We start from the raw sequence: 55730 nt of genomic DNA, 5'->3' as shown, positions 1-55730 counted from the left end.
CCCGCACGGCGACTCGGCCATCTACGACACGCTCGTCCGGATGGCACAGGACTTCTCGATGCGGTATCCGTTGATAGATGGCCAGGGGAACTTCGGCTCGATGGACGGCGACCCGGCGGCCGCCATGCGGTACACGGAGGCGCGGATGGCCCCCATCGCCGAGGAACTGCTCGAAGACATCGAGAAAGACACCGTCCATTTCTCCAGCAACTACGACGACCGCCTGCAGGAACCCGACGTGCTGCCGTCGAAAGTCCCGAACCTCCTGTTGAACGGGTCGTCCGGGATTGCCGTCGGCATGTCGACCAATATCCCGCCGCACAACCTCGGCGAACTGGTCGACGCGACGGTCCACCTGCTGGAAAACCCCGACGCCACCGTTGAGAACCTGATGGAGCACGTCAAGGGGCCGGACTTCCCGACCGGCGGCAACATCGTCGGCCGCGATGCCATCTACTCGGCGTACGCGACCGGCCGCGGCCGCTTGCGGGTTCGCGCAGAGTATGAAGTCGACCCCGAGGAGGGTCGCATCGTCATCAGCGAACTCCCCTATCAGGAGAATAAGGCCCGCGTCGTCGAGCGCATCGCCGACGACGTGAACGAGGGGAAAATCGAGGGGATTTCCGACCTCCGTGACGAGTCCGACCGCAACGGCGTCCGCATCGTCGTCGAACTCAAGCGTGGGGCGAACGTCGACGTGGTCGAGAACCGCCTGCTCGACCACCATCTCGAATCCACCTTCGGCGTCATCAACCTCGCGCTGGTCGACGGCCAGCCAAAGGTCCTCTCGCTGAAAGAGACCCTGCAGCACTACATCGACCACCGCCGCGAGGTCGTCCGCCGGCGCTCCGAGTACGACCTCGCCGAAGCCGAGGACCGCGCCCACATCCTCGAAGGCCGGCTGAAGGCGCTCGAAAACGTCGAGGACGTCGTCGAACTCATCCGTAACAGCGAGGACCGCGACGCCGCTCGCACTGGTCTGCAGGAGTCCTTCGAGTTCTCCGAGGAGCAGGCCGCCCACATCGTCCGGATGCAACTCGGCTCGCTCACCTCGATGGAAGCGACGGAAATCGAGGAGGAGTACGAGGACGTACAGAACACTATCGACTACCTCGAATCCGTCCTCAACAGCCGCGAGAAGCTCGACGGCGTCATCGCAGACGAACTCCAGGAAGTCAAAGACGAGTACGACGACGACCGCCGGACGAGCATCATCGAGGACGAGGGCCAGGTCACCCACGAGGACCTCATCCCCGAGGAGGACTGCGTCGTCGTCATCACCGAAGACGACTACATCAAGCGGATGCCGGTCGAGAACTTCGACCCCCAGAACCGCGGCGGCAAAGGGATCATCGGGGCCGACCCCAAGGAGAACGACCGCGTCTCGAAGGTGTTCCGGGCCAACAGCCACGACTACCTGCTCTGTTTCACCAATCAGGGACAGGTCTACCGGCTCAAGACCTACGAGATCCCGGAAATGTCCCGAACCGCACGGGGCAAGTCCGCTATCAACCTCATCGACCTGGACGACGGCGAGGAACTGACCGCCGTCGTCTCGACCGACGAGTTCGGCGACGACGAGTGCATCACGATGGTGACCCGGAACGGCTACGTCAAGCGGACCTGCTGTTCTGAGTTCGAGAACATCCTCTCGACGGGTATCATCGCGGCCAAACTCGAAGACGGCGACGAACTCATCGACGTGGACGTCACAGACGGCACCGGCGACCTCGTCATCGCCACGGAGGCGGGGATGACCATCCGCTTCAGCGAGAGCGAGGTCAGCGAGATGGGTCGTTCCGCCCGCGGTGTCAACGGCATCAAACTGCAGGGTGACGACAAAGTCGCGGCCATGGTCGCCACCGACGACGACGACCCCCGGTCGCTGTTGACCGTCACGGAACACGGCTTCGGGAAGCGGACCAAACTCGACGAGTATCGCACCCAGTCACGCTACGGCAAGGGCCTCATCGACATCAAGACCGACGACCGCAACGGTCGCGTGTCGACGGCCAAGGCTGTCACCGACGAGGACCATCTGGTCATCATGTCCGAACAGGGCCAGATCATGCGCATCCGCGCCGGCGACGTGTCCCAGGTCGGTCGGAACACAAAGGGTGTGACGATTATGGGACTCGAAGAGGATGACCGCGTGGCGAGTGTGACAGTTGTGCCGGCAGAAACTGAATAGCGGCCGCGAGCGAAGCGAGCGGCCTTTTTCGCCCACGTTTTTGCCGCGAGTGGTGGCCCCCGGCCACCCGAGCGGGAAAAAGGTGGAAGCGGGGTGACGATTATGGGACTCGAAGACGACGATCGCGTGGCGAGCGTGACAGTCGTGCCAGCCGTCACCGACGAATACGGCCCGATTCCCGGTCGCGCGGTTTGGATTGCCTTCTTGCCGTCTAAACAGTTACAGTACGCGCTTGCCGAAGGCACTGGCGACGAGTTCACAGGCCAGTTCGGCAGTGCGGTTGTGCTCGTCGAGAATCGGGTTCACTTCGACCAGTTCCATCGAGCGCAGTTGGTCGTGCTGTTCGGCGACGTACTCCATTGCGATGTGGGCCTCACGGTAGGAGACGCCGCCACGAACCGGTGTCCCGACGCCGGGGGCCTCCGTCGGGTCGAGCCAGTCGAGGTCGAGCGAGACGTGTATCCCGTCCGTCCCCTCTGTTGCGATATCCAGCGCCTCATCGACGACTGCCGGCGCGCTCCGGGCGTCGATATCTGACATCGTGTATGCCGTGATATCGCTTTCTTCGATCAGCCGGCGTTCCCCGTCGTCCACGTCTCGCAGCCCAACGATGACGACGTTTTCTTCGCTTACCGCTGGTGTGTGCGCCCACGCATGGTCGGAGAACGCACCGAGACCGAGGACAGCCGCCAGCGACATCCCGTGGATGTTCCCGCTGGGTGTCGTCGCCGGCGTGTTGAAATCGCCGTGCGCGTCGAACCAGATGACGCCCAGCTCTTCGTCCTCGCGGGCTGCACCGGCGACGGTTCCAATGCCGATAGAGTGGTCGCCACCCAGAACGAGCGGGAACCGTCCCTCCCGGAGGGTCGCGTCGACCGCCGTCGTCACGTCCTCACAGACCTCTTTTGTCTCTCTGAAGAACTTCGCGCGCCCACTGTCCAGACCACCGGCATCGGGGTCGCGCTCCTCCGGTCGCGGCACAGCGATGTCGCCGCCGTCGATGCAGTCGATACCAATATCCGACAACTGGTCGGCGAGGCCGCCGTACCGTATTGCTGACGGTCCCATGTCGACGCCGCGCCGGTCAGCGCCGAGGTCCATCGGCACGCCGAGAACACGAACCTGTTCTTGCATACTGTCGCCTCCACGGGCGGCGAATAAAGACCCAGCGTTGAGCCGACGGCAGTCAGTTATCGCCTACGTATACGGCGCACAGACCAGCTCGATGCCCTCTTCGAAGCTGGTCTCCGGTTCCCAGCCCGTCGCCTCGTGCATCTTCGAGAAGTCGGCACAGGTGTCGTGGACGTACACGTCCTCGGGGATCGGGTTCTCGATGTACTCCGGCTCGATGTCCGTTCCGAGCTCGTCGTTCAGCATCTCCACGACGGTGTTGAAGTCGTAGGCCTCGCCGGTACCGAGGTTGTACACGTCGTTCAGTTCGTGTTCGGCGGCCAGGACGAGCCCGCGGACGATGTCGTCGACGTGGGTGAAATCGCGGGTCTGCTCGCCGTCACCGTACAGCTTCGGTGCGTCGCCGCTGGCAAGGTCGTCGGCGAACTGGGCGATAACGTTGGCGTACTCGCCTTTGTGTTCCTCCGCGCCGCCGTAGCCCTGATACACCGAAAAGAAGCGCATCCCGGCCAGCGTAAGGTCGTAGTGGTTCTGGAAGTACTCCGCGTACGTCTCCCGGGCCATCTTCGAGGCCTCGTAGCCGGTGTTGACCGTCACGTCCATGTCTTCCGGCGAGGGCTCGGTCCGACTGCCGTAGATTGAGGACGTCGAGGCGTAGACGATGGTGTCACAGCCGTCGTCCCGGGCCTGCTCGACCGTGTTGACGAACCCCTCGACGTTCACGCGAGCGCCGTGGGTCGGATTGTCCTCGTGCATCGCGTAGGAGGAGAGTGCCGCGAGGTGAAACACCACGTCCACGTCAGTCGGCAGGTCGTCGTCGAGGACACTCTGTTCGACGTACTCTACGTCTTCTGATACGTTCTCAGGCGTGCCAAGATAGCCGTCATCCAGGGCGACGACATCGTTGTTCTCGGCCAGTTTGTTTGCGAGGTTTGCCCCGATAAACCCCCCACCGCCAGTCACCAGAACGCGCTGATTTTCCATATCTGTGTCAGGTCAGCGCTGGAATAAAGTACTAACGTTTTCCGCGATTCTAAGACGGTTCCAGACGGTTTACCGTCGCATTTAAGGACGGCTGTACCGAACAAGAGATTATGTCATCTATCGAACTGACACCCAGTCAAAAGAACATTCTGCAGGAACTGGTAAATCTCTATCGGGAAAGTGAAAGCGCTGTCAAAGGCGAGGACATTGCCGAGAAAGTCGACCGGAACCCCGGCACGATTCGAAACCAGATGCAGAGCCTCAAAGCCCTGCAGCTGGTCGAGGGCGTCCCTGGCCCCAAAGGTGGGTACAAGCCCACCGCCAACGCCTACGACGCGCTCCAGATTCAGGACATGGACCAGGCCGCCGAAGTCCCGCTACGCCACAACGGCGAGCTTGTCGAACACTCAAACGTCGAGGAGATCGACCTGACTAGCGTCCACCACCCCGAGGAGTGCCGCGCCGAGATTCAGCTTCAGGGCACGATGTCCGAATTCCACGAGGGCGACTCGGTGACAGTCGGACCGACACCGCTGTCGAAGCTCCAGATTATCGGGACCCTCGAAGGCAAGGACGACACCAACAACAAACTCATTCTCGCTATCGATGATATGCGGGCACCGGCGGGCGAGCCGGAACACTAGTACGTCTGATTGGCCTTTTGAATTGTTTTTTGCGGTCACCGGGGCTGCATCGTACCGCTCTGACGATGAGCAGCGCTGGGGAATTGTTCCCCCGCTGAGAGGGATTTCAAAGGGTTTGTATCAGTCGGTTGCAGAGTCTGCGATATGACAGAGAACGTAGTGGTGCTCGGTTCGGGGTATGCTGGTGCGGGGGCAATAAAGAGTTTCGAGGACGAGTTAGATGGCCAGACGGACGTTGATGTCACCTGGATTTCTGAGACGGACTATCATCTGGTCTTGCACGAGTCCCACCGCTGCATCCGGGACCCGAGCGTGCAGGAGAACATCGCCATCCCTGTCCACGGAATCAAGCAGCCGTCGACGTCATTTATTCAGGACGAGGTCGTCGGCATCGACACCGATGCTCAGGAAGTAGACCTCGCCGACTCCGACACCGTCGAGTACGACTACTTGCTCGTTGGGCTGGGCTCCCAGACGGCCTTCTTCGGCATCGAGGGCCTCAAAGAGCACGCTCTGACGCTCAAGAGCCTCGACGACGCGCTTGCAATCCACGACAAGGTTCAGCAAGCGGCCCGCGAAGCCTCCACAAACGACCCAGCACAGGTCGTCATCGGCGGCGCTGGCCTCTCCGGCATTCAGACCGCCGGCGAGGTCGCCGAGTTCCGCGACGAACACAACGCGCCAATCGACATCCATCTCGTGGAAGGCCTCGACCAGGTCCTGCCCAACAGCGACCCGGAACTGCAGGGTGCCCTGCGCAAGCGTCTGGAAGCCGCCGACGTGAACATCAAGTGCGGGGAGTTCATCGGCGAAGTCGACGAGGAGACGGTGTACATCGGCGACGAGGACGAACTGGATTACGACGTACTGGTCTGGACGGGCGGCATCACCGGCCGCGATTGTATGCAAGACGTCGATCTGGACAAGGACGAGCGCAACCACCGCGTCCACGCCGAAGGGAACTTCCAGACCGAGGATGAACACGTCTTCGCAATCGGCGACTCGGCTTTGATTGACCAGCCGGGCGACCAGCCCGCCCCGCCGACCGCGCAGGCCGCCTGGCAGGCCGCCGAAGTCGCCGGTGAGAACCTCGCTCGTGCGGTTCGCGGCCAGCCGCTGAAGACGTGGACCCACAAGGACAAGGGCACGGTCGTTTCGGTCGGCGAGAAAGCCGTCGCCCACGACGTGGTGAATATGCCTATCGAGACGTTCGGCGGGATGCCGGCGAAACTGCTGAAGAAAGCGATTGCCGCCCGCTGGATCAACGACATGACTGGTGTCGGTCGGGCCGCCAAGGCCTGGCCTGACATGTAGCGAGTACCTTTTTACTGCAGGGGGGTTTCCTCGCGCCTGCGGTGCTGCGGGAACCCCCTTTGCAAAAATCTACGCTAAAAACGCCCTCCGAGTCGCGCTCTGCGAGCGCGCTCGGAGTGAAACCGTGCTCGCTCCGCTCGCGCGGTATGCTATCTTTACCGCGCCACGACTGCCACTGAATCCACAGTCATAACTGCTCCCTCCCACTGTACTGCACCGCCGACTGTAACAGCGGCCGCTCGCGGCTACAGCCGTAGAGAAATCTAGCGGTCGATAGACAGGCCGGCGTGCCACCCATCGGCGTCAGCTTCCTCGACAGTCGCGTCCATCTCCGCCAGATACGACACGGCGAGGCTGGCACACTTGGCCGCTTTGCGCTCCCCTTCAGTGCGGAACTCGCCGGTAACGCGGTTGGCGTACACCGTACAGACAGCGCCGGCCCGCAGGCCGTACAGGTTCGCGAGCGTGAGAATCGTCGCGGCCTCCATCTCGAAGTTGAGGACGCCAGCCTCCTGGAGTGCTTCGATGCGTTCGTCGCTGCCGCTGGCCTCGAAGTCCTCGAACCCCGGGCGTGACTGCCCGGCGTAGAAACTATCCGTCGAGCAGGTGACGCCGAGGTGGTAGTCGTAGCCGAGTTCCTCGGCGGCGGCGACGAGCGCCGAAACGATCCGATGGTCGGCGCTGGCGGGATAGTCCTCGCGGACGTACTCCTTGCTGGTCCCCTCCTGTCGTACTGCGCCGGTCGTGATGACGAGGTCGCCGATGCTGGCTTCCTCCTGGATTGCGCCACAGGAGCCGACCCGAATAAAGGAGTCAGCGCCGACGCGGGCCAGTTCTTCGAGCGCGATAGCGGCCGACGGACCGCCGATACCGGTCGAGGTCACGGAGATTGGCGTGCCGTCGTGAGTGCCCGTTGCTGTGCGGTACTCGCGGTGTTCGGCCACGATGTCGTGGTCGTCCCAGTAGTCGACGACCTTTTCGACACGCTCCGGGTTCCCCGGCAGCAGAACGCTGTCGGCCACGTCGTCCTCGCCTACTTCCAGATGGTACTGTACGTCGTCGTTCGGGTCTTCACTATCGCTTGTCATTTGTCGAGATGGTCGCTGGTGATTGTCGTCGGCAGAAGCTCCCCGAGCTCGTACACCGTCGGCTCGTCGCCGTCAGTGATGATTTCGAACGACTCGTCACAGAACTCGCTAAACGTCTGGCGGCACATCCCACAGGGAGTGACGCCGTCTCGCTTGCCAGAGGTGACAGCGACGCGTTCGAACGACCGGTGCCCGTCGCTGACAGCCGCACCGATGGCCACTTCCTCGGCGTGCAAGCTGTTGCTGTAGTTGGCGTTTTCGATGTTACAACCGGTGTAGACGCTTCCATCACTCGTTTCGAGCGCCGCGCCGACCGTGTACTCCGAGTACGGCGCGTACGCCTCGTCAATGGCGTCTCTCGCTGCGTCGAGGAGGTCCTCCATGCACTGGGCGTCGAAGGGCCGTGTAGAAATTCTATCGGTCTCGGTAGCAGTCGGTGCTCGGGCGTCAGGCGTCCGCGGCACTGACGGCCGCGACGGCGTCGCGGACCGCCTGTGTGGTGTCCGCGACCAGCGCGTCGATGTCGTCGCTCTCTGCGTACACCCGGACGTACGGCTCGGTGCCACTCGGCCGGACGAGCGTCCACGACCCGTCGTCAAAGGAGAGTCGGACGCCGTACTCGGTCGAGACGTCGGCCTCGGGGAACGCGTCCGGCAGGTCGGATTCCAGTCGCTCCATCGTTTCGGCTTTGGCGTCGTCGGGGCACTCCACACTTACTTTCTCATAGGGCCGCTCGGAGATGACGGCCCGCCTGTCGGCGACGCTCTCCTCGGCGAACAGGCGCGTCAGCACGGCCGCGCTGGCGACGCCGTCGATCCAGCCGCCGAAGGCGGTGTGAATGTGCTTCCAGGGTTCGGCGGCGAAGACGACTTCGGTTTCGTCGGTCGCGTCCGCGCGAACGTCGGCGATGCCGACGTGGAGCGAACCGAGGTGGATGCGCTCGACGCGGCCGCCGGCGGCCTCGACACGCTCGTCGATACGCCCGGAGGCGTTGGGCGTCGTCACGACCACCGGGTCCGAAACGTCAGCGGCACGCGTATAGTGCTCGGCGAGCATCGCGAGTATCGTGTCCTCGTGGATGACATCGCCGTCGGCGTCGACGACGACGATTCGGTCGGCGTCGCCGTCGTGGCCGAACCCGAAGTCAGCGTCGGATTCGGCGACGAACTCGCGGAAGTCGGCCAGCGTCTCCGGCGTCGGCTTGCTCTCGCGGCCAGGGAAGGTACCGTCGACGTTCGCCTCCGTCGCCAGCACGTCGGCACCCAGTTCCCGGAGGACCTGCGGCGTCGCCACGCTGGCCATGCCGTTCCCGCAGTCGACGGCGACTGTCAGCCCCGACGGGTCGCCGCCGAGCGACTCGGCGTAGTCGGCGACAGCACCTCGGTACTCGTCGAGGTAGTCGACCGACTCCGTGTCGCCCCAGTCGCGCCAGGCTGTCGGTGTCGAGCCGTCCTCGATTCGCCCTTCGATGCGCGTCTCGTCGTCGTCGCCGTACTCGGTGCCGTCTGCAAACAGCTTGATGCCGTTGTCGGTCGGTGGGTTGTGGCTTGCGGTAATCATCACGCCGTGGCGGCCCTGTGAGGCATACGCCAGCGTCGGCGTCGGTACGCGGCCGATTCTGACGACGCGCGCGCCGGCGCTTTGCAGTCCCGCGGCCATCGCATCAGCAAGTGCTGGCGAGGTTACGCGCCCGTCGTACCCCAGCACGAACGTCTCGCCGTCTCGGCCAGTCGCCTGTCCAACTCGCAGTGCAAGGTCCGGCGTCACCTTCGATACGACATCACCGCGGATTCCCGCGGTCCCGAACAGTTCCATACCGGCGATGCGGAGGCCGACCGTATAATTCTCTCGTTCGGCCCTCACTTCTTCCCGATGAGGAATGTGTCGCCCTTGCCGTCACGGATGACCCGTTCGGCCACAGCAAAACCATGGCCCTCCAGTTGACTCCGGATGCCAGCGACGGAGTGGCCATTGGCTTCGAGTCGGTCTCCGTGGACTTCACAGTAGACGAGTCGGCACGAGGGCTGGTCAAGCGTCGTTGAGAGACCATTGAGAACAGCGCCCTCCGTTCCTTCGACATCGATTTTAATTGCGGTTGGTGTCGGCAGTTGGTTGTCGGCGATGAACTCGTCGCCGTGTCGCTTGCTAATTGTGATTGTCTCGTGCGTGTTGGCTGTCGTCACCAGTGAATGCCCGGCTGAACCGACTTTTTCGAGCGTAATGGAGAGTTCTGCCTCACCGTTTTCATCGACCAGTGCGTGTTCGAATAGCGAGATATCGGCCCGGTTGTGTTGCATATTCTGTCGCAACCGCTCGGCGTTGTCAGGGTGTGGTTCGAATGCGATCACCGGGCTGTCGGTCACCTGTGATGCCAGACAGGCATACAGGCCGATATTAGCTCCAATATCGTAGAACACGTCGTCGGGCCGAAGTTCCCCCAGTAGATCGGCGAGTACCGGCCGTTCATCTATCTTCCAGAGGTCGGTAAATTCGTTGTAGGTCGGTATCAGAAACTCTGTGCTGACATCGCCGACCGTAACTGCGTACGTCTCACCAGCAATCCGATAGGAGAAGTCGCGATACCGGCTGTAGAGGGTACCGAGAAGCGGTTTGACTCCAGCCTGAGATGCAAGGTGAACAGCTACATCGGAAAGTGTCATTTGGAAATATTATTAAGACCACCTACCTATACTTGTCGATTAATGGTTATTTCACGCGCTTCCATAGTTCCACTCAGGTCACACGACGGTGCGTCCGCCTGCCGTTCAGACTCTCTGGTCGAACTGCTAAAATATCGCAGACTTCGGCAGTGAAAACAGGGTCGGAGACGAGACTTGACTGCAACAATTATGTCGCGTGCCGCTACAGCAGTTCGTCGAAGTCGTAGCCGTTGATATCGACGCCGTCGGCAGTGACATCGGCGAGGTAGATGCCGTTACCGGAGCCGGTGTCACGCTCGGCGGCGGCCTTGATGGAGGCAGCAGCGACCTCTTTTGCCTCCTCGTTGGTCATGTCTTCCTCGTAGCGGTCTTCGAGGGTCCCGTACGCGACGGTGAGCCCGGAGCCGGTGACAGTGTAGTCGTCTTTCATGACCCCGCCAGCCGGGTCGATGGAGTAGACGTGGTGGCCGTCGTCGTCGACGCCGCCGAGGATGGGGTTGATCGCAAAGAAGGGACCGCCGCGAGCGAAGTTGCCGGCCAGCGTCGAGAGGGCTTTCATACTGATGTCCTCGCCGCGCCGAGCTTCATAGAGGTTGACCTCCGCACGAAGCGTCCGGATGAATGACTGTGCGCCGCCGACGCTTCCGACGAGGGTTAGCGCCGCCGTGGGGTGAATCTCCTCGACCTTTTGAACGTTCTTATTCGAGACGAAGCGACCGCCAAGTGAGGCACGCATGTCCGTCGCGATGACGACGCCGTCGGACGTACTAATGCCGATGGTGGTTGTCCCGGTCTTGTTGACCTTCTCTGAATCCTGTGCGGACTGTTCAGGGAGCTCGCCGACTTCGGGCGCGTACGGGTCACTCTGGAACTCGTCGGCAGCCTGGGGTCCAGAAAGGTCCGGCCCCGGAGTCATATCTCGCATTACTGTTGGATACTAGTCGGGTGCTGATAAAACCTCTTTTCCTGATAGACCTGACGGCATCCACTGCGGGCAGGTCTTCAGTCGGCTGCTTCGTCTTACGCGCTCGCCTGGTCGTAGGCCTCGTTGAGTCCCGACACGGCCCGGTCCATCGGCAGCCGGAGTCCGAACTGCTCTGTGAGCATTGCCACCGGCAGCAGCATGATGCCCAGCAGCAGGGTGAGTTGGTACAGTGCGAACAGCGTTGCGGAGTACAGTCGAGCTACCATCTTCCTCGGTCGTTCCAGAGTGAGTCTAGTATATAAGCTTTGTTGCCGAATTTCAGTTGCGCAGTATTGATTATGATGAACTAATGGGCCGCTGTCTTGCGGTTTGCTGAGATGCATGAAAGACCGGACTGTTACCCGACCGATCTCCCGATTAGACATAATGGGGGTATGAGTCAGATAGCTGGTTCGCATAAGTTATAGAGATAGTAATGGTGACGTGCGCAACAGCGGCGAATCAAAACTATCGAATAGTCGGACCACGAGAGTTCGTGTATGAACTACCTCGTGGCGATGGAAGCAGCCTGGCTGGTTCGTGACGTAGACGACATCGACGACGCTATCGGTGTAGCAGTGAGCGAAGCGGGAAAGCGACTCAACGAAGCCGAGATGGACTACGTTGAGGTCGAAGTCGGTGCGACCGGCTGTCCGGCCTGTGGCGAACCGTTCGACTCGGCGTTCATCGCGGCCGACACGGCGCTCGTCGGACTGGTACTTGAGATGGATGTGTTCAACGCCGAATCCCCCGAACACGCACAGCGGATCGCCAAAAGCGAAATCGGCGGCGCACTTCGGGACGTCCCGCTGAAAGTCGTTGAGGTGTTCGAGACCGAAGCCGACGAGGACGAAGCCGAAGCCGAAGCATAGTCGCGCTCCACTTGATTCGCCCGCCGCAGTAGCCGTGGGCTTTTTATATTACCTCTGGTAATTAGCGGATATGGACTTACCGACGCCACAGGATCTGCGGGAGCGCCGCAACGAACTCGGGCTAACTCAGAGCGAACTGGCGGAACGGGCTGACGTCTCTCAGCCCCTTATCGCTCGTATCGAAGGTGGCGACGTGGACCCGCGGCTGTCGACACTCCGTCGGATCGTGACCGCCCTCGAAGAGGCCGAAGGCGGTATCATCAAGGCCCGCGACCTGATGAACTCTCCCGTTGTTGGCGTCGCACCCGACGATTCCGTCCACCAGACGAAGGACCTGATGGACGAGAAAGGGTACTCGCAAGTCCCCGTCATCCGTGACGGGGCACCGCAGGGACTCATCGGTAACTCCGACATCCGACAGCGCCCCGAGGAAAACGTCGGCGACCTCCCCGTGGCTGAAGTAATGAACGAATCTATCGCAACCGTTGAGCCCGACGCTCCTATCGACGAAGTCGACGCTTACTTGAACCACAATGCCGCTGTGATGGTTGTCGAAGGTGGGGAAACTATCGGTGTCATAACCGAAGCGGACCTCGCGCGTACGGTCAGCTAACTCCAATTCTCACAAACGCAAATAGGGATAGTGGGTCCGTAATCCCCGTAGGAGGGACTTAATACCGAAAACAGTGTCAGGGGTATATGTCTATTCTCACTAACGAGAGACGTACGCATATGGCCAATCCCAGCGACCCACTGTATACCGAACTCGAAAAGGCCCTCGAAACCGCTGAAAGTGAAGCGGCCAGATACCACATCCGACAGGCACTCCAGATTCGGATTGCGGAGGAAACCGCCGGCAAAGACATCCTGTCCGCCTGATCGGCTTCTGTCAGCGCCCCAAATCGGTTACTCGGTGAGTTCGAGGTTGCGAATCGCAACCGCCTCGTCTCCGTCAGCCACTTCCCCGATCACGCGAGCGTCCTCGCTGTCGGCGACAATCTCCGCAGCGTCGGCCTCGGGGACCGCAGCGACGAACCCGGTCCCCATATTGAACGTCCGGTGCATCTCCTCGTCAGAGACCTCGCCTTCCGCCTGGATGAACTCGAAGACGGGCTGGGCCTCGAAGGGGTCGGTAATCTCGTACCGATAGCTCCCCATCCGCGTGAGATTTGTCCAGCCGCCGCCGGTGACGTGCGCGGCTGCGTGGGTCTCGCTGGCCCGAAGCGGCGCAAGCACCTCGCTGTAGATCCGCGTTGGCGTCAACAGTGCCTCGGCGATGGTCGTGTCAGGGTTCGGCGGGAACGGGTCGGTGTACTCGTGGTCCTGCGTGACCGCCTCACGAGCGAGCGTGAGTCCGTTGGAGTGGATGCCTGAGGACGGCCAGCCGACGATAGCGTCACCGGCCTCGGCCTCACCGGGGAAGACGGCGTCTTTCGGTGCCAGTCCGGCGCAGGTCCCGGCGATGTCCAGCCCCTTGATGACATCCGGCATCACGGCGGTTTCGCCACCCACGAGTGCCACGTCGGCTCGCTCGGCCCCTGTCCGGAGCCCTGCGCCGATGTCCTCGCTCGTCTCCTCGTCGGGCGTTTCGACTGCGAGGTAATCGACGAAGGCGACCGGCTCGACACCAGTCGCGATGAGGTCGTTGGCGTTCATCGCGATGCAGTCGATGCCGATAGTCGAGTAGTCGTCGACGGCCTCGGCGACGAGGAGCTTCGTTCCAACGCCGTCCGTCGCGAGCGCGAGGTACTGGTCGCCGATGTCTACCAGTCCCGCGTAGTCGCCCTCGAACTCGCCGGCCGCGCCGATGAGCGCCTTCGTGGCCGCCTCGCTGGCGTCGATGTCCACACCGGTTTCTGCGTAGGTCAGTCCCTCCTCGCTGTCGGCGTCGTCGGCCTCGGACTCACTGTCGGTCATACCCGAGAGCGTGCGTGGCGGGGGCAAAAGAGCGTCGTTCCGGCGGAGCGCTCCGGCTGCTCAGAGGACGAACAGCGCGCCGACTCCGAGCAGAATCGACGGCACCGCGACGGCAAGAAATACCGGCGTGCTCCACTCTCGAACCGTCCGACCGTCGAGCGGGCCAAAGGGAAGCATGTTGAAGCCGGCGAGCAAGAGATTGATCTGCAGCCCCATCTGTGCAACCTCCCAGAGGAAGCCACCGGTGCCCGACAGGAGTGCCGCGATGAACGGGACGAGGAACACAACAGCCAGCGCGAGGTTTGTCACCGGTCCGGCGACGGCAATGAGGCCGTGTTGCTTGGCCGTGAGGCGGCCACGGTGGACGACCGCCCCCGGCGCGGCAAACAGGAAGCCGACGAGGCCGCCCAGAACTGCAAATCCGAGCATCCGGTAATCGGCCTTGAATGCGGCAATCTGACCGAAGCGGACGGCGACGACCTTGTGAGCCAGTTCGTGTAGCAGGAAGCCGACACCGACCGTCAGCAGGCTGACCGCGAACGTGCTGGCGATTTCGGCACCCGAGAGGCCGCCGAACTGGCCGAAGACGATGCGGCGGAACTGTCGTTCAAGGAAGAAGGTAAACGCCAGTCCGAGCGCGAGCCAGGCGACGAGAAGGTCCCGGAGTTCGCGCTGGCTGAAGCTGAGGCCACCGATAGTTCGGTCCGTGGTGGGTCGCCGTCGTCGACCCGCCATCAGAGCACCCCCACGAGTATCTGGGTCCCTTCGCGGACACCCTGCCAGAGCAAGCGCGAGACACCTTGCATCCCGCCGATGTCCGAGGAGATGTACGGAATCAGCACCGGGAACACGACGTAGGAGGCGATTGCGCTGCCGACGTTCGTCAGCGCGACGACGAGGATCAGGCGGAACAACGGCACCGCACGCATCCGGCTGACGAGGTCCATCACCGGTGATTCCTGGTCGTTGAGTATCTCATTGAGCGTCGCGATATCGCTGATATTGACGGAGATATACCGTAGTTCGACGTAGCCCGCGAACCAGCCGGCCGCGAGCAACGGAAACAGGCTCGTCAGCCAGCCGAACGCGCCGGCGGCGGCCGCACTCGACCAGTGTGCACCGGCCACCTTCGCTAGCCCGCCGGCTAGCACGGCGTTAACGGCGACTAAGGCGACGAACAGCTGCAGTAGGACGGCCTGACTCGCGCCACCGAGGATGAGCAGGCCGAAGAAGACGAGAAAGACGACGCCAAAGCCGTAGCCGACGAGTTTGTACAGCGAAACGCGACGCCCGCCCTCGGTTCCGGTGAGCGACTCCATCGGTGGGAGCGTCTCCGGGTTGTCGAGATAGCCCTGAATCCCCTCGCGGTGGCCCGCGCCGACGACGGCAAGGACGTGATAGCCGGCCTCACGGAGGGCGATAAGTCGGTGAGCAATGAACGCGTCACGTTCGTCAATGAGTGCCTCCGCGCCGCCGGGGGAGAACTGACGGAACTCCTCCATCATCGCACTGACCACGTCGGTGTCGGTCAGTTTCTCCATGTCGAACTCCTCCACGTCGGCCTCGCCGCGGAACCGGACCAGCAGTGCGGCGATGGGGATTCCGATACCGGCCGCGGCTACACAGATGAGCAACAGCGTATCGAGCAGGCCCTCAACCGTTCCGCCGAGACCCCCCGGCAAAACTGAAAGAGCTCCACTCGGGACAATAAACGGACCACCGAAGGCTCCGGCGACCACTGCAAACAGCCCGCCGAAGACAGCACCGATGGTCAGTCCGACGGTCAACGGCGGCCCCATCTCGGCTGCGAGGCTGCCGACGAGCTTGAGTTTCTCGACGGCCGTCAACCGTGCCCAGAACCGCTGGACGGTTGTCTGAATGTCCCGGTCGACGAGTGCAACGCCCAGACCGAGGCGTTCGGCAGTGTCGATGCCCGCCTTCATATCCGCACCCGGCTCGATGTCGAACCGGTCGCCCAGCCGGGTCTGGATGTACGACAGCATCCAGTACGCGAGGAACTGAAAGACGGTGTTCCCGCGCAGGAGGTCGCTCGCATCGAGGTCATCAGGTGTTTCGCCCTTGATCTGGCGATACCGGCCCTCGTCGAGTTCGACGGCGACGATATCGGGTTCGGATTCTTCAATCGCTGATTCCACTTCCGTGACGCTGTGCTCGGAAACGTGAGCGGTTCCGACGACATCGACGCGTCCCGCCCCTGACGGTTCCGGGAACTCGTCTGCCGCCGACTCCGCGTGTTCGGTCATCACCCGCGTTACACATTCGTTTCCTTTACCCTTGTCGGGTCCGGGTGACCGCCGAGAAACGGCGACCAAAATCATGTCCGCGGCGTTGTATGTTCTCGATACGTGCCGAAGCTATTACCCACTCTTGTGTTAATCCAGCCACAGATGCCGTGGTAACTACTGGACGGGGGCGGGATTTGTAAATACACAATAGATTTACTGATTCAAAAGACTGATATGTACGGGGTCAAACTGTATCGGATATACGATGTATGACCTGACTGGATTCCAGCGGGACCTGCTGTACGTCATTGCAGGCCTTGACGAGCCCCACGGGTTAGCAATCAAGGAAGAGCTCGAAAACTACTACGAGAGCGAGGTCAACCACGGTCGACTGTATCCGAACCTTGACACGCTCGTTGAGAAGGCACTCATCGAGAAGGGCGAACGCGACCGCCGAACGAACTTTTACACGCTGACCAAGCGTGGCCAGCGCGAACTCGACGCCCGAAAGGAGTGGGAAGCGCAGTACGTTTCGGCATAGTCACCTTTTCGAACTCCGTTCGACAGACTCAACCCCGGTGCTGGCCAACCTCGCGCCATGCCAACGGTACTGGAAACCTATATCGAGAACCGCTGGATGGTCCAGCCCAACCATTCGAACCACCTGGGCTCGACCCACGGTGGAAACGTGCTGAAGTGGATGGACGAACTCGGGGCGATGTCGGCGATGCGCTTTGCCGGCGAAACCTGCGTTACCGCGCGGATGGACCAGGTGAATTTCAAGCGGCCGATACCTGTCGGTGATACGGCCCTCATTGAGGCGTTTGTCTACGACACTGGCGAAACGAGTGTCAAAGTCCGGCTCCAAGTTGCCCGAGAGAACCTCAGAACTGGTGAGACTGAGTCGACGGCAGAGTCGTACTCGGTGTACGTCGCAGTCGACGAGGACAGGAACCCCGTTCCCGTTCCCGACGTGACGACCGAGACTGAGCGCGGTGAACGACTGCGACAGCGCGCCCTTGACGGGGAAGCGAACCGCTGATACTGCTGGCTGTAGTCCCGTGAAATATTTGTCACCGCGGAGTGGCGCGTATTGTCACGGAGGCACAGCCAACAGTATGAGCTTTATTCGGCTCCGCCACGTACCACGATTATGACACTCGATGTTGAGACGCCGGAGCGGCCGGAGCTGTCCACCGGCGTCGCTGCCGACGAGTACGATGACGCGGAGGTACAGGGCGACGAATACCGGCGCGAGGAGCTCGCCGAGGCCCTGGACGACGGCGCGTGGGCGGACGCCTTCGAGGAATGGGCCACGGACGCGTCGCTCGATGCCGACCAGTGGAAGATTGTCACGGATCTGGGGCTCATCGAAGAGTTCGATTTCTTCTGGGACTCCTTTGCGGGCCGCGTCGGCTACCACGCTCCGGGCTTACCCGAGGACTGGCGCGAGCGGGAGATCCATCCGGACATCGACTCCTGGGGCACCGTGTCGGGCATCAACGCCGGACTGACCGAGTTCGGACAGGTCGTCTGCGAGGTGCTGGCCGATGAGTACCTCGACTGGGAAGCCGAAGAGGTTGACGCGGACGACCTCCCGGACTTTTGAGCACGCCAGCGGTTGCACTACCGGCGTCAGCGTCGGTACAGCACTCTCACGTCGTCGGCTGTGAATCGTTCCGGTCGGACCGGTCAGGGACCGGCAGCCTGATAATCACCCACGCGCTTGCACCAGATATGGCTGAAATCGTCACCCCACGCAAACGCGAGTGTGAGCGGTGTGGGCGGGTCGATGAGTGGGACCCGGACCAACACAGTTGGCGTATCGTCACCGACAGTGGAACCAAACAATCCGGCGACCCACACTGTCTCCACGAGTGGGACATCAACGGCACGTTCAATCCGCTGGCCGAGTGACCGTTCCGCTGCTATCGCCTTCTTGACTGACAGGGCTATCACCGTTAGAACGTACTTCGCTGACGGAACCCTGCAAAAATCTCAGGTAGATCAAACAGGCGGTCGGCCAGCGACCGACCGCTGGGACTCCGCTATGCGCCCGCTTCAGCTGCGTCTTCAGTCATTGGCGTGCGAGATTCACCGCTGGTGCCATTGCCCTGCTGAATCGTTACCGGTTCCAGTTCGACGGTTGCGGCGTCGTCGTCCTCGCCGATGACCTGTCCTTCAGTGACCTCGGTCGCGCCGGTAAAGCCGGTTCGGTTGCCGTTGTTGGCCCCGATTGCGGTGAACTGGTACTGAGTCTCGGCACGGACGCTCACGTTCGTGTAGCCTTCGTCAGTACCCCAGTCGTCGTACCCAGTAGTCGAGTAGGGAACGGTCATCTCGAAGTTCCCGTTCTGATCTGTCTGGGTCCGCTGGCGGTAGACGAACGTCTTGTTCGTGGCCGGGTTGCGCATCTGGACGGCGGCCCGGACTGTCGCGTTCGCCGGTCCGGTCCCTTCAATCGTTGCCCCTGGGACGCGCTCGAATATCTTTGCCCAGGCGGAGGACTGATACCGCGGGTTGTTCGGGAACGCCTCAGTCTCACTGGAACCGACTAGGCGGTAGTGCTCCATTGCTGAAACCCGTTCAGATGGGTTGTCGCCGAACCCACCGATCTGTGCGGTCGCGTCTTCTTCGACGTACTGACGGGCCTGTTCCATGCTCTCGAACTGGCGGACGATCTGTCCCTGTCGCTGGCCCTCTGGTTCCTGCTCGTTGGTCGGCGCACCGCGATACTGGGCACCCTGGCGTGTCTGCTTGTTCTCCCAGTCAACGACAATTGGTTGTGGCTCTGCGGCGCTGCCGTGGAACCGGTACAGCCGAGCGGTCATCGTCTCGTAGTAGGCCTGTTGCTGGAACGTTATCTGTCTGGCACCGTCCTGCGACTGGATGTACATTCGGCTGTAGTAGTCACCCGGCTCCACGCCATCAGCGAAGGTCGCTGGCGCGAAGAACTTGCCATTGAGGTTGCCGTTGGTTTCAGCCATCTTCCAGTCGACGGCGATGTACCGCGTCTTCGCGTCATCCTCATCTGTACTGTCAAGGATGTTGTTCGCCTGCGTTTCATTCTGTGCGACGAGGAACGGGGCAACTGTCTCAGTTCCCTGCTGGAACGGGTTCGCGTTTGGCACGCGCTCTGCTCTGGTGGTAATCCAGTGCCCGTAGTCCCACCACGACAGAACACCATACTGTCCCTCCTGGTAGTCGAAGTCTTCTTGTCGCTCATAGGTGCCGTAGTGCTCGAGTGTCGCGTCACCGCCGGAGCCGTAGGCTCCCTCTGCAGGTGTGTTGCCTTCCATCCACTGCAGGCTCTCGTCCCAGCCCTGAATACTCGGCCCGGGACCGGTCGAACCGGCTTCAACCGGCGTCGTGCCGAACGCAAACAGCGGGACGACGATGACGAGAAGTACCGTGAGAATTGTCATGACCTGATAGTACTCGATACCATCGTCGGCACTGAAATCGAACCAGCGGATGAATCGGCCGACAACCATTCCCGATAACACTGCAATCGGTGCGACGAGATAGTAGGCGAACCGTCGCTGGGTGAACGTGGCCAGCAGAATGAATACCGCCCAGACTACGACGAGCATCTCTTCCGCAGGCGCGTCGTCGGAGAGGAACTGTTTTCCGAGCAGGAGGAGGCCGCCGATTCCCGCCACGATGACAGCGAACCCGTGCCGGTCAAACAAGACGCCAGCGTTCCGCAGTGGCGAGGCTTCGCCGACGGTGTTGGCCGTTTCGCTGGTTGTGAGTCCGATTATCCGCATCACGTTGTTTGTGAAGAAGCTCCACAGGTCAGGGGTCAATACTGCCATCAGAACGGCCCCGAACGCGAGGATTCCGAACACGGTCGCCGGATACACGTACTGGCCGTACTCTCGCTGCTCCATGAATCGAGCTAGCCACGCCATGAACACACAACCGAAGCCAACGGCCAACGCCAGCCCCGGCTGTAGCAGCGACTGAGCGGTTGCTGTAATTTCCAGAACGTTGATCCTCGATGCACTCACCACAGCGGCAGTCACCATCGTGATTGCGCCCGCGATGGCCGTGTGTTCCGGGCTACTGTCGTGAACGTACTCAAGACACAGTCGGAGCAGGAAGAAGACACCGAGTATCCCGAGAAGGAGCACACCCGGCGGCCAGACCCAGAGATACATCGCAATTGCCACACCGGCCAGCATGGACCAACTGATGGTATCTCGGAGTGCGTCTATATCTCGTTCGATAAACTGCTCATAGATCGGCTTGTCCCGCGCGGCAACGCTGACAGCCACCATGACACCGAGGACACCGAGAATCTGGAAGAGCGCTTCAGCGACGTGGTGGTCAGAGAACCCGACGCGGCTCCGCTGTAGGAGCCCCCCCGTCGAGAATGCCATCACAGTAACCGCAGTTACGCCGCCGAGGCGGCCGCCGAGTCGCCGTCCGACAAGGTATGTCGGAACCGCAACGAGCGTCCCGAGCACGGCTGGAGCAAACAGGAGTGTCATCGCAACAGTCTGCTCACTGGGCGAACCCAGACCGATAATCAGGGCAACTGTCGCGACGATCTGATCGAGCAGCGTTCCGAACTGCCCCGTGCTGGTTCCGTATGGGAAATACGTCCAGGGATCAAACGGCATCGTCGCGGGCCAGTTGTTAACGACGTACTGGGTCGACCGGTAGTGATACCAGGCGTCGTTTCCGCTGAAGAGTACCTCGCCGTCAACAATGAAGTTCTCCCAACTCCGTACGCGATTCCACAGCATGAACCCGAGCAGTACCAGGAGGACCGGAACGTGGTACCAGCGCTCGGCCCACTCCAGGGCGGACTCGAGTTCGGGGTTGTCGTCAAGATAGCCCCGTGATTGACTCATTGCACGGAAAAACTGCCAAGGCGCGCATAAGCCTTTTGACCTCTATGCGAGCGCAGGATGGAAACGCCTAACAACACCGGTGGCACACCACCGACCATGCGAGTCTCGGTCGTGCTCTGTACGCACACGATGGAGCGATATGACGACTGTCGAGCGGCGGCCGAGAGCGTCTTAGCCCAGACCTACGACGACGTGGAACTCGTACTGGTCTCAGATGGGAACCGGGACGTGTACAAGCAGTACCAATCTGACTTCGGCAACCGAGACGATATCCTGACGCACTGTAACGATGCAAACGTCGGACTGCTAGAGAGCCGGAACAACGGGGCCGAGGTCGCTACCGGAGACGTTGTCGCGTTCATCGACGACGACGCGATCGCTGACGAGGAGTGGGTCGCGGCGCTAGTCGATGCCTACGAACAGCAGGACGCGCTCGCGGTCGGCGGCCGAATGACGCCGGCGTGGGTCGCCGGCAAACCCAGCTTTCTCCCCGCGGAGTTCTACTGGCTCATCGGTGTCACCCACCGCGGGTTCGGACCGAACGGCGACCCCGACGAACCCGGCGTCGTTCGCAACACCTTCGGCTCGAACATCTCCTTCGACCGGGACGTGTTCCTCGAACTGGGCGGCTTCGACGATGACATCGGCGGTCGACAGGGTGAAAAGAACCTGCAGGGCGGCGAGACGGAACTCTGTGCGCGCCTACGAACTGAATACGACGAAGGGGTGTACTACACCCCGGAGGCCCTTGTCGCGCACAAGATATTCGACTACCGGACTGATCCCGGCTGGCTGTTAGACCGGGCGTTCTGGCAGGGGTACTCGAAGCGCGGTATGGAGGTGTTTGTCCCGGAATCGACCGGCGAGGAGTCCGATTTCCTCAGCGACCTCCTGTTCCGGTTTGCCCCCGAAAGGATCTGGGGCCTCGTCCGCGCTCCCTCTGTGGCCGGCGTGTTACAGTTCGTGTTCCTGTTTGCCCTCACCGCCTTCGTTGGCTTTGGCTACTTGTACGGCATGACTGTCTGGGGGTAACAGATGACGGAACCAACACGTCATCAAGAGCGTGAAACGGAAACACAGGAAGCGGACCTGCCGAGCGTCTGTGTCGTCACGCATCCGCTTGCCGCGGCCGGCGAGAACGCCACGCGGAGCCTGCTGGATATCCTCTCTGCGATCACATCGGTTGCGCTCGTGACAGCTGATCTGCCAGCTGATTCCGAGATCCGCGACCGGCACGAACTCGTCGAACTCACGCAGAAAGGTGCGGGTGACTCCGTTGTCATCGCCGCGTTCCGGTTTCTGCTGAACCAGCTCCGGATGTGTCGCGTCATCGCTGGCCGGGACGAGGACGTGGTCCTGTTTTTCGGCGCAACGTCGTACTTACTACCCATTGTCGTGACTCGGTTGCTGGGGAAGACCGTCCTCATCGAACCCCGCGGCGACGTGCCGCTGACGCTCCGGTTGAACTGGGAACAGCAGTTGCCTGATCAAGTGGCGGCTGTCCTTGCTGGGGCCGTCCGTGCACTCGAACGAGCCGGCTTCGCCGTGGCACACGGCGTCATCACCTACACGCCCGAGATGGCTCGCCAACTGGACCTGCATCCGGAATCTCCGAGCGTATATCCGACAGGGGCGCGCTACGTCCGGACGAACGAATTCTGCGTCCAGCGACCCTACGCTGACCGCGACCGCGTCGTCGGGTTCCTCGGACGGCTCGACGAAGAAAAAGGTGTCCGGGAACTGGCTGCAGTTGCCACACAACTCCCCGACGACATCACCTTCCGGTTCGTTGGGGACGGCGACCTCCGAGAGTGGCTGGAAGAAGACCTCGCCGCAGATATCGAGGCCGGTCACGTGGAACTGACCGGCTGGGTAGACCACGATAAGGTCCCACACGCCCTGAATGACCTCGAACTCCTGATACTGCCCTCCCAGCCGACCGAAGGGCTCCCGACGACTATTCTGGAGGCGCTGGCTTGCGGAACGCCGGTATATGCCAGTCCGGTCTCAGGTGTCCCGGACGTGGTCAGGGACGAGGAGACCGGTTTCACCATCGATTCGCGCGAATCCACGGCACTGGCGGCGGGTATCGAGCAGATTCTCGACAGGAACGATCTGGAAGCAATCAGCGAGAACGGACGCACCCTGATCGAACGCGAGTACAGTTTCGACGCGGCCTGTGAGCGATACCGCGGCATTCTTCGTTCCGTCGCCGGCTACTCGTCGTAACCCAGCCGTCGGAGCCGCTCCTTGACATCCTCATCCATATCCGGGCGCTCGACATCGTCAGCCTCCGTTGCTCGAACGAGTTGCCGGTGGTCATCGAGCTGTTTGCGCAGCCGCCGTTCCCGAGATGGATGATCCTCGATGACGTTCACCTGCTCTTCAGGATCCGCTGTCAGGTCGTATAGCTCGTCATCCTCGTCGTCCTCGTGGGCAATAAGCTTCCACTCGGGCTCTCGTATGCGGAGGTGTTCGTAACCATCGCTATCGCGGTAGCCGCCCAGAATCTCGTTGCGGTCCCACTCCCCGTCGAAGGCGAGTCGCCGGAGGCTCTGTCCAAACCAGTTGTTCGGAATATCGAGCCCAGCGGTGTCGACGAGCGTGCAGGGCAGGTCGGTCAGCCCGACTAGCTCGTCGTAGCTTCCCGTATCGTCCCAGCCGTTAATCAAGAGCGGGACGTGGTTTTTCACATCAAGGAGGCGGGCGCCGCCGAAGTAACCGTGTTCGAGGAAGTGGTCGCCGTGGTCCGCGGTCAGCGCCATCACGTAGTCGTCTCCCCACGTTGACTTGACGGCGTCCATGAGACGACCGACCTCCGCGTCGTTGAACCGTATCTCCGCATCGTAGAGGTCGATGAACGTCTGGTGCTCTTCCGGAGTCACTGCCTCGGGCTCCTCGATATACTTGCGACGAAGTTGGATCGATTCGTCGTCGGACACTGGCTCATCCCGGAACTTCCGCTGGTATTCCTCGGGTGGGAGGAACGGATGGTGGACGTCCATGTAGTGTGCCCAGACGAACGTCGGCGTCTCATCGTCGCTCTCCTCGATGAACTGGATCGCCCGGTCTGTGATTTCGTCGGCCGGGACGTGATAGGACCCGACATTGATACCCTGTGAAGACTCAAGGAAGTCGTAGCCCCGCCGCAGGAGGGAGAGCAGTGTGCCGTCGAGGTTCGTCTTGGCCCACTTGCGGAGCTTCGAGGTCGCCGACTCATCGGGCGCCGAGTCGTAGAACTCGTCCCACCCCCGGTCGTAGCCGAACTTCCCAGAGACGTAGAGATTCGAGTGAAACCCGCCGGTGCGGTAGCCGGCGTCGTTGAATACCTCCGAGATGAGTGTCTGTTCCTCGGAAATCCGTTCGTGACCGCCGTACATCATCGGCGTCACGCCCGAGAGGATGCCGGGAAATGAAAAGCGGGTGCCACCGACATGAGAGAAGGCGTTCAGAAACGTACTGCTTTCTTCCGCGTAAGTGTCAATCTGTGGTGTAGTATTTCGCTCGTATCCGTGGTACCCCACGTGGTCCGCTCGTAGCGAATCGATAGTAACGAGGAGGACGTTGTTCATGCTACTGCGTCCGCCAGTGGCACAATTAAGGATTGCTATAGTGTCGTTTCCGGCATAACCAATCGGGCCTTCGCACGGACCCGCGCCGAAATGATTACCAGGACGACAGCGTAGACGACCCCGCCGAAGCCAGCGAGCAGCAGCGTCCCCAACCGACCCGGAGGCATCAGCATGGCGACAGGGGAGACTGCAGCGGCCATCACCGTGGCAGCGGCGACCTGGGTGCCGAGTGTCCGGTACGGAATGTGGATGGATCCGACGATGTTCCCGAGCACCCAGTACCCGATCAGCGCCCGAAGTAGTGACGACAGCGCGGTGGCGATGGCCGCACCTGTCCAGCTGAGTTGCCAGATGAGAACTGCATTCAAGATCGCGTTAGAGACAATAAAAACCATGTTGACACGGAATGCTGCGTCAGGCCTGTCGACCCCGTTGATGACGTTTGTGAACTGGGAGGCGAACGCGTCGGCAAGATAGGCCGCAATGAGGATGAGCAACACCGTCGCGCCCTGACCGAATTCCGGGCGGTAGAACCGAAGGACCCGGTCGCCGATGACGGCCGCGCCGACGAGTCCCGGAATGACGAGGATACTGCTGAACGCCAGCGCCTCGTCGAGGTAGTGAACAATACGGTCGTAGCCGTCCGCCGTACTCAGGTCGCTGACCTCGGGAAAAAGAGTCTGGCTGATGGAAGAACTCGCGATCGCGAGCATCGATGCGATGCCCCACGCCGCCTCGTAGATACCGATGAGAGATGCACTGACAAAAAACGAGAGAAAGATGGTGTCGAGCCAGCCGAAGACCCGGCCTCGGAGCGCTCCCATCCACGCGTACTTGGCGTAGTCGACGAGGCTCCGGAGTTGGTCGACGGTGGGCAGCGCCGGCCGCCGTTCGCTCAGCAGGAAAGCGACCGCGGCGGCGACAGCTAAGGACAAGGCGTGGCCCAGCGCGATACCGGCAACGCCCAGTGCCGCCAGAAGCGCCCCGACCTGTAGAGCGGTCCGCGTCACGCGCTCGCCGGCCTTGAGCCAACCCGTCGTGGCAACTCGTTTCTGTCCCTGCAAGCTTCCCTGTGTCGTCCGGTATGCTACTGCCGCGGCCAACATCACCACGATCTCCACGTCGTAATCGATGAGGACCCGCATGATCTCGCGGTTACGGGAGACAATCCCTCCAAGGAGTTCGCCGGCCGCCAAGATGAGGACGCCGAGCACAGCGGTCGTAACCGCGTTGAGCAGGATACCGCCGCCGATGAAACCGGCGGGGCTGTCACCCTCGCTAATCCGCTTTTTCATCGCGTTCGCAACAGCGTTACCCGGAATCACCAGCCAAAAGAAGCCCAGCGAGACGATAACAGAATACCGTCCAAGACCGTCTGCACCCAGAACGACAGCGATGAGCCATGTTGCAGCGAAGCCAGCCAGCGTGACGACGACCTGTGAGACAAAGTGCGAGAAGGCGGTTTTCCCAAGCTTCATTCCATGTATCCCAGGTCCCGGAGCTGGCGCTGAACCGCGCCGGAGAACTCCTCTTGCTGTCCCCTCGATACCGGCTGGCCGTTCGCCCCGATCCAGTCTGCTAAATCGGACTGTAGTGACTCGGCCACCTCAGGGTGTGTCTCGCGCACATCGGTTTCCTCGTCGGCCAAGTCGAACAGCTCTGCACCCTCCGCGCTCTCCTGATAGCGCCACTCCTCTGTCCGGAGTGCGCTCAGCGTCTCGGTATGGAGCGCCGAATAATCAAAGTCAGCGTTGTGTGTGAGCAGTTCTTCGTATGTGTTCGGGCCCCGCTGGGAAACGGCGAACTCACGACTCTCTTCACGGAGGTCGACCCCGATGGTATCCGAACCATCCACGCCGGCGACTTCGAGTAGCGTCCGCATTACGTCGCTATGCTGGATGATATCATCGTCGTCGACGGCTAACGGATCGTTGAGTCCGTCGATAACGAGCGGAACGCGAGTAACGGCATCGTTCAGGACGTAACTGTGCGAAAGCAAGTCCCACTCGCCGAACAGTTCGCCATGGTCGCCCGTAATCACAACGATGGTGTTGCCGAGATTGAGCGACTGCAACTTCGAGACGAGTTGACCAACCATCTCATCCGTGTAGGCAATCTCAGAGTCGTACATCGCACGCAGAGCGGCCCACTCATCGTCGGTCAACTCACAGCCGTTTGCGACAATTTCGTCGAGATCATAGTGGATATCGAGCGCAAGTTCGGCGGCCTCACGTCCGGACATTTCAAGATCATCAGCGAAGGTATTGAGATATTTCCCCGGTGGATAATAGGGCCGATGGGGTTCATTATAATGAAGATAAAAAAAGAAGGGCTTGGACTCGGATTCGAAGTCTCTCAGCCATTGCTTTGCGACGCCGTTCATCAGCAGTGGCGACGCGTGTTTCGACGTGTCCGTCGTCAGCCCGGCAGAGTGGCTCCGAATGTTCCAGAGATATGAAGCAAGGGTCTTTGCACCGACCTGATGAATTGTAGAGGACGCGAGCCACTGAAACCGATCGAAGCCGCGGTCCAGATTGGTCGCCGAGCTCAGATAGGAGTTGCGCGACAGGCAGGCCGTCCGGTAGCCAGCGTCGCGGAAGCGCTCCGCGACTGTAGTAATACCGTCTGGAACTGCGTTCCCTTCGATGCCGATATTCGTGTGGGTCGGAGCGTAGCCAGTTAAGATTGCGCCAGTGGAGGGTAGTGTGGATTTACCGTGGGCGATGCACGTATCGAACCCGTGGCCAGAATCAGCTATGTCGGCCATCTCCGGGGTCGTGTCGCGCTCGTATCCCCCGATTGTCGTGTGATCTGATCGGAGGCTGTCGAGAGTTATCCAGACGATATTCGGCGTCGACATGTAGTGTACTATTTGTTGATTTCTCCTCCGGTAATTTATATTCCGGTTCCAGCCGGAGAAGGACGATTTATCACGCATTGTGAGAGAGCCGAATATATGCCAGAGAGCCCGACGGCAGAAACCAGCGCGAGCGAGCAGCTTTCATACCGGCTCAGGAAATGGTTGCTCCAGCATGCCACCTCGACGGTCGGCGCTGATCAGCACCAGCGAATCGCTGAGGACGACTGGGACATCTTGATCATTCTTGACGCCTGTCGGCTTGACACCTGTCGGGACGCCGTCGATTGGCCTGTCCAAGAAGTCACCACACCAGCCAGCTGTACCCCAGACTGGCTCGCAGCTGCTAGAGATCGGAACCTGTTTGCTGACAAGACAGTTTTGACTGCCAATCCGCAGTACAAAAAGTTCGAATTTGAGGCTGACTCACTCGAACACTTCTGGCAGAGCCACTGGGATGAGCGCCGCCAGACCGTGCTGCCTGAACCAGTTCTCGATAGAGTTACCGAACACGTCAGCGGGGACGGACCACCTGTCATCGCGCACCTCCAGCAACCTCACTGGCCCTACGTCGCCCGGATCGAAGATAATTGGGAACTCGCATACCCCGACCTCGGTCCGTGGACGGATGGTGACGAAGAGATAGCCGGAATGCAAGTTGCGATGGCCCGCGGAAAGATCGATGTTGAAAGAGCCTACAATGCCTACCGCGCATCAGTTCGGAGCATCTGGCGGACGTTGCTTCCAGCCATCGAGTCGTGGGTCGCAGACGGTCACAGTGTCGTTGTCACTGCCGACCACGGTGAAGTTTTTGGACGACTCACAGAGGCCACAATGTACGAACACCCTTGCAAGGTGGGAATCAGACCATTGACGGCTGTCCCATGGGTCGAGTTTGGACCCTCTCAGCCTGAGTCGGTAGACAACGGGACGGTCAAAGACCGCTTGGAGGCCTTGGGGTATGCTGAATAGCCAGAGTAAATAAAGTGTTAAATGGGCACGTAGCCGAGTTGAGACAATCATGGTGCTGGTCGTTCTTGGTATCGACGCGCTGGACCCGGAGTTGGTAGACCCTGCGAACCATCTAAACCTCACGCTCGATACCTATCAGTCCATAGAGACAATAAACAGTGTTGAGGGGGAGCCGAGTACCCACGAACTGTGGCCAACGATTATCACTGGGCTTGCTCCCAAAGAACACGGACTCAAACTGGAAGACGGTGTCGCATGGGAGAATCCCTTGCTACGGTACGGGAGTGCGGCCGCGAGCTACCTGCTGCCTGACGGGATTCAAACCAGCATTGGTGCGTGGCTGCTCAACAATACCGGTGAAGACGCGTTTCGTGTTCCATCGACCTACTACGAAAAAGAAGGGATCTCGACGGTATTCGACGGGCGTGAAGCGGCGACCATTGGCATCCCGAATTACGTCGTCGATCCGGAAAATGAGGACCGAGAACACAGCCTTCGGCGGAACCTCGGAGACCTGTTCGAACGTGACGGAAGCGCTCAGGGTGGCCATACATCATCCGACCCGGCAACGTTTTATGAACAATGTCTGGAGATGTCGATGGTTCGGATCGCCCGAGCACGAAGAGCACTCCGAGGTGGTCGAGAGAGCCTCATATTCGCTTACACGAGCGGACTTGATCTTATCGGACACGTTACCTACGACCAGCCTAACCTCCAGATGCAGGCCTACAGTGAACTCGATGATTTTGTCGGCGAGGTGGCCAGCGACTTACGCGAGGACGATGAGCTCCTCCTCGTGAGCGATCATGGGCTTCAGAACGGTGTCCACACCCACGAGGCGATGGTGGCAGGCACGTCACCGCGTCTCGTTGAGGGGATAGATAGCGTTCTCGATGTTCGAGGAGCAATTGAGGCGGAACTTCGTCACCGAGATCACAGCGGCCCAAGTAGCGATTCTCTCAGCATAAAGGGGAACGACACAGTGACATCACAACTCGAAGACCTCGGGTACATGTAATCTATCGTAGTGAGATTTATACCGACGACGTGATTCCGATTAGATATGACCAGCGTCGCCCTGATTGTGCTGGATACGCTCCGGAAAGACGCCTTCGACAAACACTTCCAGTGGCTTCCGGGAACCAACTTCGAGAACGCCTATGCACCGAGTCATTACACCGTCCCATCACACGCCTCGTTGTTCACTGGCCTTTACCCGAGTGAAACGGGAACAAACGCCAATTCCCACCAGTTCACCGCGCCCAGTCCCCCGCTTGCCCGCCGACTTCAGGGCGAGGGACTGGAAACCCACGCCTTCAGTGCGAACGTCCAGATTTCACGGCAGTTTGGCTGGGACTGGGGATTCGACAGCTACAGCGGCTCTTGGAACTCCAAACACGCCAATGCGACCGACAACATCTTCGAGTGGAACGCGTTCATTCGGGAACACCGCGATGAGGGCCCAAAGCGCTATTTGAAGGCGCTGTGGTCGTGTCTTTCGGGCGACTGTGACACAATCCCCAGTCTTAAACACGGGCTAGAAATCAAATACCGGACCCATACGGTGTCCGACTCCGGAGCACAGGAGGGGCTTTCATATGTTCGAGGGACAGACTTCGCAGACGATGCCTTCCTTTTTATGAATCTAATGGAAGCTCATGGACCGTACAGGCCACCCGAGGAGTACCGAACAGTGGAGTTCGATGAGATGCCTGGCTTTGCCGAGTCTGTCCAAGAGGAACCAATCGACGAAACATACGCTAAAACCATCAGACAGGCCTACGACGACTCGGTACGGTATCTCTCCGAGAAGTACGAGGCTATATTTTCGGAACTCCGTGATGAGTTTGACTATGTGATCACACTGGCCGACCACGGAGAGAACCTCGGTGAAAACGGGATATGGGGCCACGGGCTGGGCCTATATCAGGAGCTGACCCATGTTCCACTGTCAATATGGGGGATGGACGATGGGGAGACACGTGAGGAGATTGTCAGCCTGATTGATGTTCACCGAACGATACTGGGGATGGTTGGCGTTGAGGACGACAGGTACGAGGGTCGTGGCCGAGACCTCCGGTCACCGGTAGATCACGAACCGCAGCTGACTGAGTATCTTGGTCTAAACATGTGGCGTGAACAAAAGCTAGAGGCCGCCGGGAAAGCCGACGAGTTCTCGACGTATGACCGGGAGCTGTATGGCATCGCTGCGGCCGAGAACTATTACGGGTATGAGGACTTCGACGGGAGTTTCGTCGAATCCGGGACAGCCTTGCTTGAAGCTCCCCGTAACCGGATGGACGAACTAGTCGATGATCTCGAATATCTGGAGGATGCCGACGACATCGATGTCTCGGACCCAGTGATGGAGCGCCTCGAAGATCTGGGCTACGCCTGAGGTCACAACCGTTTTGTCCGGTCTCAGCGAAGATGGACCATCGTGGTTTCGTTGGACATCTGTTTCGTCGTGAATGCGGTCGGGGAAGGGAGCATCCCGGCGGAGATTGCGACGGCGGTAACACGGCACACCGATCATACCGTCGACATCCTGACCTGGTTCGATTCAGGACCGTTTGCTGGCGAGGAGCTACTGGACGTTCGGTCCCTTGACGCGCCGGATTCAGCGCTCGGTATCGATCCGGCGACATACCGCCGTGCTACCGACATCCTTTCGGAGTACGACCTTATCCAAGCCCACCACAACCACTCTGGGGCATTCGCGAAGGTCATTGCGCGGCGCGTCGACGTACCGGTCGTCTCTCGCGAGGGGAACACCCGCGACGGGTTCACCAGAAAGGGTCGGATAGCCAATGGCGTCACCAACCCGCTTGCCAGTCGTGTAGTCTGTATCTCTGACAGCGTCTATCAGTCATTCACTCTCTGGGAGCGAGCGATACTACCCAAACGAAGAGTTCGACGAATCCCAAACGGAGTCCATATGGACCGAATCGACGAGACTGCACCTGCGCTACCAGATGACATCACCCCCTCAGACAACGCTTTCCTCGTCGGCAACGCGGCCATGCTTTATGAACAAAAGGCACAGGACACGTTGATTCGGGCCGTCGCCCAACTGAACAGGCGAACCGACCGACCGGTCGAACTCGTTATCTGTGGCGACGGACCCGAACGACCACGGCTTGAATCGCTTGCCGAGACACTTGGCATTACATCGCGGGTTTATTTTGCTGGTCTGGTCGAGCGCCGGGCCGTCTACGCTATGGCGAAGGCTGTTGATGCCTTCGCAATGCCGTCCCGCTGGGAGGGGTTTTGCTCAGCTGTCGCCGAGGCACTGGCCGCGGAGACCGCGACGGTGCTATCGAATATTGAGACGTTCAGAGAACTGTACGACGGCGCCACGCTGTATCATGAGGTCGACAACGTCGACGGCCTCACCGGCTGTCTGGAGGTGCTGTTGTCGGACGAATCACGTCGGGAGGCGCTGGCACAGACAGGACGGAACTTAGTTGAAAAAAAATACACGATCAGGACCGTCGCACAGCAGTACAGCGCACTGTACGACGATATTGTTGGGTAATTTCAGTTCGACCGCTGGACACTCTCATACTCCCAGACTAGATCGAAGTAGCGTTTCATCCCAGCGACGAACGACCCGTTGTCCGTAATTGCGGCCTGGCGCATATGGTTGGGAACGTCCGGCTCCTCGACAAGCAGAATCGCCTCGCCGCTGTCGTAATCCATACTTGGGTCGACGAGCGTGCCGCGCCAGGGGAGCTTCTCTGTGCTGAACCGCAGGTCGATGGCGGGATATTCCGCCGTCAGCCGGTCAACGATGTCAGCCTGAACAGCAGCTTTCTCCGGTGGGAGTGCATCGGGGTGCAAGAAGAGAACGTTAACTTCGACCCCGCGGTCGAGTGTCTCCGCCAGTGCGCGCTCGACGTTGTCGAGGTAGGCGAAGCTATTGGTAATAACCCGAAGCGTTTCATCAGCGTCGTCGTACAGCCGTCTGGTCTCTCGTTCGCTCGGTTCGCCGACGTCGACGACGTGGAACAGTTCAGCCGTCGGTGAGATGTCCTCGTTAGCGCGTTCGAACCGCGGCTCGTACTCGGCGAGGAAGGCGTCGCGGTAGGAGTCCATGTCCGCGGCGAACGATTCGTATGACTGCCTGCGGTTTTCGACGGCCCGGTCGAGGATGTCGCTGGGAGATTTCGGCTGGTACTCCTTGGGGCGGCCGGGTATCACCTTGATGAAGCCGCGGTCGGACAGCGACTCCAGCACACCGTAGACGCGGGCCTTGGGGATGCCGCTGGCTTCCGCGAGATTCGGGGCTGTCGTTCGGCCCAGCGAGAGCAACTGTTCCAGCGCCGTCGCCTCGTATTCGGTCAGCCCAACCAGGTCGAACACGTCCGCAGGGTCGCTCATACACGCCCATGTGTGGCACGGGATGTAAAACGCGTCGCCCGGCGCCCAAATCTATTAGTGGGTGGCGGCAAGTAGTTACTCGCAGAGTGAGTAACATGACTGCGACATCCCAGACCGAGGAAGACGAGCACTTGGCAGACATTGAAGACGGCTGTGGCTGCGCGGAGGTCTGGGAACACATGAGCGAGCAGCGCGACGACTGAGGTCAGACCCGCATTTATTTGCCTTCGCGTGGATGACGTTGAGTCAATGGCCGACCGAGACGACGTCTGTATACTGTTGCCGACATTCAACGAGGCAGAGACTATCGAGTCGGTCGTGTCCGGGTTCCGCAAGCAGGGGTTCGACAACATCCTCGTCATTGACGGCGGCTCGACTGACGGGACACAGGACCGCGCCGAATCGGCCGGCGCACAAGTCGTCGAACAGTCCGGCTCGGGGAAGGGACAGGCTGTCAGGGAGGCGGTGACGCGCCACATCGAGCAGCCGTACGTCCTGATGGCCGACGGCGACGAGACCTACCGACCCGACGAGGCGGACAGACTACTCGAACCGCTGTTGTCGGGCCAGGCCGACCACGTCATCGGAAACCGGTTTGCGGATATGCGACCCGGAGCGATGACGAAACTGAATCAGGTTGGCAACCGTATCATCAACAGTGCCTTCGAAACGATTCACGGACGAGACCTCACCGATATTCTCTCGGGCTATCGCGCGTTCACGCGTCAGTCCTTCCAGCGGAGTTCGCTGACGGCCTCGGGCTTCGGTATCGAGACGGAAATGGCCGTCGAGTGTGTCAAACACAACATCTCGACGGCGGTGGTGCCGATCACCTATCAGCCCCGCCCCGACGAGTCCGACACGAACCTTCGCCCGTTCCGGGACGGCGCGACGATCATCCTGACGCTGTACCAGATGGCAAAGACAAACAATCCGCTGTTTTACTTCGGGAGCGTTGGTCTCGGGAGCACTGTGGTCGGGTTTCTGCTCGGCGCGTACGTGGCCTACGACTGGGTTGTCAACAGCATCTCACACGAGGTGATTGCGGTTGTGGGCTCCTTTGCTATTCTGCTGGGAATCCAACTCCTCATGTTCGGCGTCCTGTCGGATATGCTCGTGGCGGTGAACCGCGAGCAGACGCGCCGGCTGGAGGACATCGCCGTCCAGCTCACACACGAGAGCCACAGTCAGCCGGCGGACGTGTTTGACGACCAGCAGGTCAGCGGCGCGGAGGGCATCGAAGATAGCGACACAGAGACAGAGCCGGCGGTATCTCCGCACCAGTCCGACGAGTAATGTAAACGACCACGGGTCGGGTGACCCGTGGAACTCTCGCTGTTTCCTTTAGAACGGGACCAGCGCGCGTAGCTGGGAGAGAATACTGTTTCTGGTGGCTTCCCGTTTTCGTTCGAATATCGGATGGAGGTCGTTGAGTAGCTCCTGCTCGTTGTCGAACTCCGTAGCGGTCGTCTCGTCGAGCGCCTCGGAGAGCGTCATCGAGTGACCCGACGCGTCGAACGGGACCGCGACGTGTCCGGCGGCGTCCCGGACCTCCCTCGCAGTCGCGGGATACTCGATGTCCACGTCCGACAGGCGGGCGTCGAGTGCCGCGATACCGAACTCGATGACGTCTGGCTCGTCACTGTTATCGGCTGGTGGCCGTACTCCCATTGGTAACGTGATGGGGCCGGGGGATAGAAAAGTCTGCGTTGTCGGCCTAATTCTCGCAACCAGCCAGCCACTCCTCGGCCCAGCCCTCGATTTCGGCGAACACCGGACAGAGGGATTCGCCCTTGGGCGTGAGCTGGTAGTACGTTGCGACGGGAGCGTCCTCTTCGAGCCGCCGGTCAACGAAGCCCATCTCCTGGAGGTCGTCGAGGACCCGCGAGAGGGTGCGAGAGCTAGCGTCGGTGGCGCGTTTGAGTTCGTTGAACCGCTGTTCGCCGTTCTGGAGTTCGTGGAGTACGACAAGTCGCCAGCGCGACCCGATCTGTTCCAGCGATTCGATGACGGCACACGGCCCGCTTTCTTCCTCCTCGTCCGCGGCAGTGAATACTTCAGATGACATCGGTGCTACCTGGTATCTTCTTTGTCCGGGAACGTACAAATAGGTTCGCATACGAACCAAGTAACGTAATGAAACCACCAATCGCGGTTCGACAGTCTCGCAGCGAAATGACCCCTGTCCCGGAGGTGAGCGACTGATGGCGTTCGAGTCCGCCGGTGCGGGCGAGCTGTTCCTGCTGGGCCGACTCCTGTTCGGCGGGGTGCTTGCGTTCATGGGTCTGAACCACTTCCAGAACGCCGGACAGATGGCCCCCTACGCGGAGGCAAAGGGGCTCCCGGCACCGGTGGCGTCGGTCTACGGGAGCGGCGGACTGCTCCTCGTCAGCGGTATCCTCGTCATCCTCGGTGCGTACCCCGTCATCGCGGCCGGGGCGCTGGCGACGTTCCTCGTCGTCTCCGCCGTCACCATGCACGACTTCTGGGCGGTCCCGGACGACCAGGTACAAGACGAGATGACGCAGTTCCTCAAGAACGTCGCCCTTGCCGGCGGCGCGCTGTCGCTGCTTGCGGTGGCCGGCACCTCGTGGCCCTACACCGTCGGCATGTCCCTGTTCTGAGGCGGCGACCCAGTCTATGCCGGTCTCCTGACTGTGGCCCAATCACTGTTCGGGAGTGACACCTGCCGCCATCCATAAGCCGTCCCGTACCTGAACTGTGCGTGAATGATGCAGTCGCTGCCGACGCCGGCCGTGCCAGCGTGGCTCCCGTGGCAGGAAGCGGTCGTCCTCGTCGTGGTGCTTGCCGTCCTCCTTACCATCCGCCGCGTCTCGGATATGCGGCTTGGCGACGGCTTGCGGGGACGACTACTCCTCGGGGCCCCGTGGGGAACGTTGCTGACGATTGCGGGTGTCGCGGCGGTGTACCTGTTCCTGCAGGGCGCGTGGTGGCATCCACGGAACCCGCTTGTGACCCCGTTCCGGACGTGGTCGTACTTCTACCCGTTCGGGATGCTCACCGGCGCGTTCACCCACGGCAGTCAGGGCCACATCACGGGAAACCTCATGGGCACACTGGTGTACGGGACGGTCGCGGAGTACGTCTGGGGACACTATCCTCGCAAGCGCGGGGTGCAGACCTTCACGTCGCTTCGGACGAACCCGTTTGCCCGAATTCTGGCCGTTCCCGCCGTCATGTTCGTTGTGGGCGTGTTCTCAGCGGTGTTCGCTATCGGGCCGATTGTGGGCTTTTCCGGCGTGGTGTTTGCCATTGCCGGGTTCGCGCTCGTGACACGGCCGACGCTGTTTCTCGGCGCGTTTCTCGGAAACCGCGTGCTCGACCTCCTGTATTCGGCGCTCCGCTACCCGGTGTCGACGGCCTCGGGTCAGACCCGCTTTGTGACGCCGTGGTGGTCCAACATCGCCATTCAGGGGCACGCCATCGGCATTCTGGCAGGCGTCGTCGTGGCACTCGCACTCCTGTGGCGTCGGGACGAACGCCCCGACACGCTGCGGGTGTTCTTTGCGACGCTCGTGTTCGCGGTCGCACAGGGGCTCTGGGCGGTGTACATCCCGCTCGGCGGCGGCCGGTTTCGGCTGTTCCGCTGGGCCGGGACGGCGCTGGTGTTCGTTCTGGCGCTCGTCGTCGCTGCGGCGACCATCGGTTCTGACCGGCGTTTTCGCCCATCGTTCGACCGCCATCCGGCGTCACTCGCAGTGATGGTTCTGCTCGTCGTCCTCGGCGCACTGAGTCTCGCTGCCGTCCCGACGAACGTCGTCGACCTGCAGGATGACCAGCTGCCCGAAGACGGTATCGAAGTCAGAGACTACGTAGTGACCTACGACGAGAACGTGCCTAACGCGTACTTCGACGGTATCTGGGTCCCAACACAGCGGGGCGGGGTGAGCGTCAACGAAAGCGGTGTCATCGTTGCCAGCGCAGAGCGGGAGGTCTGGATCGCCGCTATCCAGCCGGGCCAGCTCGCCGTCGACGGTCAGGAGCGGGTCACAGTCGGCGGGCCGACCTGGCGCGAATCGGTGTACGCAAACCGGGTGGACTGGTCGGTACTCGGCAATTCCAGCGTCTACCGGGTCCAGCTCAGGCGCGAGGGCGGCCAGCCCCGGACGGCATACACCTCGGAGCCGTCGACGGCGGACGTGATACTTGACGGCCGGAACGTGACAGTCGCGGCCCGGCAGAACGGATTCGACGTGGTCGTCACACAGGGGAACGAAACGGTCGGGCAGGCACCGCTTCCGGCGAATATGACGCAGACGCGGATCGGCGGGCTGACCTTCGAGCGGAACCGCTCACGGCTGTACGCAGGGACAGATGGCACTCGCGTCAAGATCGCGGAGCGTCGCCAGCAAGCGGCGCAGAGCTAGGTCCAGTCGATGCGATACACTTCCGCGGTAATCACCTGTCGCTCCGATTCATGGAAATCGAACTGTCGCGGCAGGTCGAACTCCGTCTCAAAAGCGTGGGTCACCTCGCCGCCGTTGTCGTCAGTGAAGGATTCGACAAACGATTGGCTTCCGTCGTTGTGAATCGAGTACGAAACGCCCGCGATGGACGCGGCAGTTTCGAGAAACCGTCGGTCAGCGTGTTCATTGTCCGACTGTGCGCCAAAGGGCGGATTCATGACGACAGTGGTTTCCTCGACAGGAGGTGCCAGCGGGGCCATGGTGGCATCTGCTCGAACCCACGACACTGGCGTCGTCGACCCGACCTTCCGTTCGTTTTCGCGTGCTGTCGACAACGGCGCAGGGTCGATATCCAGCCCGACAACCCGCGCCGGTGACCGCAACGCTGCACCCAACGACAGCATCCCGGTGCCACAGCCCAGATCGACGACAGTCTGGCCCTGAATGTCGCCCTGAAGGTCTGCAGTATGGACCAGATGCGCTGCCAGGTCCGGCGGTGTCCGGTACTGTTCGAGACTGGCCCGTGGGTTGTCAAACCCGGCGACAACGGCGAGTTGCTGGGCGAGCGCACTCTTTGTCGGCATTACCCGAGATACGCCCGATTCATTCAAAAACGTTTGGAAATGCCCAGTAGTTATCTCACCGGGAGCGCAACGACGAAGTCGCTGCCGCCGGGGTCGCTTTCTTCAACCCAAATGTTGCCGCCGTAGCTATCGACCATCACTGAGACGAAATAGAGTCCGAACCCGGTCCCTGTCGATTCGGTTCCACGCTCTCCCTTCTCGAAGATTGCATCACGCTCTGCGGGTGGTATCCCGGGCCCGTCGTCAGCAATATGAAGGTGAACCATCGGCCCGACACGTTCCGTCGTCACCTCGATTGTGGTACCTGGGCCGCCGTGCTCGACAGCGTTTGTCAGGATGTTTCCGACGACATCGTCGAGAAGGTCGTCAGCCACGACCTCGATATCGTCATGGATGTCTGTCCTGAGCGTGCAGTCCTCGTCCATCGAGGCCGCTTTTTTCGTTGCCCCTTCGACGACCGGTCCTAGGGCGATTGTCTCTGCCTCTGTCAGCCCGTCGTCCGACATCGTGTTCAGGACGCTCCGGACCTTCTGTGTGAGGTCGACGATGTCCTGACTCCAGTCCAGAATCGTCTCTGCATAGTTCGACTGTGCGCCGTCGAGCGTGTCTGCAAGCGTCTCGGCGCGCGCTTCGATGACAGTCATCCCGTTGAGGATGTCGTGCCTAAGGATACTGTTGAAAAACTCCATCTGCTCTTCGCGGCGCTTGAGGTCCGTGATATCTGTCCCCTCGACGATTATCTTTCGAACAACGCCGTCGGCCGTTACCGGTCGGGCCACGACGGAAGTCGAAATACGCTGGCCATCTGCGCCGACGTGTTCGGCCTCGAACCTGACTGTCTCACCCGTTCTCGCCTGCTCGACAGCCTCCCGACACCGGTCCGCGACCGCCTCGTCGTGGTTCCACCAGGGCGTTTCACAGAACGGCTCCCCGCAAACGTCCGCAGCATCAGCGTCGATGAACCCGAGCGCCGTTTCGTTTACTCTGATGAGAGTCCCATCAGCGTCGAGAATACCGATGAACGTCTCCGGTGAGTTGAACGTCGCTTCTAACAGCCGCTGGCTCTCTTTGTGTGAATCGACCGCGATTTCGCGTTCAATCTCCGCTTCGACCCACTGGGTCAGATGTTCGAACAGTGTCTGTTGCCAGTCCGAGAACTCCGAAATTGCCTCATCGTCGTTGACGAAACACAGCGTCCCGTATTCCGACCCGTCCGCCCGAAGCGTCGTGCCGACGTACGCCTCCAGTCCGGCCTCCTTGTATGCCGGGTCGGCCGCCATTGATTCACTCGCGTTAGTGATGATGTGAATCCCGGAATCGTTGAGCGTGTGCTTGCAGTATGTCTCGGAGAGTGGGCGTTCGACGCCCGGTGAAATCGTCGACGGCAGACCACTACTGGCGACGACTTTGTGTTCGTCGCCGGAGACAACTGCAATGTGACCGTTCGGGAACCCCAGATGCTCTCGACCGACGGCCAAGACCGGCTCGACACGCTCCTGAAAGGTGGTTCCGCTGGCCGCCATCGCCGCAGTGAGGTCCTGCATAGCCGCGAGATAGCGATCCCGCTCGTCCGAATCGCTCCCCTCGTTCCCGTCCAGCGGATCATCCATAGCAGGTGACTCGACCTCCCCGGAATTGAAGATTCGGACCCGTTTCTCAGAAGCTGAAATGCGGCTGACCGATGGTAATGTGACAATCGGCCACCCCTACAGAGTTGCGTGCGGGAGTTCAACGTAGAAGGCTGCGCCGCCGAGGTCGCTGTCCTCGACCCAGATGTCGCCGCCGTAGCTCCGGACCATTGTGTCCACGAAGTAGAGGCCAAAGCCAGTCCCACCGGACTCAGACCCCTTCTCCCCACGCTCGAAGATGCGGCGAGCGTCACTGCTCGGAATCCCGTCTCCGTCGTCCGCAAGACAGACAGTCACGGTACCGTCTGCAACCGTCGTCGTCACGTCGATAGTCACGTCGTCGCCGCCGTGTTCGACCGCGTTGAGAAAGAGGTTCCCGAACACGTCATCGAGTAACTCGTCGGCAACGACAGTGACCGCCTGTTGATCGATCGTAACGGTACAGTCGTTGCTGACCGACCGGGCGCGGTCCGCTGCGTCCGCGAGGACGGCCTGTAGTTCCCGGTGCTCCTGGTCCCGCCCGTCGCCATCGGTGACGGTCTCAAGCACTGACCGGACCTTCTCGGTGAGTTCGATGAGGTCGTCGCTCCACTGGACGATTGTCGACGCGTACTCGCGTTCCTCGCTGTCGAGCGTCTCTTCGAGGAATTCGCCCCGCGCCCGGATGACGTTCATCCCATTGAGGATGTCGTGTTGCAGGATGCTGTTGAAGAAGTCCATCTGGTCGGTCTGGCGCTGAATGGCACGCTGCTGACGGCTCCTGACGACTGCGTACCGGAGCGCTCTCACGAGCCGGTCGCCGTCCAGATCCGCTTTCGGCAGGTAGTCTTGTGCGCCCCGGTTGATCGCTTCGACCGCCATCTCCCGGTCCTGCATTCCGGTGAGGACGATGATCGGCACCCCCTCTATTATCTCGGTTGCCCGGTCGAGTGTCGCGAGCCCTGTTGACTCGGGGAGTCCGAGGTCAAGCAGTACCACGTCGTAGGCTGCCCCCGACCGTTCGTCGACCGGTGCCAGTGACTCGACGTGGGAAATCGTCACGTCATCGACAAAATGCGCTACAGCCGGCGAATTTAGCTGGTGCTCGACGAGGCGGGCGTCACCCGGGTTGTCCTCGACGAGGAGCACGTCGAGCTGTATCGTCTCCGTCATGGCTATTTCGGCGGCCGCTTGACCACTGTAAGGAAGAATTCCTCGACGCTACTCACGATGTCGACGAAGCCGTCGAAGTCGACCGGCTTCGTCAGGTAGGCGTTTGCGTGGAGGTCATACGATTCGATGATGTCCTCCTCCGCCTCGGAACTGGTCAGCACGACGACTGGAATCCGGCGGAGCAACTCGTCATCCTTCATTTCTTCGAGGACCTCCTGTCCCCCTTTACGTGGCATATTGAGGTCGAGCAACAACAGGTCGGGCCGCGGTGCGTCGTCGTACTCACCTTCTTGCCGGAGGAACGATAGCGCCTCGACGCCGTCGTTGACCACGTGCAGATTGTTCAGCACCTTCCCCTTCTCCAGCGCTTTCTCGGTCAGTTTGACATCGCCGGGATTGTCCTCCGCCAGTAGAATCTCTACCGGTCGCCCCTCGCTGGACTCAGCCATCGCCGCTCACCTCCGTCACCGCGGGCAACGTAAACTTGAACATCGCGCCGTTGTCCGACGGTTCGACCCAGATACGCCCGTCGTGGCGCAGGACGATTCGCTGGCAGACGGCCAGTCCGATGCCGGTTCCGTCCGTGTCGTGTGCTCCAGCGCGATGGAAAATGTCGAACACCTCCTCGTGGTCCGCCGCCGGAATCCCCGGCCCGTTGTCCGAGACGGTGAACACAATATCGTCGTCATTTCTGTCCGCGCTGACCTCGATACGTGGTTCGATGCCGGCTTCCACGGCGTACTCAATGGCGTTGTCCAGCAGATTCTGAAACACCTGACCGACCTGATTGGGGTCGGCTTCGACGGGTGGCAGTGACTCCGCTGTGATGGTCGCGTCCACCTCCTCTATTCGCATCCGCAGGGCGTCCAGCGTGCGGTCGAGAACCGCCTCCGGGTCTGTCTCCTCGAAGTCACCCGAGTTTGTCTCGACCCGCGAGTACCGGAGCAAAGCATTGACCATCTCCTGCATTCGGCGGGCCCCGTCGACAGCGAAGGCCATGTACTCGGCGGCCTCGTCGTCGAGGTCGTCACCGTATTCGCTGTCCAGCAGGTCGACATAGCTCGACACCATCCGGAGGGGTTCCTGCAGGTCATGCGACGCGATGTAAGCAAACTGCTGGAGCGCCTCGTTTGAGCGCTCCAGTTCCGCCTGTTTGGACTTGAGCCGCGTCTCGCGTTCGACCCGGTTCAGTGCGGCGGCCCCGGTGCTCGCGAGAATTTCGAGCAGGAACCGCTCGTGGCTGTCGAAGGATTCGACAGTTGCCGAACCGATACACAACATTCCATAGTCCTCAAGCGGGAGAAACAACACCGTCCGTAGCGGTGCCTGGGGCGCTGATGGGTTCGAAAGCGCCTGATAGTCCTCGACGACGGTCGGACTGCCATCGTGAAACATGCGGTTTTCGTCGCTTTCGGGACCCATCGGTGAGAGGTCAGACGCCGTCTCCACCGCCGCGAAGTCTGCCGCCTCGCTTGTTGCACCAATCGGATAGAGGGTATCGTCGTCGCTGTTGTAGGACCACATCGCCGCCAGTGGCTGGTCGATGATGTGCTGTGCGATCTGTGTCACCGTGTCCGCGACCGCGCGCTCCGTGCGGGTGTACAGCAGTTCGTTCGTCGCCTCGCTGAGTGTTTCGATGCGTGCTTCGCGCCGTTTGAGGTCAGTGATGTCGCGGGCGACGCTGACCACCTGCGTTAGATCGCCGTCATTGTCGAACACCGGCCGATACCACGTCTCGAAGACGAGGTTATTGATCTCCTGTGTCACGCGAACCTCTTCGCCATCGAGAGCTTGTTCAACAGCCTCGATGATTTCCGGATACTGTTTATAGACCTCATACACCGGTACCCCTTCGAGTTCGCCGGGTTCTATCCCGAGTCCGTCCAGCCCCTTCCCGGCCGAGTACGTAAAGACGCCATCAGGGTCAAGCGTGAACACGACGACCGGGAGGTTCTCCATCAGCGTCTGGAGTTGCTTGCTCCGTTCAGTGTGTTTGCGCTCCTGTTGGCGGATCTCGGTCACGTCGTGAATGAACGCCACAACGCGGGTTGTGTCGTCAATGACGGCGCGTTCGAGCGACACTTCGACCCGCCGGCTCTCGCCGTCCGGGCCCCGTGTCGTCCACTCGACCTGTGCCGACCCCGATGTGGCTGCCTCCGTAATCAGGGCGTTTGCGTCTGCTGTCGAGAACCCCGGCGGGCTAAACTCGCCGACGTGCATCCCGACGATATCCGCCGGGGGACGCCCGAGCAACGCGCCCGCTGCCTCGTTAGCCCTGACGACTATCCCGGTGTCAGCGTCGTGGACCATAATCGGGTCCGGATTCGCCTGGAAAACGTCGCGGAAGAGAGCAGTGTCCTCCGTAGAAGCCATACGTGTGGTGCGGTGGCAGGCTACAAGACGGTATGCCTCTGGTTCTCAGCCGTGAGAACGGGGGCTACCAAGTGCCGTGGAAGGTGTCGAACTCCAGGGAGTCCAGTGGTTTCTCGCCGATAGCGATTTCGTACTCGCCGGGCGTGAGCATCGGTTTCTTGAACTGCGGGCCGTCGTCGGTGGTGATTCGGGGACAGCCGGTGTTAACGTAGGCGTCCATCCCGAAGTTCGTCAGCCGGTCCGGTGTCACCTCGTCCATGGTGATGAGGTAGGCGTTTTCGTTGTTTTCGACGATTTCCTCGGCCTGATCCCAGCGACCCTGGCCGATCTTGGTGCAGAAGATGACGCCCCATGACTCGGCGTCCATCGCGCGGTGGACCGCGCCGTAGCGCTGTTTCATGAACTTCTCCGTGTCGGCGACGGTGACGACGTTGTTGACGGGGTCGGCGATGACGACGTGTTTCTCCGGGTGCTCCATCGCCAGCCCAAGCGGGTGGAACTTCCCGCCACCGACATACAGCATCTGGTCGGCGTCAACGTCGGCACTGGCGTAGTTACAGCCGAGCACCTGTCCTTCGTGGGTCAGTCGCTCGTCGCCGCGCTGCGTGTGGACCGTGTAGCCACGCTCTTCCAGCCACTCGCGCATTTCGTCGAACTTGTTCATGTGCTGGGCCGTTGTCACGAGCCCCACATCAGGGTCGTCTTCGGGGTCGGCGAGCTGTTCCTCCCGGGCCTGCTCCATGATGGGGAAGACGTCGACGTTGGAGAACAGCGGGACGTAGATGATCTTGTCCGATTCTTTCATCGGCGAGTGGCCGAAGTGGACGAACACGTCCGTCCGGCGCATCATGTACGTATCGAGGTCACAGGCACCGTAGCAGGGCTGGCCCGAGAGCAACACCGTCACGTCGTCAGGCAGTTCCTCGCGGAGATCATCGGCCACGGCCGGGCCACGGCGCTTCAGCCCCTCGGGGAACTGCAGTCCCACTTTCTCTGCGTCGCGTTCCTCGACGGCCTCGACGATTCGGTCGAGTTCGTAATCCCACTCGCGGTCGTGCTTGAGCGACAGTCCAGTGTTCCGGAGGTCGCCGTCAGTCCGCTCTTGACTCATTGCACCCCTGTATCCGTTCGAGAGTCATAACCCCCGTGTTTCGATGAGCGCCAGTCACTCCATAATCTCGGCGAGTCGGCGCTCGACCCGCTCGACATTTTCTTCTAGGTCCTGCGCCAGTCGGTGCTGGGTCTCGTTTGCGTCAGCCAGCTCGTCGATGGACTCGGACACCTCGGCGGCACGTTGGGCGATTTCGTCGATCATGCTAGCGATTTCTTCGGCGCTTGCGGCCTGGTCGTCCGTCGCCGCCGCGACTTCGCCGATGCCCTGTTCCGTCTCCGAGGTCGCGTCGACGATGGCCTGCTGGTTGTCTAGCACCGTCTCTATGTCGGTGAGTGCCTGCTGAATCGCGTCCGTCGTCTCCTCGACGTTTTCGGCGGTGCTGTCGGCCATCTCGCGGACCTCCCCGACGATGCGCTCGACTTCGTCAGCGTGCTGTTTGGACTCGTCGGCCAGTTCCTTGATCTCGTCGGCGACGACCGCGAACCCGTCGCTGTCGCTGTTGCTTCGCGCGGCTTCGATGTTGGCGTTCAGCGCCAGCATATTCGTCTGGTCCGCGATGTCGTTGATCACCTCGACGAACTCGTCGATCTCCTCGATATGGCCCCGGAGTTCCGTCGAGTCCGACGCGACCTGTTCGGCGGATTCAGTCGCGTCTTCGACGCGTTCGATGGTTTCCTCGGCTGTCTCGACGGATTCCTCGGCGAGTTCCCTGGCCTCACCGCTCTGGCTGCTCACTTCCTCGGCACTGGAGGCGATTTCCTCGACAGTCGCACTGAACCCGGAGACCTCGGACTGGACCTCATCGAGGTTTTCAGACTGCTCGCCGGCCATCTGCTTGATATCGTCGGACTGCTCGGTAACGGCCGCGGCGGAGTCGCCGATTTCGCCGACCGCTGACTCGACGTCCGTCGCCATCTGTGACTGGAGGCTCTGGAGCGCCTCACGCTGTTCGACGATATCGCTGAAATCGATCAGTAGCTCTAAGGCACCGACAGCGTCCCCGCCGGGACCCATGAGCGGAATAGCCACCGCTCGCGCGTGTGCCATCGTCCCGTCGGGTCGTTCTGCGGAGCGGAACTCGTCTTCTCGGACTGGCTCCCCAGTCCTGATGACTTCCTGGGCGAGCGTCTCGTCCTGTCCCTCTGTGCCGAACACGTCGTATGCGTTCATCCCGACAGCCTCGCTCGCCGGGAGCCCAAGGATGTTTTCAACCGCCTGGTTCCAGTGCGTGATATCGCCGTCCGCGTCGACCACGAACGCCGGCTCCGGTAAATCTGCCACAAGCGATTCGAATGCGTGAAGCCAGAACTCTCCACTGTTGTCCATAGATTCCGGCAACAGTCTGCTCGTTGTAGCTTGTTTAGCCATTATTGTAAGGACCAACGGGCAGGATATATCATTTCTGGCTGATTACAACCACTGATAACTCCGGCTCGCCATATCGAGACCGAGCAAGGCTGGCTATGTGCAACTGGAACTACAGTTCCGGGTCCCGCCCAACGTAACAGACGCAGCCTATTGTGCTAGCACTGAGGCACTGTCCTGCGTATAACAACCCGGTTTCGGCAGGCCTATACCGCCCGAGTCCATACGATATAGCGATGAGTATCGAGACCGATACCGCCGCTGACATCGACGGTGACCGCGTCGAGGCACTCGCTACAGAGTTCGGCGAAGCAATCGCCGAGCTCCCGGTGTACCAGCGATTCAAGGAGACGAAAGACGCCGTCGAAAACCATGACGAGGCGCAGGCGGCCATCAAGGAGTTCGAGCAGATCCGCGAGGAGTTCATGCTCGCCCGCCAGACCGGGAACGCCTCTCAGGAGGACCTCCGGAAGGTCCAGCAAAAGCAGGAGGAACTTCACGACATCCCGGTGATGAGCGACTATCTTGAGGCCCAGAACGAACTCGAACTGCGCCTGCAGGAACTCAACGAGATCGTGTCCGAGGAACTGGCTGTCGACTTCGGCCAGAAAGCCGGCGGTTGCTGCGAGGACTGAACCCCGGTATTTTTCGCGGTCGTACTTTTCGCCGACCCTGAAGCTGCCGGTCAGGAGCGCCGATGCCGCCGACAGCTATTGCCAGTCAGCGAAACACTTGACCGGCTGAGGGTTACTCCTCGACTTCGGTTTTCACCACGACCGCTGGTCGCTCGCTCAGCCTGAGCACTTTGTCGGTGATGCTGCCGAGGAGACTCCGGTACTCCGCCGGCCGCCGCTTCGTCCCGAGCACGAGCAGATCGACGTCCGCCTCGTCGGCGGTTTCGATGATGGATTCGGCCGGCCGTCCGTGTTTCAGGGTCGTCGTTGCGTCGACGCCCGACGCCTCCGCGTCGGCCTGTATCCGGGCCAGCGTCTCCTGACCCGTCTCTTCGAGACCATGCTCGGGCCCCTCCGATTCGTCGACGTATTCGTCACCGCTGTAGGCCGTGTACACGTCCTCGTCAACGACATACAGCACGTGGAGGGCCGCACCGTGTTCCGCTGCGAGGGAAATCGCGTGGGACTCGGCGTTGGTTGAAGCTTCTGTTCCATCCGAGGCGAGGAGAATGTGATCGTACATACAGGTTGTATTTCTCTCAGTTGGTAAATAAACCGAGGGCTCCGTTCTCAGACAGCGAGAGGCCCCACGACGACCGAAAGCCATCGGCGACTGCGGAGGTCGGTTCGAATTGCTGGCCGAAGTATCCGTACAGCAGCCAGCGACCGACGGCCCGGCGTCTTCGAAACATCTTAGCGACCGGGCGTGGCATCTCCCGACATGACAGTCGAATCTGATTGGGACGACTGGCTCCCGCGTGCGGTGGAGTCGGCGACACCCGACGGACTGGCGATCTGGTATCTGGGCTGTAACGGCTTCATCGTGAAATCCAGTGGCGGGACGACCGTCTTCATCGACCCGTATCTCGGCACGGGCGACCCGCCGCGGACCGTCCGGATGGTCCCAGTGCCGTTCAATCCCGAAGACATCACCGAGTGCGACGCGGTTCTGGGTACCCACGAGCATACCGACCACGTTCACGGGCCGTCACAAGCGCCGATTCTCGCCGGGACAGGCGCGGACTACTATACGACTGACAGTGGTCACGACGTTATCCGAGAGGAGGCGTGGCTGGAGAACTACAGCGTCACCGACGACCAGCTCCACGAAGTCACGGAGGGGGACACGCTCGAAATCGGCGACCTGACAGTTCACGTCGAACCGGCCAACGATCCCGACGCCGAGCACCCGGTGTCGTACGTGTTCGAACACGACGCCGGTACGTTCTTCCACGGCGGCGACGCCCGCCCCGGCGAGTTCGAGTCTGTCGGCGAGCACTACGACATTGACGTCGGCGTTCTCGCGTTCGGGACGGTCGGGATGATCGACGACAAGGAGACCGGCGAACCGACGCGAACGCAGTGGTACAACGACGAGAACATGATTATCGAAGCCGCGAACGAACTCCAGCTGGACACCCTCATCCCGACCCACTGGGACATGTGGAAGGGAATGACAACGGAGCCGACCGTCCTGCACAACCACGCCAACAGCTTCGAGCATCCCTCGACGTTTTCAATCATTGAAATCGGCGATCGGTACGACCTCGACTGAAAGCGGTCTGCCAGTGCTGAGCAGACGGATTATCAGTCCTTCCTGTCTCACGCCCTGTTCGTGTTACTGAGCTTACGTCTAACACATTATATTAATGACCGTCGTATAGAAAAAAGGCGTAAATGTTGGTCAGGTACGTACCTTTAATACTATTGCTGAGACCATACAGACCATGAGCAATTCGCAAGCCTACGACGAAGTCACTGTCGCTGCCGATGGTGTGACAGTGACCAAGCGGTTCGAGGCGGACGAGTTTCCCGTGCCCGCGATAGCGTTTAATCTCACTTCGCGGCGGTCCGTTCCGGTGACAGTCAGGCTAGTCGACACTGTTCCAGACGACGTGGCAGTCGAGGATCTGGGCTTCCACCCCGAGTACGGCAGCGAGTACTGGGACATCAACGAAAACCGGATCGCCTTCGAGAAGGAACTTGAAGCCGAAGCCGACTACACGACTGTCTACGGCATTCGTGCGACGGGCACCGACGACGTCGAGAAATTCTTGACGGAACCCGAAATCGAGAGTGTGGACCCGCCACTGGATGAAGACCAGGAGGACCTCGTCGGAGGCGGCGACGAGGCTGTCCGAGACGTCATCGCTGGTGACGCCGACAGCGTTCCCGGCCTCGAAGACGATGACGACGAGGACATCGAGACGCTCGACCTCTCGGACCCGAACAACCCGGACTCAAGTGTCGAAGCCCCCGAAGAGAGCAACGCCGCACCGGCGGACTCCGAGGTACAATCCGGCGCTGTCGTTGCGACGATGGCACAGGAAATCCGCGATCAGAATGTCTCACCCGAAGACGTGAAGCTCCTCAAGCGCGCGCTTGACGCCGTTTCTGAGGACGACAGCGACACTGGCGGCGTCAATGATGCTCGGATTCAGCGCATCCAGAGCGATGTTGCAGACCTCCGTGCGTACACCGATGCCCTCGAAGAGTTCCTCGAGGAGAACGGCACTGGCGAGGACATGATTCAGGAGTTCGGCGAGCGCCTCGATTCCTTCGAAGAGGCCTTGGAAGGGTTTCAGGACGAGGTCCAGTCGGCGACGAATACAGCCACGTCCGCCTCCGACAAGGTCGACGAGCTTTCCGGAGAAGTCGAGAGCGTCGAAGGGCAGCTTGACGATCTCGAAGACGACATCGAAGCCGTCCGCGAGGAGATTGACGATGGGAAACTCGCTGACCGGATAAACGAAACCGAATCGGAGATCGAAGAGCTCAAACAGTGGCGCGAACAGCTGTCGTCGGTCATCGGCGGCGGCGACTAACCGAACTCGTTTTACCGGTCCCCCGTCTGTGCCTGCATAATGACGACGACGAGAGTGGCCGTCCCGCGCAAGGGCCGGCCCCTCGAAGCAGTGCTGGAGCGACTCGCCGGACGCACGGGGACGACCGACCTGGCCGACGATATCATCTCGACGCTTCGCTACGAGAAGGCCGTCACCAAAGGCAATCAGGACGCGGTCGCCGACGTGTACCATCGCATCAGCGATTACTCCTCGCTCGATGCGCCATACAAGCCAGAGTATACGCTGCTCCGTGACGACCGCGACGGGATGCCCCGACGGATCGTCTTCGACAGCGTCACCGTCCCGACCGAACACGGTGACGTCCAGCTGGTCGGCCGCGAGGAACCGTTCCGGGCGCTCCGGACACACGAGTTTGCGCTCGGGTTCGACAGCGCCGACCTCGTGCTCGAAGAAGTCGTTCAGCTTCGGGACGAACCGCTGACCGCCATCCACGAGATCAACGACCGCATCGATCCGCTGGACACCGACGTACGGGTCGTGACCGGGCTGGGCGATACAGTGTATCACACACTGCTAGCGACGCCGGAGGTCATGGACACACAGGACGGGCCTCTCGACCGGGATTTCGTCACCAACTACGAGGGTGAACTCTGTATCTCACCGCGGTACGAGCGGCTCGTTGAAGCCGTCCTCGGGACGAGTGCGCTCGATGGCGTCTCCTTTACGTATCCCACGGAGGGCGGCGAGGAAGAGGCAGACATCGCGGCGACCGGCCTCGGCGTCTACCTCACCGTTACGGGGTCGACTGCGCGGGACCACGGGCTCGAACTCGGCGAGCAGCTGTTCCCTAGCGAAACCGTCCTTCTGGAAAACGCTCACGAGCGCACCGAGACGACGGAACGGGTCGCCAGTCTGTTCGAGGAACCAGAAGAAACAGCGCTGCAGTCGATTTAGGTTCAGAGACGCCGCCGCTGAATGAGTTTCGCGGCGACGCCGACGGGCACGACGACCCACGCGACGAGTCCCGCAGCGACCATTGGCGTGGTCAGCCCGGCCTGTGCCAGCACGCTCCCGAAGCCGCCGGCGACCACGTCCACCTGCGAGAGCGCGAGTACCCGGAAACAGTCCACGGGGTTGAGCAGTATCGCCGCGGCGATAGCGCCGGACCCGAGGTCGAACCCCGCGACGGCCCCTAGCGCCACCAGGTCGTGCAACAGCGCGACCCACAGCCAGATGGCGAGTGCGGCACCGAGCGCGTGGGTTTTCGTCCGTGCGACCGTCGAGACCAGCACCGCCACGCCGAGCATCGCACAGCCGGTCAACACCGCTGCGAGGGCGACCGCCGCGTACTGGCCGACGCTGGCGAGGCCGATGTAGCGGACAGTCAACAGCGCGCCGGGAACGAAGCCGAGCAACATCGCGCCGGACAGCACCGCCGCCCGGCCGATGGCAGTGCCGATGACGACACGGCCTTTCGTGACCGGGAGCGCGAGCATGAGTTCGAGCGAGCCGCGCTCGTCGGCACCGACAATGGCGTCGTAGCCGACCGCTAGCGCGGTCAGCGGGACGAGGTAGACGCCGAGTTCGGCGATAGTCGCAACCACCGCGTCAAACCGACCCGGGCCGACCGAGCTCGCGCCGAACTGGACGACTGCGGTGGTAAAGAGGCCGAACAGCAGCGCCACGCCGAGCGCCCACCGGCTCCGGACGGCCAGCCGGTACTCCCGACGAGCGATGGTCAGCAGACTGCTGTCGGCAAGCCGGGCGAGCGCCGATTCGTCGGTCGTATCCGTGGCCGTATGCCCCTCGGTTCCACCGTCGTGTAACCGGGTGGCTGGAGCGTCGACCGAAACGACGCCGCCGTCGGGGGCCGGGTCCGTCGATGACTCGTCCTCGCTCATGCCGGCTCACCTCCCGAGTCCTCGGTCGCCGCCTCCGCAGCCGCTGCCGACGCTGTGCTGTCGGAGCCGGAGCCATCGCCGTTATCCGCCCCGACGGCCTCGTGGAACGCGGCTTCGAGGCCTGGTTCGCGGACCTCGAAGCGGTCGATGTTGGCCCCCTCACCAACGGCGGTCAGGAGGTCGTAAGCATCAGCCGGCGTGGTCCGTGCCGTCACGTCCGCACCGGAGCGGCTGACGCTGGACACTGCCTCGTGGTCCCCGAGGTCGGTCACCGCGGCGCTCGCGGCCGCCTCGGACGCAAGCGACAGCGACACCGTCACCTGGTCGGCGGCGGCGCGGCGAAGCTCTTCGACTGGCCCCGCGGTTGCCACCTGTCCGTCGGCGATGATGACCGCCGCCGAGCAGAGCCGCTGAATCTCCCCGAGCGCGTGCGAGGAGAAGACGATAGTCACGTCCATCTCGGCTGCAAGGGCTTCCACGACCTCGTGGAACGCCCGGATGCCGTCGGGGTCGAGCCCCGCGGTCGGTTCGTCGAGTATCAACACGGCCGGCTCGCCGACGAGCGCCGTCCCGAGGCCGAGCCGGCGGTTCATTCCGTTTGAGTAGCCGCCGACGCGTCGGTCCGCGGCGTCCGCGAGTCCGACAGTGTGCAGGATGCGCTCGACGTGGTGGTCTCGGTCCTCCCGGGGTACCGAGCGCATCCGGGCGTGGAAGCTGAGTATTTCGCGGCCAGTCAGGCTCGGCGGGAAGCCGGCGTGTTCCGGCAGGTAGCGCACTCGCTCGCGAACGGTGGTCCCGTCGGTCGGGTCCGCACCGGCGACTGAGACGCTCCCCTCGTCCGGTCGGTTCAGCCCGACAAGCAGTTTGAACAGCGTCGTCTTGCCGGCCCCGTTCGTGCCGAACACGCCGAGGGTGGCTCCCTGTTCGACAGACAGACTCAGTCCGTCAAGCGCCTGCACATCGCCGTAGGCTTTCGATACGTCGTCGACGTCAATCACGTTCATAGTAGCTCCTCCAGTTCTCGTGGGGTGGTTCGGTGAGCGGGCGGGCATCGACCACGCCGGGCGACTGAACGACTGGAACGGACGACTCAGCCAGCCGAACGGCGTCGAAGGCCGGGCTACTGGCGAACACCCGTGCTGCGGGCTTTTCGGCGGTCACCTGCTGGACCGTCCCAGCCGGCTGGTAGCGGGTGTCGCCGACACCGTCGTCGTCAACATCGGTCGGGTTCGCCCGGGACCAGTAGTTCCCGACGCTTTCGTTCCAGTGGACCTGGTCGCTCATCACCGCGAGCACCGGCCTGTTGTTGCGAATGAAACTGTTCTCGGTCACGGTGCCGTCGGTGCTCCCCGCGGCGATGTGGACGCCGATGTTGTTGCCGACGACGAGGTTTCCGATGATGCGGTTGCTGACGGAGTTGTAGACGAACAGCCCGTTCTCGTTGTCGACGAGGTGGTTGCCGCGGATGTCCGTGTCGTCGATACTCTTGACGAGGATACCGTGGCCGGACTGTCCGCTGTTGTTCACCGCAACGTTGTCCTCGATGACGAGGTGTTTCGACACCATCAGCGCGTACCCGACGTCGTTGTCGAAGGCGGTGTTGTTCCGCAGGTTCGAGTCGTCGGAGTACATGTAGTGGACCCCGTACCGGAGGCCCCACATCGTGTTTTCGCTGGCGTTGACGTCTTTCGCCCAGTTGAAGTAGAGCCCGTCCCGGACGGTGGTGATGTCGTTGTTCCGGATGACGCTGTCCTCGGTCTTCCATATCTGGATGCCGTTGCCCCGCTTGGTCAACTGCGTTATCTCCTCGCGGCCGACGATGGTGTTGTTGCGGACCTCGGCGTCGTCGACGCCGTCGAGCCAGATGCCGAAGGTCATGTCGGTCACGCGGCTGTTACGGACAGTGACCTCGCTTGCGTTGACGAATATCGCGGCGTCGTTCGTCGCCGTGCTGTAGCCGCTGTTGCGGACCCAGAGATCTGATACGGTAACGCCCTGGGCTTCGACGGCGAGCACATCGCCCTCGCCATCACCGTGCAGCAACGTCGACCCGGGACCGCTCCCGGCCAGCGTGACGTTCGGCGTCGTCACGACGAGAGTCTCGTCGAAGCGACCGTCAAGCGTGACGGTGTCGCCGGGGTCCGCCGCGTCGACCGCCGCTTGCGCGCTGTCGTACGTTTGGCCGTCGACCGTCGCGGTGCCGTCGGCCGACGGGGTGGTGAACGAGTCGGTGTCGGGCACGTCGGGGTCGAAGGCGAGGTCGTCGCGGGTGCCGTCGGCCTCACCGGCGCTGGCCATCCCGACAGCCATGACCGACAGCACGAGCAGGACCGCGGTACCAACGGCGAACACTCGCTCGAAATCGTGGGACAGTGGGCTCATGAGTGGGTTTCTGGTTTGTCAGGTTCGGCCGCGGTGGTCGTCGGACGGTGCGGGGCGCCTTCCTCATCGTCAGTATCGTCGTCACGGTCCCGAACGGCGTCGGGAAGCCCGGTGAGCCCGTTGCGAATTCGGGCCGGGAGTTCGCTGAACGTCGCCGCCTGGTCGCGGTAGTAGTACGAAACCGCAAGCAGTCCGACGGCCGTGGCGGCCATGTACGCGCCGAGGCCGAACCGGGAGACGCTAGTGATGTTGGCGACCTGGTACTGCCCCCACAGCGGCGGTGTGAAGCCGGCGACGCCCATCACCGGCGCACCCGGGTCGAGCGTGTGCCCGGCCTGCCAGAGCCGGAACTGGATGTCGCCGAGCATCACGGTGAACACAAGCACGGTGCCGCCGAACTGGTATTTCAGGCCGCGTTTGAGCTTCTCGGTAGTCGGTGCGACGGCGACGAACACCGACAGCAGCGAGACGCCGATGAACGCCACCGGGCCAAGGGACCACTCGGGCACGTCGATGGCGTTCTCCTCAACGGGGAAGTTCGGCTCGACTAACACCGGGTCGGGGAAGTAGAACCCAATGTAGTGGTTCAGCCGCGCCATCTCGGTGAAGTCTCCAGTCAGCCGCGGGTAGGCGTACAGGGAGACGTGAAGCGTCGTGCTCGGGTACTGGACCGCGTCGACGCTAATGTGCCACATCGGGAACGCGAGCGCCGCGACGAACAGCAGCGCCGCTACCGCGGGGAGGCCCCGCCGGATCTCGCGGAAGTCGTCGAAAGTAGGTCGTTGCATGGCTGGACACCTCCGAAGCGGGCCGTGGCTAGCCCTCCGCCGGTTCGACGATCATCCGGCTGCGCATCTCCAGGTGCAGGGCGCTACAGAAGTACGTGCAGTAGATCCAGTACACCCCGGGGTCATCAGCCGTGAACGTGACTTCGCGGGTGTCCTGTGGGGCCACGGCGTAGTTGATGTCGTGCTCGGGGATGGCGACGCCGTGGATGATGTCCTGCACGCCTTCGATGTTGGTCGTGGAGAGTTTCACCTCGTCGCCCTCCTGGACCGTGAAGTCCGGCAGGCCGAACTCCGAGCGCTTGGTCGTCATCTTGACGTGGACGCTGTTGTCGCCCGTGCGCTCGACGCCGGAGTCCTCCTCGGTGATGTAGGTCTCCTCGTAGTCGTCCTTGTCGTACACCTTCTTGGCGTCTATCTTGTCCTTGTGCGCGAACACGCAGTCGTGTGGCTCGGGGTAGGCCGGGTGGTCCGCGACCAGCTCCATCTCCTCCTCGCCCTGTCCGATGTGGATGAGCTGGTCGTTGTCAGGCATTATCGGACCGACCGGGAGGAACCGGTCTTTCGAGAGCTTGTTGAGGCTGACGAGCCACTTCCCGTCTGGGTCGGTCGTCATCGCCTCAAGGGCCTGGATGTGCCCCGGGTTGTAGTGGACGTCCTGCTTCTCGATGATAGGGTCCTCTGACCCCTCCTCTGCCTCGACAGCCGCCTCGATGTCCCACTTGGCTGTCTGGGAGTCGATGAACAGCGACGTGTAGGCGTGGCCGTTGCCGTCGAAGGTCGTGTGCAGCGGGCCGAGCCCGACGCGCGGTCGCCCGGCGACGACCTCCTCCGGGTCGGAGGAGTCTGCCAGCGCGTTCAGGTCGAGCATCGTCACCGTCGGGGAGAGCTTCCCCGCGATGAAGGCGTAGTCGCCGTTCGGCCCGACCTCGACACAGTGGGGGCTTTTCGGCGTCGGGATGTACTTCACGATGGGGCGGTCGCCCTGATTGAGCGAACTGCCCTGCGTCCCGTCGACGATGGGGATGCCGTTGACCTCCTCGTAGTTGCCGTTCTCGACGGCCTGTTCGATGGCCGGGATGTCGAAGGCCTTGACGTTGTCTCGGTCGTCCTTCGTCATCCCCTGAATGTCGGTGGCCTCCTCGCTGTTGTACGCCGAGGAGATGGCCCACCGACCTTCTTTGCCGGTGTCGACGATGTCGAGGTTCCCGTCGACTTTGACCTGCCACTGGGTCTCCATAGAGTCGGGGTCGACGGCGACGAACAGCGACGTGTAGTTGTCCGGGTTCTTCGCGTCGGTCCCGTCGTTAGGCAGGGGCGCGCGGAACTCGCCGTTGCCAAGCACGTACTTCGTGTCCGGCGAGAGGACACAACAGCCGTGGATGGCCTGCATGTTCGGGACGTCCGTGATGGCGTCCGTCTCGAAGTACGTGAGATTCACACGGGCGATGCGGCCATTGGCCTTGTCGTTGACGTACAGATACTCGCCATCGTAGTCGCCGTCCGTCTCCGAGAGGTTCGGGTGGTGATTGTCACCCCAGCTGTAGCCACCGCCTTCCTCCAGCATCTCCTGCGTGCCATCGGTGAAGCCATAGCCCGACGCACAGTCGGTGTTGAACACCGGAATACGGGTGAGTTCCCGCATCGACGGGATGCCGATGACCCGCAGTTCGCCAGAGTGGCCGCCGGACCAGAAGCCGTAGTACTCGTCGTGTTCGCCCGGCTCGACCGTGTGACTCGCACCGCTGCTCGAGGGCGTTGACTGGCTGCCAGCGCTACTGTCGCCGCCGCTCAACGCTGAACAGCCGGCCACCGACCCCATCGAACCGGCGGCGACGCCGGCTTTCATGAAGTCCCGGCGACCGAGCGAAAGGCCGGGTA

Annotated in this window: 55 protein-coding genes (2 of these 55 running past the window's edge); 23 read left to right on the top strand and 32 right to left on the bottom strand. The window is 61.5% G+C overall.

From position 1 onward, the window contains the following. Nucleotides 1-2191, top strand: the 3' portion of a protein-coding gene (gene gyrA / locus G9C82_RS03295) for a DNA gyrase subunit A (RefSeq protein WP_127013364.1). The gene continues 254 nt to the left of window position 1, outside the view; only the last 2191 of its 2445 coding nucleotides appear in the window; its start codon lies off the left edge, out of view; it ends in the stop codon at nucleotides 2189-2191. A 219-nt stretch (nucleotides 2192-2410) separates the two neighbouring features. Here gyrA and rocF read toward each other — a convergent pair whose 3' ends face one another. Both rocF and G9C82_RS03285 read right to left on the bottom strand, forming a co-directional pair. Further along, nucleotides 2411-3325, bottom strand: coding sequence for an arginase (gene rocF / locus G9C82_RS03290; protein WP_127013363.1), 915 nt, complete (start codon nucleotides 3323-3325; stop codon nucleotides 2411-2413). A 63-nt stretch (nucleotides 3326-3388) separates the two neighbouring features. Then, entirely contained in the window at nucleotides 3389-4306 is a 918-nt protein-coding gene (locus G9C82_RS03285) for an NAD-dependent epimerase/dehydratase family protein (protein ID WP_127013362.1), read from the bottom strand. Between the two features lie 110 nt (nucleotides 4307-4416). Here G9C82_RS03285 and G9C82_RS03280 point away from each other — a divergent pair, with 110 nt between their 5' ends. Together G9C82_RS03280 and G9C82_RS03275 are read left to right on the top strand one after the other, a co-directional pair. Further along, a complete protein-coding gene (locus G9C82_RS03280) occupies nucleotides 4417-4950 on the top strand; it encodes an Rrf2 family transcriptional regulator (RefSeq protein WP_004515710.1) in 534 nt (177 codons plus the stop codon). 144 nt (nucleotides 4951-5094) lie between these two features. Continuing rightward, on the top strand, nucleotides 5095-6264 hold the full coding sequence (locus G9C82_RS03275) for an NAD(P)/FAD-dependent oxidoreductase (RefSeq protein WP_127013361.1): 1170 nt from the start codon (nucleotides 5095-5097) through the stop codon (nucleotides 6262-6264). 263 nt (nucleotides 6265-6527) lie between these two features. Here the strand turns inward: G9C82_RS03275 and G9C82_RS03270 are convergent, their stop codons facing one another. From G9C82_RS03270 to G9C82_RS03245, 6 genes are all read right to left on the bottom strand, one after another. After that, nucleotides 6528-7352: a nucleoside phosphorylase gene (locus tag G9C82_RS03270; protein WP_127013360.1), complete on the bottom strand. Its 825-nt coding sequence runs from the start codon at nucleotides 7350-7352 to the stop codon at nucleotides 6528-6530. Further along, nucleotides 7349-7735: a cytidine deaminase gene (gene cdd / locus G9C82_RS03265; RefSeq protein ID WP_004962275.1), complete on the bottom strand. Its 387-nt coding sequence runs from the start codon at nucleotides 7733-7735 to the stop codon at nucleotides 7349-7351. The genes G9C82_RS03270 and cdd overlap by 4 nt, the downstream gene beginning before the upstream one ends. A gap of 64 nt (nucleotides 7736-7799) precedes the next feature. Next, entirely contained in the window at nucleotides 7800-9167 is a 1368-nt protein-coding gene (locus G9C82_RS03260; RefSeq protein WP_127013359.1) for a phosphopentomutase/phosphoglucosamine mutase, read from the bottom strand. 44 nt (nucleotides 9168-9211) lie between these two features. Continuing rightward, entirely contained in the window at nucleotides 9212-10012 is an 801-nt protein-coding gene (locus G9C82_RS03255) for an FkbM family methyltransferase (protein ID WP_127013358.1), read from the bottom strand. 202 nt (nucleotides 10013-10214) lie between these two features. Then, nucleotides 10215-10937 carry an archaeal proteasome endopeptidase complex subunit beta gene (gene psmB / locus G9C82_RS03250; RefSeq protein ID WP_004962269.1) on the bottom strand — a complete coding sequence of 241 codons (723 nt, stop codon included), beginning with the start codon at nucleotides 10935-10937 and terminating at the stop codon, nucleotides 10215-10217. A gap of 95 nt (nucleotides 10938-11032) precedes the next feature. Then, complete coding sequence (locus G9C82_RS03245) at nucleotides 11033-11203, bottom strand: hypothetical protein (RefSeq protein WP_004962266.1); 171 nt, start codon at nucleotides 11201-11203, stop codon at nucleotides 11033-11035. A 273-nt stretch (nucleotides 11204-11476) separates the two neighbouring features. Here G9C82_RS03245 and G9C82_RS03240 point away from each other — a divergent pair, with 273 nt between their 5' ends. From G9C82_RS03240 to G9C82_RS03230, 3 genes are all read left to right on the top strand, one after another. After that, a complete protein-coding gene (locus G9C82_RS03240) occupies nucleotides 11477-11848 on the top strand; it encodes a DUF555 domain-containing protein (protein WP_004515717.1) in 372 nt (123 codons plus the stop codon). Between the two features lie 70 nt (nucleotides 11849-11918). Further along, on the top strand, nucleotides 11919-12461 hold the full coding sequence (locus G9C82_RS03235; protein WP_004962262.1) for a CBS domain-containing protein: 543 nt from the start codon (nucleotides 11919-11921) through the stop codon (nucleotides 12459-12461). Between the two features lie 86 nt (nucleotides 12462-12547). Continuing rightward, complete coding sequence (locus tag G9C82_RS03230; protein ID WP_011223028.1) at nucleotides 12548-12727, top strand: hypothetical protein; 180 nt, start codon at nucleotides 12548-12550, stop codon at nucleotides 12725-12727. Nucleotides 12728-12754: 27 nt separating this feature from the next. Here G9C82_RS03230 and purM read toward each other — a convergent pair whose 3' ends face one another. Genes purM through G9C82_RS03215 form a run of 3 tightly spaced genes read right to left on the bottom strand, consistent with a single transcriptional unit; the run spans nucleotide 12755 to nucleotide 16029 of the window. Further along, nucleotides 12755-13765 (bottom strand): phosphoribosylformylglycinamidine cyclo-ligase, encoded by a 1011-nt coding sequence (purM, locus tag G9C82_RS03225; protein ID WP_127013357.1) that lies wholly within the window; start codon nucleotides 13763-13765, stop codon nucleotides 12755-12757. A gap of 60 nt (nucleotides 13766-13825) precedes the next feature. Next, nucleotides 13826-14500, bottom strand: a complete 675-nt coding sequence (locus G9C82_RS03220) for a metalloprotease (protein WP_127013356.1) — start codon at nucleotides 14498-14500, stop codon at nucleotides 13826-13828. Then, a complete protein-coding gene (locus G9C82_RS03215) occupies nucleotides 14500-16029 on the bottom strand; it encodes a TraB/GumN family protein (protein ID WP_004962251.1) in 1530 nt (509 codons plus the stop codon). Before G9C82_RS03215 ends, G9C82_RS03220 begins: the two co-directional genes overlap by 1 nt. A gap of 247 nt (nucleotides 16030-16276) precedes the next feature. Between G9C82_RS03215 and G9C82_RS03210 the strand changes: the two genes are divergently transcribed. The 4 genes from G9C82_RS03210 to G9C82_RS03195 all read left to right on the top strand — a co-directional run bounded on the left by G9C82_RS03210 (nucleotide 16277) and on the right by G9C82_RS03195 (nucleotide 17928). Beyond that, nucleotides 16277-16552: a PadR family transcriptional regulator gene (locus G9C82_RS03210; protein ID WP_004515723.1), complete on the top strand. Its 276-nt coding sequence runs from the start codon at nucleotides 16277-16279 to the stop codon at nucleotides 16550-16552. Nucleotides 16553-16609: 57 nt separating this feature from the next. Beyond that, on the top strand, nucleotides 16610-17053 hold the full coding sequence (locus G9C82_RS03205; protein ID WP_011223024.1) for an acyl-CoA thioesterase: 444 nt from the start codon (nucleotides 16610-16612) through the stop codon (nucleotides 17051-17053). A gap of 111 nt (nucleotides 17054-17164) precedes the next feature. Next, nucleotides 17165-17620, top strand: coding sequence for a hypothetical protein (locus tag G9C82_RS03200; RefSeq protein WP_004962246.1), 456 nt, complete (start codon nucleotides 17165-17167; stop codon nucleotides 17618-17620). A 128-nt stretch (nucleotides 17621-17748) separates the two neighbouring features. Next, nucleotides 17749-17928: an HEWD family protein gene (locus tag G9C82_RS03195; RefSeq protein WP_007189933.1), complete on the top strand. Its 180-nt coding sequence runs from the start codon at nucleotides 17749-17751 to the stop codon at nucleotides 17926-17928. A gap of 131 nt (nucleotides 17929-18059) precedes the next feature. On the opposite strand, the gene G9C82_RS03190 is transcribed toward G9C82_RS03195, so the two are convergent. Then, nucleotides 18060-20873 (bottom strand): oligosaccharyl transferase, archaeosortase A system-associated, encoded by a 2814-nt coding sequence (locus G9C82_RS03190; RefSeq protein WP_127013355.1) that lies wholly within the window; start codon nucleotides 20871-20873, stop codon nucleotides 18060-18062. A gap of 96 nt (nucleotides 20874-20969) precedes the next feature. On the opposite strand from G9C82_RS03190, the gene aglG reads away from it, so the two are divergent. Together aglG and G9C82_RS03180 are read left to right on the top strand one after the other, a co-directional pair. After that, entirely contained in the window at nucleotides 20970-21905 is a 936-nt protein-coding gene (gene aglG, locus G9C82_RS03185) for a glucosyl-dolichyl phosphate glucuronosyltransferase (protein WP_127013354.1), read from the top strand. Between the two features lie 3 nt (nucleotides 21906-21908). Further along, nucleotides 21909-23102, top strand: a complete 1194-nt coding sequence (locus G9C82_RS03180) for a glycosyltransferase family 4 protein (RefSeq protein WP_127013353.1) — start codon at nucleotides 21909-21911, stop codon at nucleotides 23100-23102. Here the strand turns inward: G9C82_RS03180 and G9C82_RS03175 are convergent. The 3 genes from G9C82_RS03175 to G9C82_RS03165 are packed head-to-tail and all read right to left on the bottom strand — an operon-like array spanning nucleotide 23090 to nucleotide 27305. Further along, nucleotides 23090-24445, bottom strand: a complete 1356-nt coding sequence (locus G9C82_RS03175) for a sulfatase (protein ID WP_127013352.1) — start codon at nucleotides 24443-24445, stop codon at nucleotides 23090-23092. The genes G9C82_RS03180 and G9C82_RS03175 overlap by 13 nt on opposite strands. 35 nt (nucleotides 24446-24480) lie before the next feature. Continuing rightward, nucleotides 24481-25923, bottom strand: a complete 1443-nt coding sequence (locus G9C82_RS03170) for a lipopolysaccharide biosynthesis protein (RefSeq protein WP_127013351.1) — start codon at nucleotides 25921-25923, stop codon at nucleotides 24481-24483. Next, nucleotides 25920-27305, bottom strand: a complete 1386-nt coding sequence (locus G9C82_RS03165) for a sulfatase (protein ID WP_127013350.1) — start codon at nucleotides 27303-27305, stop codon at nucleotides 25920-25922. The genes G9C82_RS03170 and G9C82_RS03165 overlap by 4 nt, the downstream gene beginning before the upstream one ends. Before the next feature lie 96 nt (nucleotides 27306-27401). Here G9C82_RS03165 and G9C82_RS03160 point away from each other — a divergent pair, with 96 nt between their 5' ends. From G9C82_RS03160 to G9C82_RS03145, 4 genes are read left to right on the top strand one after another with little or no spacing between them, the layout of a single operon-like run. Then, nucleotides 27402-28274, top strand: coding sequence for a hypothetical protein (locus tag G9C82_RS03160; RefSeq protein ID WP_011223018.1), 873 nt, complete (start codon nucleotides 27402-27404; stop codon nucleotides 28272-28274). A 49-nt stretch (nucleotides 28275-28323) separates the two neighbouring features. Continuing rightward, a complete protein-coding gene (locus G9C82_RS03155; RefSeq protein ID WP_127013349.1) occupies nucleotides 28324-29292 on the top strand; it encodes an alkaline phosphatase family protein in 969 nt (322 codons plus the stop codon). Between the two features lie 45 nt (nucleotides 29293-29337). After that, nucleotides 29338-30672: a sulfatase-like hydrolase/transferase gene (locus G9C82_RS03150; RefSeq protein WP_127013348.1), complete on the top strand. Its 1335-nt coding sequence runs from the start codon at nucleotides 29338-29340 to the stop codon at nucleotides 30670-30672. Between the two features lie 42 nt (nucleotides 30673-30714). Further along, entirely contained in the window at nucleotides 30715-31812 is a 1098-nt protein-coding gene (locus G9C82_RS03145) for a glycosyltransferase family 4 protein (protein WP_241244073.1), read from the top strand. A 2-nt stretch (nucleotides 31813-31814) separates the two neighbouring features. Here G9C82_RS03145 and G9C82_RS03140 read toward each other — a convergent pair whose 3' ends face one another. Next, entirely contained in the window at nucleotides 31815-32657 is an 843-nt protein-coding gene (locus tag G9C82_RS03140) for a TrmB family transcriptional regulator (protein WP_127013347.1), read from the bottom strand. Nucleotides 32658-32906: 249 nt separating this feature from the next. Between G9C82_RS03140 and aglJ the strand changes: the two genes are divergently transcribed. Beyond that, nucleotides 32907-33953: an S-layer glycoprotein N-glycosyltransferase AglJ gene (gene aglJ, locus G9C82_RS03135; RefSeq protein ID WP_049944714.1), complete on the top strand. Its 1047-nt coding sequence runs from the start codon at nucleotides 32907-32909 to the stop codon at nucleotides 33951-33953. Nucleotides 33954-34001: 48 nt separating this feature from the next. Here the strand turns inward: aglJ and G9C82_RS03130 are convergent, their stop codons facing one another. Further along, nucleotides 34002-34328, bottom strand: coding sequence for a hypothetical protein (locus G9C82_RS03130; RefSeq protein WP_004962210.1), 327 nt, complete (start codon nucleotides 34326-34328; stop codon nucleotides 34002-34004). Nucleotides 34329-34374: 46 nt separating this feature from the next. After that, nucleotides 34375-34725 (bottom strand): helix-turn-helix domain-containing protein, encoded by a 351-nt coding sequence (locus tag G9C82_RS03125; RefSeq protein WP_004962207.1) that lies wholly within the window; start codon nucleotides 34723-34725, stop codon nucleotides 34375-34377. Between the two features lie 136 nt (nucleotides 34726-34861). Here G9C82_RS03125 and G9C82_RS03120 point away from each other — a divergent pair, with 136 nt between their 5' ends. Then, the gene (locus tag G9C82_RS03120; RefSeq protein ID WP_127013346.1) at nucleotides 34862-35281 is read left to right on the top strand and encodes a DoxX family protein; all 420 of its coding nucleotides are present in this window, start codon (nucleotides 34862-34864) and stop codon (nucleotides 35279-35281) included. A gap of 105 nt (nucleotides 35282-35386) precedes the next feature. Next, a complete protein-coding gene (locus G9C82_RS03115) occupies nucleotides 35387-37045 on the top strand; it encodes a rhomboid family intramembrane serine protease (protein WP_127013345.1) in 1659 nt (552 codons plus the stop codon). Here G9C82_RS03115 and G9C82_RS03110 read toward each other — a convergent pair. The 7 genes from G9C82_RS03110 to G9C82_RS03080 all read right to left on the bottom strand — a co-directional run bounded on the left by G9C82_RS03110 (nucleotide 37042) and on the right by G9C82_RS03080 (nucleotide 45261). Next, complete coding sequence (locus G9C82_RS03110) at nucleotides 37042-37668, bottom strand: METTL5 family protein (protein ID WP_011223010.1); 627 nt, start codon at nucleotides 37666-37668, stop codon at nucleotides 37042-37044. The genes G9C82_RS03115 and G9C82_RS03110 overlap by 4 nt on opposite strands. A gap of 50 nt (nucleotides 37669-37718) precedes the next feature. Then, nucleotides 37719-39278, bottom strand: a complete 1560-nt coding sequence (locus tag G9C82_RS03105) for an ATP-binding protein (RefSeq protein ID WP_127013344.1) — start codon at nucleotides 39276-39278, stop codon at nucleotides 37719-37721. Between the two features lie 96 nt (nucleotides 39279-39374). Beyond that, nucleotides 39375-40448, bottom strand: coding sequence for a hybrid sensor histidine kinase/response regulator (locus tag G9C82_RS03100; protein WP_127013343.1), 1074 nt, complete (start codon nucleotides 40446-40448; stop codon nucleotides 39375-39377). Between the two features lie 2 nt (nucleotides 40449-40450). Further along, entirely contained in the window at nucleotides 40451-40897 is a 447-nt protein-coding gene (locus tag G9C82_RS03095; protein WP_127013342.1) for a response regulator, read from the bottom strand. After that, complete coding sequence (locus tag G9C82_RS03090) at nucleotides 40890-42821, bottom strand: ATP-binding protein (RefSeq protein ID WP_127013341.1); 1932 nt, start codon at nucleotides 42819-42821, stop codon at nucleotides 40890-40892. The genes G9C82_RS03095 and G9C82_RS03090 overlap by 8 nt, the downstream gene beginning before the upstream one ends. Before the next feature lie 64 nt (nucleotides 42822-42885). Beyond that, nucleotides 42886-43932, bottom strand: a complete 1047-nt coding sequence (gene dph2 / locus G9C82_RS03085; RefSeq protein ID WP_127013340.1) for a diphthamide biosynthesis enzyme Dph2 — start codon at nucleotides 43930-43932, stop codon at nucleotides 42886-42888. A 54-nt stretch (nucleotides 43933-43986) separates the two neighbouring features. Then, nucleotides 43987-45261 (bottom strand): methyl-accepting chemotaxis protein, encoded by a 1275-nt coding sequence (locus G9C82_RS03080; RefSeq protein ID WP_127013339.1) that lies wholly within the window; start codon nucleotides 45259-45261, stop codon nucleotides 43987-43989. Between the two features lie 275 nt (nucleotides 45262-45536). On the opposite strand from G9C82_RS03080, the gene G9C82_RS03075 reads away from it, so the two are divergent. Beyond that, on the top strand, nucleotides 45537-45935 hold the full coding sequence (locus G9C82_RS03075; protein WP_004962180.1) for a YlbF family regulator: 399 nt from the start codon (nucleotides 45537-45539) through the stop codon (nucleotides 45933-45935). 112 nt (nucleotides 45936-46047) lie between these two features. On the opposite strand, the gene G9C82_RS03070 is transcribed toward G9C82_RS03075, so the two are convergent. Together G9C82_RS03070 and G9C82_RS03065 are read right to left on the bottom strand one after the other, a co-directional pair. Next, nucleotides 46048-46497: a universal stress protein gene (locus G9C82_RS03070; protein ID WP_007189911.1), complete on the bottom strand. Its 450-nt coding sequence runs from the start codon at nucleotides 46495-46497 to the stop codon at nucleotides 46048-46050. Between the two features lie 16 nt (nucleotides 46498-46513). Then, nucleotides 46514-46666: a hypothetical protein gene (locus G9C82_RS03065; protein WP_160164319.1), complete on the bottom strand. Its 153-nt coding sequence runs from the start codon at nucleotides 46664-46666 to the stop codon at nucleotides 46514-46516. A gap of 29 nt (nucleotides 46667-46695) precedes the next feature. Between G9C82_RS03065 and G9C82_RS03060 the strand changes: the two genes are divergently transcribed. The 3 genes from G9C82_RS03060 to G9C82_RS03050 all read left to right on the top strand — a co-directional run bounded on the left by G9C82_RS03060 (nucleotide 46696) and on the right by G9C82_RS03050 (nucleotide 49735). Then, complete coding sequence (locus G9C82_RS03060; RefSeq protein WP_127013338.1) at nucleotides 46696-47529, top strand: MBL fold metallo-hydrolase; 834 nt, start codon at nucleotides 46696-46698, stop codon at nucleotides 47527-47529. 172 nt (nucleotides 47530-47701) lie between these two features. After that, nucleotides 47702-48799 carry a hypothetical protein gene (locus G9C82_RS03055; RefSeq protein WP_007189909.1) on the top strand — a complete coding sequence of 366 codons (1098 nt, stop codon included), beginning with the start codon at nucleotides 47702-47704 and terminating at the stop codon, nucleotides 48797-48799. 39 nt (nucleotides 48800-48838) lie between these two features. Continuing rightward, complete coding sequence (locus G9C82_RS03050; RefSeq protein WP_007189908.1) at nucleotides 48839-49735, top strand: hypothetical protein; 897 nt, start codon at nucleotides 48839-48841, stop codon at nucleotides 49733-49735. 2 nt (nucleotides 49736-49737) lie between these two features. Here G9C82_RS03050 and G9C82_RS03045 read toward each other — a convergent pair whose 3' ends face one another. The 5 genes in view from G9C82_RS03045 to nosZ are tightly spaced (at most 28 nt apart) and all read right to left on the bottom strand, a layout consistent with a single transcriptional unit that may run on beyond the window. Then, nucleotides 49738-50682, bottom strand: a complete 945-nt coding sequence (locus G9C82_RS03045; RefSeq protein ID WP_127013337.1) for an ABC transporter permease — start codon at nucleotides 50680-50682, stop codon at nucleotides 49738-49740. Further along, nucleotides 50679-51686 carry an ABC transporter ATP-binding protein gene (locus tag G9C82_RS03040; RefSeq protein WP_127013336.1) on the bottom strand — a complete coding sequence of 336 codons (1008 nt, stop codon included), beginning with the start codon at nucleotides 51684-51686 and terminating at the stop codon, nucleotides 50679-50681. Before G9C82_RS03040 ends, G9C82_RS03045 begins: the two co-directional genes overlap by 4 nt. Next, nucleotides 51673-53064, bottom strand: coding sequence for a nitrous oxide reductase family maturation protein NosD (locus tag G9C82_RS03035; protein ID WP_127013335.1), 1392 nt, complete (start codon nucleotides 53062-53064; stop codon nucleotides 51673-51675). Before G9C82_RS03035 ends, G9C82_RS03040 begins: the two co-directional genes overlap by 14 nt. Next, nucleotides 53061-53852 carry a hypothetical protein gene (locus G9C82_RS03030; RefSeq protein ID WP_127013334.1) on the bottom strand — a complete coding sequence of 264 codons (792 nt, stop codon included), beginning with the start codon at nucleotides 53850-53852 and terminating at the stop codon, nucleotides 53061-53063. The genes G9C82_RS03035 and G9C82_RS03030 overlap by 4 nt, the downstream gene beginning before the upstream one ends. Nucleotides 53853-53880: 28 nt before the next feature. Beyond that, on the bottom strand, nucleotides 53881-55730 hold the 3' portion of the coding sequence (gene nosZ / locus G9C82_RS03025) for a TAT-dependent nitrous-oxide reductase (protein ID WP_127013333.1). Its footprint extends 130 nt past the window's final position; 1850 of the gene's 1980 nt are visible here — the last part of the coding sequence; its start codon lies off the right edge, out of view; the stop codon is at nucleotides 53881-53883.

This window comes from Haloarcula sp. R1-2 (assembly GCF_011627385.1).
In the GTDB taxonomy this organism is placed as follows: Archaea; Halobacteriota; Halobacteria; order Halobacteriales; family Haloarculaceae; genus Haloarcula; species Haloarcula marismortui.
Note: the sequence above shows the minus strand (reverse complement) of the source record. Positions and strands in the feature narration are given on the sequence as shown.

What these genes read in the sequence shown, in the direction of transcription:
- rocF (WP_127013363.1), bottom strand. Translation starts at nt 3,325, where the DNA reads ATGCAAGAACAGGTTCGTGTTCTCGGCGTGCCGATGGACCTCGGCGCT.
- G9C82_RS03285 (WP_127013362.1), bottom strand. Translation starts at nt 4,306, where the DNA reads ATGGAAAATCAGCGCGTTCTGGTGACTGGCGGTGGGGGGTTTATCGGG.
- G9C82_RS03280 (WP_004515710.1), top strand. Translation starts at nt 4,417, where the DNA reads ATGTCATCTATCGAACTGACACCCAGTCAAAAGAACATTCTGCAGGAA.
- G9C82_RS03275 (WP_127013361.1), top strand. Translation starts at nt 5,095, where the DNA reads ATGACAGAGAACGTAGTGGTGCTCGGTTCGGGGTATGCTGGTGCGGGG.
- G9C82_RS03270 (WP_127013360.1), bottom strand. Translation starts at nt 7,352, where the DNA reads ATGACAAGCGATAGTGAAGACCCGAACGACGACGTACAGTACCATCTG.
- cdd (WP_004962275.1), bottom strand. Translation starts at nt 7,735, where the DNA reads ATGGAGGACCTCCTCGACGCAGCGAGAGACGCCATTGACGAGGCGTAC.
- G9C82_RS03260 (WP_127013359.1), bottom strand. Translation starts at nt 9,167, where the DNA reads ATGGAACTGTTCGGGACCGCGGGAATCCGCGGTGATGTCGTATCGAAG.
- G9C82_RS03255 (WP_127013358.1), bottom strand. Translation starts at nt 10,012, where the DNA reads ATGACACTTTCCGATGTAGCTGTTCACCTTGCATCTCAGGCTGGAGTC.
- psmB (WP_004962269.1), bottom strand. Translation starts at nt 10,937, where the DNA reads ATGCGAGATATGACTCCGGGGCCGGACCTTTCTGGACCCCAGGCTGCC.
- G9C82_RS03245 (WP_004962266.1), bottom strand. Translation starts at nt 11,203, where the DNA reads ATGGTAGCTCGACTGTACTCCGCAACGCTGTTCGCACTGTACCAACTC.
- G9C82_RS03240 (WP_004515717.1), top strand. Translation starts at nt 11,477, where the DNA reads ATGAACTACCTCGTGGCGATGGAAGCAGCCTGGCTGGTTCGTGACGTA.
- G9C82_RS03235 (WP_004962262.1), top strand. Translation starts at nt 11,919, where the DNA reads ATGGACTTACCGACGCCACAGGATCTGCGGGAGCGCCGCAACGAACTC.
- G9C82_RS03230 (WP_011223028.1), top strand. Translation starts at nt 12,548, where the DNA reads ATGTCTATTCTCACTAACGAGAGACGTACGCATATGGCCAATCCCAGC.
- purM (WP_127013357.1), bottom strand. Translation starts at nt 13,765, where the DNA reads ATGACCGACAGTGAGTCCGAGGCCGACGACGCCGACAGCGAGGAGGGA.
- G9C82_RS03220 (WP_127013356.1), bottom strand. Translation starts at nt 14,500, where the DNA reads ATGGCGGGTCGACGACGGCGACCCACCACGGACCGAACTATCGGTGGC.
- G9C82_RS03215 (WP_004962251.1), bottom strand. Translation starts at nt 16,029, where the DNA reads ATGACCGAACACGCGGAGTCGGCGGCAGACGAGTTCCCGGAACCGTCA.
- G9C82_RS03210 (WP_004515723.1), top strand. Translation starts at nt 16,277, where the DNA reads ATGTATGACCTGACTGGATTCCAGCGGGACCTGCTGTACGTCATTGCA.
- G9C82_RS03205 (WP_011223024.1), top strand. Translation starts at nt 16,610, where the DNA reads ATGCCAACGGTACTGGAAACCTATATCGAGAACCGCTGGATGGTCCAG.
- G9C82_RS03200 (WP_004962246.1), top strand. Translation starts at nt 17,165, where the DNA reads ATGACACTCGATGTTGAGACGCCGGAGCGGCCGGAGCTGTCCACCGGC.
- G9C82_RS03195 (WP_007189933.1), top strand. Translation starts at nt 17,749, where the DNA reads ATGGCTGAAATCGTCACCCCACGCAAACGCGAGTGTGAGCGGTGTGGG.
- G9C82_RS03190 (WP_127013355.1), bottom strand. Translation starts at nt 20,873, where the DNA reads ATGAGTCAATCACGGGGCTATCTTGACGACAACCCCGAACTCGAGTCC.
- aglG (WP_127013354.1), top strand. Translation starts at nt 20,970, where the DNA reads ATGCGAGTCTCGGTCGTGCTCTGTACGCACACGATGGAGCGATATGAC.
- G9C82_RS03180 (WP_127013353.1), top strand. Translation starts at nt 21,909, where the DNA reads ATGACGGAACCAACACGTCATCAAGAGCGTGAAACGGAAACACAGGAA.
- G9C82_RS03175 (WP_127013352.1), bottom strand. Translation starts at nt 24,445, where the DNA reads ATGAACAACGTCCTCCTCGTTACTATCGATTCGCTACGAGCGGACCAC.
- G9C82_RS03170 (WP_127013351.1), bottom strand. Translation starts at nt 25,923, where the DNA reads ATGAAGCTTGGGAAAACCGCCTTCTCGCACTTTGTCTCACAGGTCGTC.
- G9C82_RS03165 (WP_127013350.1), bottom strand. Translation starts at nt 27,305, where the DNA reads ATGTCGACGCCGAATATCGTCTGGATAACTCTCGACAGCCTCCGATCA.
- G9C82_RS03160 (WP_011223018.1), top strand. Translation starts at nt 27,402, where the DNA reads ATGCCAGAGAGCCCGACGGCAGAAACCAGCGCGAGCGAGCAGCTTTCA.
- G9C82_RS03155 (WP_127013349.1), top strand. Translation starts at nt 28,324, where the DNA reads ATGGTGCTGGTCGTTCTTGGTATCGACGCGCTGGACCCGGAGTTGGTA.
- G9C82_RS03150 (WP_127013348.1), top strand. Translation starts at nt 29,338, where the DNA reads ATGACCAGCGTCGCCCTGATTGTGCTGGATACGCTCCGGAAAGACGCC.
- G9C82_RS03140 (WP_127013347.1), bottom strand. Translation starts at nt 32,657, where the DNA reads ATGAGCGACCCTGCGGACGTGTTCGACCTGGTTGGGCTGACCGAATAC.
- aglJ (WP_049944714.1), top strand. Translation starts at nt 32,907, where the DNA reads ATGGCCGACCGAGACGACGTCTGTATACTGTTGCCGACATTCAACGAG.
- G9C82_RS03130 (WP_004962210.1), bottom strand. Translation starts at nt 34,328, where the DNA reads ATGGGAGTACGGCCACCAGCCGATAACAGTGACGAGCCAGACGTCATC.
- G9C82_RS03125 (WP_004962207.1), bottom strand. Translation starts at nt 34,725, where the DNA reads ATGTCATCTGAAGTATTCACTGCCGCGGACGAGGAGGAAGAAAGCGGG.
- G9C82_RS03120 (WP_127013346.1), top strand. Translation starts at nt 34,862, where the DNA reads ATGGCGTTCGAGTCCGCCGGTGCGGGCGAGCTGTTCCTGCTGGGCCGA.
- G9C82_RS03115 (WP_127013345.1), top strand. Translation starts at nt 35,387, where the DNA reads ATGATGCAGTCGCTGCCGACGCCGGCCGTGCCAGCGTGGCTCCCGTGG.
- G9C82_RS03110 (WP_011223010.1), bottom strand. Translation starts at nt 37,668, where the DNA reads ATGCCGACAAAGAGTGCGCTCGCCCAGCAACTCGCCGTTGTCGCCGGG.
- G9C82_RS03105 (WP_127013344.1), bottom strand. Translation starts at nt 39,278, where the DNA reads ATGGATGATCCGCTGGACGGGAACGAGGGGAGCGATTCGGACGAGCGG.
- G9C82_RS03100 (WP_127013343.1), bottom strand. Translation starts at nt 40,448, where the DNA reads ATGACGGAGACGATACAGCTCGACGTGCTCCTCGTCGAGGACAACCCG.
- G9C82_RS03095 (WP_127013342.1), bottom strand. Translation starts at nt 40,897, where the DNA reads ATGGCTGAGTCCAGCGAGGGGCGACCGGTAGAGATTCTACTGGCGGAG.
- G9C82_RS03090 (WP_127013341.1), bottom strand. Translation starts at nt 42,821, where the DNA reads ATGGCTTCTACGGAGGACACTGCTCTCTTCCGCGACGTTTTCCAGGCG.
- dph2 (WP_127013340.1), bottom strand. Translation starts at nt 43,932, where the DNA reads ATGAGTCAAGAGCGGACTGACGGCGACCTCCGGAACACTGGACTGTCG.
- G9C82_RS03080 (WP_127013339.1), bottom strand. Translation starts at nt 45,261, where the DNA reads ATGGACAACAGTGGAGAGTTCTGGCTTCACGCATTCGAATCGCTTGTG.
- G9C82_RS03075 (WP_004962180.1), top strand. Translation starts at nt 45,537, where the DNA reads ATGAGTATCGAGACCGATACCGCCGCTGACATCGACGGTGACCGCGTC.
- G9C82_RS03070 (WP_007189911.1), bottom strand. Translation starts at nt 46,497, where the DNA reads ATGTACGATCACATTCTCCTCGCCTCGGATGGAACAGAAGCTTCAACC.
- G9C82_RS03065 (WP_160164319.1), bottom strand. Translation starts at nt 46,666, where the DNA reads ATGTTTCGAAGACGCCGGGCCGTCGGTCGCTGGCTGCTGTACGGATAC.
- G9C82_RS03060 (WP_127013338.1), top strand. Translation starts at nt 46,696, where the DNA reads ATGACAGTCGAATCTGATTGGGACGACTGGCTCCCGCGTGCGGTGGAG.
- G9C82_RS03055 (WP_007189909.1), top strand. Translation starts at nt 47,702, where the DNA reads ATGAGCAATTCGCAAGCCTACGACGAAGTCACTGTCGCTGCCGATGGT.
- G9C82_RS03050 (WP_007189908.1), top strand. Translation starts at nt 48,839, where the DNA reads ATGACGACGACGAGAGTGGCCGTCCCGCGCAAGGGCCGGCCCCTCGAA.
- G9C82_RS03045 (WP_127013337.1), bottom strand. Translation starts at nt 50,682, where the DNA reads ATGAGCGAGGACGAGTCATCGACGGACCCGGCCCCCGACGGCGGCGTC.
- G9C82_RS03040 (WP_127013336.1), bottom strand. Translation starts at nt 51,686, where the DNA reads ATGAACGTGATTGACGTCGACGACGTATCGAAAGCCTACGGCGATGTG.
- G9C82_RS03035 (WP_127013335.1), bottom strand. Translation starts at nt 53,064, where the DNA reads ATGAGCCCACTGTCCCACGATTTCGAGCGAGTGTTCGCCGTTGGTACC.
- G9C82_RS03030 (WP_127013334.1), bottom strand. Translation starts at nt 53,852, where the DNA reads ATGCAACGACCTACTTTCGACGACTTCCGCGAGATCCGGCGGGGCCTC.